The sequence below is a fragment of the Streptomyces sp. NPDC060027 genome (assembly GCF_042737005.1).
In the GTDB taxonomy this organism is placed as follows: Bacteria; Actinomycetota; Actinomycetes; order Streptomycetales; family Streptomycetaceae; genus Streptomyces.
In genome coordinates this window covers 1-55,601 of sequence record NZ_JBHWVI010000036.1, presented here as the reverse complement: position 1 = coordinate 55,601, position 55,601 = coordinate 1, and the positions used below count along the sequence as shown (strand labels likewise).

Annotated in this window: 47 protein-coding genes and 2 pseudogenes; 12 read left to right on the top strand and 37 right to left on the bottom strand. The window is 68.4% G+C overall.

The window, feature by feature from the left end; genetic code table 11:
- Positions 1 to 114: 114 nt before the first annotated feature.
- Positions 115 to 276: a hypothetical protein gene (locus tag ACFWBT_RS12435; RefSeq protein ID WP_385698700.1), complete on the bottom strand. Its 162-nt coding sequence runs from the start codon at positions 274 to 276 to the stop codon at positions 115 to 117.
- Between the two features lie 483 nt (positions 277 to 759).
- On the opposite strand from ACFWBT_RS12435, the gene ACFWBT_RS12430 reads away from it, so the two are divergent.
- The 4 genes from ACFWBT_RS12430 (at position 760) to ACFWBT_RS12415 (ending at position 3,797) form a co-directional block, all read left to right on the top strand.
- The gene (locus ACFWBT_RS12430; RefSeq protein ID WP_385698707.1) at positions 760 to 1,116 is read left to right on the top strand and encodes a winged helix-turn-helix domain-containing protein; all 357 of its coding nucleotides are present in this window, start codon (positions 760 to 762) and stop codon (positions 1,114 to 1,116) included.
- Positions 1,117 to 1,348: 232 nt separating this feature from the next.
- Positions 1,349 to 2,365: an AAA family ATPase gene (locus tag ACFWBT_RS12425; protein WP_385698697.1), complete on the top strand. Its 1,017-nt coding sequence runs from the start codon at positions 1,349 to 1,351 to the stop codon at positions 2,363 to 2,365.
- 86 nt (positions 2,366 to 2,451) lie between these two features.
- On the top strand, positions 2,452 to 2,949 hold the full coding sequence (locus tag ACFWBT_RS12420) for a guanylate kinase (protein ID WP_385698694.1): 498 nt from the start codon (positions 2,452 to 2,454) through the stop codon (positions 2,947 to 2,949).
- Positions 2,946 to 3,797 carry a DUF1932 domain-containing protein gene (locus tag ACFWBT_RS12415; protein WP_385698691.1) on the top strand — a complete coding sequence of 284 codons (852 nt, stop codon included), beginning with the start codon at positions 2,946 to 2,948 and terminating at the stop codon, positions 3,795 to 3,797. The genes ACFWBT_RS12420 and ACFWBT_RS12415 overlap by 4 nt, the downstream gene beginning before the upstream one ends.
- Here the strand turns inward: ACFWBT_RS12415 and ACFWBT_RS12410 are convergent.
- From ACFWBT_RS12410 to ACFWBT_RS12335, 16 genes and pseudogenes are all read right to left on the bottom strand, one after another.
- Positions 3,794 to 4,438, bottom strand: coding sequence for an HAD family hydrolase (locus tag ACFWBT_RS12410; protein ID WP_385698688.1), 645 nt, complete (start codon positions 4,436 to 4,438; stop codon positions 3,794 to 3,796). The genes ACFWBT_RS12415 and ACFWBT_RS12410 overlap by 4 nt on opposite strands.
- Before the next feature lie 164 nt (positions 4,439 to 4,602).
- Positions 4,603 to 6,366 (bottom strand): ADP-ribosylglycohydrolase family protein, encoded by a 1,764-nt coding sequence (locus tag ACFWBT_RS12405; protein WP_385698685.1) that lies wholly within the window; start codon positions 6,364 to 6,366, stop codon positions 4,603 to 4,605.
- The gene (locus tag ACFWBT_RS12400; protein WP_385698683.1) at positions 6,363 to 7,076 is read right to left on the bottom strand and encodes a DarT ssDNA thymidine ADP-ribosyltransferase family protein; all 714 of its coding nucleotides are present in this window, start codon (positions 7,074 to 7,076) and stop codon (positions 6,363 to 6,365) included. Before ACFWBT_RS12400 ends, ACFWBT_RS12405 begins: the two co-directional genes overlap by 4 nt.
- Positions 7,073 to 8,446 (bottom strand): 3'-5' exonuclease, encoded by a 1,374-nt coding sequence (locus tag ACFWBT_RS12395; RefSeq protein WP_385698705.1) that lies wholly within the window; start codon positions 8,444 to 8,446, stop codon positions 7,073 to 7,075. The genes ACFWBT_RS12400 and ACFWBT_RS12395 overlap by 4 nt, the downstream gene beginning before the upstream one ends.
- 603 nt (positions 8,447 to 9,049) lie before the next feature.
- A complete protein-coding gene (locus ACFWBT_RS12390) occupies positions 9,050 to 9,337 on the bottom strand; it encodes a hypothetical protein (protein WP_385698680.1) in 288 nt (95 codons plus the stop codon).
- Between the two features lie 316 nt (positions 9,338 to 9,653).
- Positions 9,654 to 10,457, bottom strand: a complete 804-nt coding sequence (locus ACFWBT_RS12385) for a DUF6551 family protein (RefSeq protein WP_385698677.1) — start codon at positions 10,455 to 10,457, stop codon at positions 9,654 to 9,656.
- A 471-nt stretch (positions 10,458 to 10,928) separates the two neighbouring features.
- The gene (locus tag ACFWBT_RS12380) at positions 10,929 to 12,095 is read right to left on the bottom strand and encodes an SUKH-4 family immunity protein (RefSeq protein WP_385698674.1); all 1,167 of its coding nucleotides are present in this window, start codon (positions 12,093 to 12,095) and stop codon (positions 10,929 to 10,931) included.
- Between the two features lie 281 nt (positions 12,096 to 12,376).
- Complete coding sequence (locus ACFWBT_RS12375; RefSeq protein ID WP_385698671.1) at positions 12,377 to 12,580, bottom strand: hypothetical protein; 204 nt, start codon at positions 12,578 to 12,580, stop codon at positions 12,377 to 12,379.
- Positions 12,577 to 14,883: a xanthine dehydrogenase family protein molybdopterin-binding subunit gene (locus ACFWBT_RS12370; protein WP_385698667.1), complete on the bottom strand. Its 2,307-nt coding sequence runs from the start codon at positions 14,881 to 14,883 to the stop codon at positions 12,577 to 12,579. The genes ACFWBT_RS12375 and ACFWBT_RS12370 overlap by 4 nt, the downstream gene beginning before the upstream one ends.
- Positions 14,880 to 16,325, bottom strand: a complete 1,446-nt coding sequence (locus ACFWBT_RS12365; protein WP_385698664.1) for a 2Fe-2S iron-sulfur cluster-binding protein — start codon at positions 16,323 to 16,325, stop codon at positions 14,880 to 14,882. Before ACFWBT_RS12365 ends, ACFWBT_RS12370 begins: the two co-directional genes overlap by 4 nt.
- On the bottom strand, positions 16,322 to 17,215 hold the full coding sequence (locus tag ACFWBT_RS12360) for an FAD binding domain-containing protein (RefSeq protein ID WP_385698661.1): 894 nt from the start codon (positions 17,213 to 17,215) through the stop codon (positions 16,322 to 16,324). Before ACFWBT_RS12360 ends, ACFWBT_RS12365 begins: the two co-directional genes overlap by 4 nt.
- A gap of 281 nt (positions 17,216 to 17,496) precedes the next feature.
- Positions 17,497 to 19,155, bottom strand: coding sequence for a beta-N-acetylhexosaminidase (locus ACFWBT_RS12355; protein WP_385698658.1), 1,659 nt, complete (start codon positions 19,153 to 19,155; stop codon positions 17,497 to 17,499).
- Positions 19,156 to 19,177: 22 nt separating this feature from the next.
- Positions 19,178 to 19,850: pseudogene (locus ACFWBT_RS12350) on the bottom strand (carbohydrate ABC transporter permease); the annotation flags it as partial.
- A pseudogene (locus tag ACFWBT_RS12345) lies at positions 19,783 to 20,244 on the bottom strand (extracellular solute-binding protein); the annotation flags it as partial. The pseudogenes ACFWBT_RS12345 and ACFWBT_RS12350, both read right to left, overlap by 68 nt.
- 346 nt (positions 20,245 to 20,590) lie before the next feature.
- On the bottom strand, positions 20,591 to 20,887 hold the full coding sequence (locus ACFWBT_RS12340) for a DUF3039 domain-containing protein (RefSeq protein ID WP_103554931.1): 297 nt from the start codon (positions 20,885 to 20,887) through the stop codon (positions 20,591 to 20,593).
- 75 nt (positions 20,888 to 20,962) lie between these two features.
- Positions 20,963 to 21,535 (bottom strand): YqgE/AlgH family protein, encoded by a 573-nt coding sequence (locus ACFWBT_RS12335; protein WP_385698655.1) that lies wholly within the window; start codon positions 21,533 to 21,535, stop codon positions 20,963 to 20,965.
- 281 nt (positions 21,536 to 21,816) lie between these two features.
- Between ACFWBT_RS12335 and murA the strand changes: the two genes are divergently transcribed.
- Complete coding sequence (gene murA / locus ACFWBT_RS12330) at positions 21,817 to 23,157, top strand: UDP-N-acetylglucosamine 1-carboxyvinyltransferase (RefSeq protein WP_356748052.1); 1,341 nt, start codon at positions 21,817 to 21,819, stop codon at positions 23,155 to 23,157.
- 282 nt (positions 23,158 to 23,439) lie between these two features.
- Here murA and ACFWBT_RS12325 read toward each other — a convergent pair whose 3' ends face one another.
- The 6 genes from ACFWBT_RS12325 to ACFWBT_RS12300 form a co-directional block, all read right to left on the bottom strand.
- Positions 23,440 to 23,721 (bottom strand): HU family DNA-binding protein, encoded by a 282-nt coding sequence (locus tag ACFWBT_RS12325; RefSeq protein WP_007382399.1) that lies wholly within the window; start codon positions 23,719 to 23,721, stop codon positions 23,440 to 23,442.
- 372 nt (positions 23,722 to 24,093) lie between these two features.
- Positions 24,094 to 25,527 carry an NAD-dependent malic enzyme gene (locus ACFWBT_RS12320; RefSeq protein WP_385698651.1) on the bottom strand — a complete coding sequence of 478 codons (1,434 nt, stop codon included), beginning with the start codon at positions 25,525 to 25,527 and terminating at the stop codon, positions 24,094 to 24,096.
- Positions 25,528 to 25,944: 417 nt separating this feature from the next.
- Positions 25,945 to 28,335 (bottom strand): HelD family protein, encoded by a 2,391-nt coding sequence (locus ACFWBT_RS12315; RefSeq protein WP_385698649.1) that lies wholly within the window; start codon positions 28,333 to 28,335, stop codon positions 25,945 to 25,947.
- An 83-nt stretch (positions 28,336 to 28,418) separates the two neighbouring features.
- Positions 28,419 to 29,201: an anti-sigma factor family protein gene (locus ACFWBT_RS12310; protein WP_385698646.1), complete on the bottom strand. Its 783-nt coding sequence runs from the start codon at positions 29,199 to 29,201 to the stop codon at positions 28,419 to 28,421.
- A gap of 38 nt (positions 29,202 to 29,239) precedes the next feature.
- On the bottom strand, positions 29,240 to 29,770 hold the full coding sequence (locus tag ACFWBT_RS12305) for a sigma-70 family RNA polymerase sigma factor (protein ID WP_037619265.1): 531 nt from the start codon (positions 29,768 to 29,770) through the stop codon (positions 29,240 to 29,242).
- A 225-nt stretch (positions 29,771 to 29,995) separates the two neighbouring features.
- Positions 29,996 to 30,583, bottom strand: coding sequence for a CGNR zinc finger domain-containing protein (locus ACFWBT_RS12300; RefSeq protein WP_385698643.1), 588 nt, complete (start codon positions 30,581 to 30,583; stop codon positions 29,996 to 29,998).
- Positions 30,584 to 30,868: 285 nt separating this feature from the next.
- Between ACFWBT_RS12300 and ACFWBT_RS12295 the strand changes: the two genes are divergently transcribed.
- Positions 30,869 to 31,423 (top strand): DUF1772 domain-containing protein, encoded by a 555-nt coding sequence (locus ACFWBT_RS12295; protein ID WP_385698641.1) that lies wholly within the window; start codon positions 30,869 to 30,871, stop codon positions 31,421 to 31,423.
- Here ACFWBT_RS12295 and ACFWBT_RS12290 read toward each other — a convergent pair.
- The 14 genes from ACFWBT_RS12290 to ACFWBT_RS12225 all read right to left on the bottom strand — a co-directional run bounded on the left by ACFWBT_RS12290 (position 31,372) and on the right by ACFWBT_RS12225 (position 47,306).
- Complete coding sequence (locus ACFWBT_RS12290; protein ID WP_385698702.1) at positions 31,372 to 32,523, bottom strand: uroporphyrinogen-III synthase; 1,152 nt, start codon at positions 32,521 to 32,523, stop codon at positions 31,372 to 31,374. The genes ACFWBT_RS12295 and ACFWBT_RS12290 overlap by 52 nt on opposite strands.
- 123 nt (positions 32,524 to 32,646) lie before the next feature.
- Positions 32,647 to 34,029 (bottom strand): nitrate/nitrite transporter, encoded by a 1,383-nt coding sequence (locus ACFWBT_RS12285; RefSeq protein ID WP_385698638.1) that lies wholly within the window; start codon positions 34,027 to 34,029, stop codon positions 32,647 to 32,649.
- Between the two features lie 186 nt (positions 34,030 to 34,215).
- The gene (locus ACFWBT_RS12280; protein WP_385698635.1) at positions 34,216 to 34,383 is read right to left on the bottom strand and encodes a hypothetical protein; all 168 of its coding nucleotides are present in this window, start codon (positions 34,381 to 34,383) and stop codon (positions 34,216 to 34,218) included.
- 144 nt (positions 34,384 to 34,527) lie between these two features.
- Positions 34,528 to 35,760, bottom strand: coding sequence for a hypothetical protein (locus ACFWBT_RS12275; RefSeq protein WP_385698632.1), 1,233 nt, complete (start codon positions 35,758 to 35,760; stop codon positions 34,528 to 34,530).
- 7 nt (positions 35,761 to 35,767) lie between these two features.
- Positions 35,768 to 36,463, bottom strand: a complete 696-nt coding sequence (locus ACFWBT_RS12270; protein WP_385698629.1) for a hypothetical protein — start codon at positions 36,461 to 36,463, stop codon at positions 35,768 to 35,770.
- Between the two features lie 13 nt (positions 36,464 to 36,476).
- Positions 36,477 to 37,091 (bottom strand): hypothetical protein, encoded by a 615-nt coding sequence (locus ACFWBT_RS12265; protein ID WP_385698627.1) that lies wholly within the window; start codon positions 37,089 to 37,091, stop codon positions 36,477 to 36,479.
- A gap of 122 nt (positions 37,092 to 37,213) precedes the next feature.
- The gene (locus tag ACFWBT_RS12260) at positions 37,214 to 38,572 is read right to left on the bottom strand and encodes a hypothetical protein (RefSeq protein WP_385698624.1); all 1,359 of its coding nucleotides are present in this window, start codon (positions 38,570 to 38,572) and stop codon (positions 37,214 to 37,216) included.
- Positions 38,569 to 38,886: a type VII secretion target gene (locus ACFWBT_RS12255; protein ID WP_385698621.1), complete on the bottom strand. Its 318-nt coding sequence runs from the start codon at positions 38,884 to 38,886 to the stop codon at positions 38,569 to 38,571. The genes ACFWBT_RS12260 and ACFWBT_RS12255 overlap by 4 nt, the downstream gene beginning before the upstream one ends.
- Positions 38,887 to 39,032: 146 nt before the next feature.
- Positions 39,033 to 40,073 carry a hypothetical protein gene (locus tag ACFWBT_RS12250; protein ID WP_385698619.1) on the bottom strand — a complete coding sequence of 347 codons (1,041 nt, stop codon included), beginning with the start codon at positions 40,071 to 40,073 and terminating at the stop codon, positions 39,033 to 39,035.
- Complete coding sequence (locus ACFWBT_RS12245) at positions 40,061 to 40,717, bottom strand: hypothetical protein (protein ID WP_385698616.1); 657 nt, start codon at positions 40,715 to 40,717, stop codon at positions 40,061 to 40,063. The genes ACFWBT_RS12250 and ACFWBT_RS12245 overlap by 13 nt, the downstream gene beginning before the upstream one ends.
- A 549-nt stretch (positions 40,718 to 41,266) precedes the next feature.
- Positions 41,267 to 42,643 carry an acyltransferase family protein gene (locus tag ACFWBT_RS12240; RefSeq protein WP_385698614.1) on the bottom strand — a complete coding sequence of 459 codons (1,377 nt, stop codon included), beginning with the start codon at positions 42,641 to 42,643 and terminating at the stop codon, positions 41,267 to 41,269.
- Entirely contained in the window at positions 42,640 to 44,871 is a 2,232-nt protein-coding gene (locus ACFWBT_RS12235) for a glycosyltransferase (protein ID WP_385698612.1), read from the bottom strand. The genes ACFWBT_RS12240 and ACFWBT_RS12235 overlap by 4 nt, the downstream gene beginning before the upstream one ends.
- Positions 44,871 to 46,001, bottom strand: a complete 1,131-nt coding sequence (locus tag ACFWBT_RS12230; protein ID WP_385698609.1) for a hypothetical protein — start codon at positions 45,999 to 46,001, stop codon at positions 44,871 to 44,873. The genes ACFWBT_RS12235 and ACFWBT_RS12230 overlap by 1 nt, the downstream gene beginning before the upstream one ends.
- Before the next feature lie 312 nt (positions 46,002 to 46,313).
- Entirely contained in the window at positions 46,314 to 47,306 is a 993-nt protein-coding gene (locus ACFWBT_RS12225) for a LysR family transcriptional regulator (protein WP_385698607.1), read from the bottom strand.
- An 83-nt stretch (positions 47,307 to 47,389) separates the two neighbouring features.
- Here ACFWBT_RS12225 and ACFWBT_RS12220 point away from each other — a divergent pair, with 83 nt between their 5' ends.
- The 6 genes from ACFWBT_RS12220 (at position 47,390) to ACFWBT_RS12195 (ending at position 55,589) form a co-directional block, all read left to right on the top strand.
- A complete protein-coding gene (locus ACFWBT_RS12220) occupies positions 47,390 to 48,739 on the top strand; it encodes an MFS transporter (RefSeq protein ID WP_385698606.1) in 1,350 nt (449 codons plus the stop codon).
- Positions 48,740 to 49,230: 491 nt separating this feature from the next.
- Positions 49,231 to 50,526 carry an extracellular solute-binding protein gene (locus ACFWBT_RS12215; protein WP_385698603.1) on the top strand — a complete coding sequence of 432 codons (1,296 nt, stop codon included), beginning with the start codon at positions 49,231 to 49,233 and terminating at the stop codon, positions 50,524 to 50,526.
- Positions 50,523 to 51,491, top strand: coding sequence for a carbohydrate ABC transporter permease (locus tag ACFWBT_RS12210; RefSeq protein ID WP_385698601.1), 969 nt, complete (start codon positions 50,523 to 50,525; stop codon positions 51,489 to 51,491). The genes ACFWBT_RS12215 and ACFWBT_RS12210 overlap by 4 nt, the downstream gene beginning before the upstream one ends.
- The gene (locus ACFWBT_RS12205) at positions 51,488 to 52,309 is read left to right on the top strand and encodes a carbohydrate ABC transporter permease (protein ID WP_385698598.1); all 822 of its coding nucleotides are present in this window, start codon (positions 51,488 to 51,490) and stop codon (positions 52,307 to 52,309) included. The genes ACFWBT_RS12210 and ACFWBT_RS12205 overlap by 4 nt, the downstream gene beginning before the upstream one ends.
- A gap of 11 nt (positions 52,310 to 52,320) precedes the next feature.
- Positions 52,321 to 54,576, top strand: a complete 2,256-nt coding sequence (yicI, locus tag ACFWBT_RS12200) for an alpha-xylosidase (protein WP_385698595.1) — start codon at positions 52,321 to 52,323, stop codon at positions 54,574 to 54,576.
- Complete coding sequence (locus ACFWBT_RS12195) at positions 54,576 to 55,589, top strand: LacI family DNA-binding transcriptional regulator (RefSeq protein ID WP_385698592.1); 1,014 nt, start codon at positions 54,576 to 54,578, stop codon at positions 55,587 to 55,589. The genes yicI and ACFWBT_RS12195 overlap by 1 nt, the downstream gene beginning before the upstream one ends.
- The last annotated feature ends 12 nt before the right edge of the window (positions 55,590 to 55,601 follow it).

The window sequence follows — 55,601 nt, the reverse complement described above, 5'->3', positions numbered from 1 at the left end:
GTCCAGGACAGTAATCTCGTTCATTGGGTCGTGGTCTCCCTTGCAGGTGGTACGGCCCGAAAGCGGCTCCGGTGTTCGAGCACCGGAGCCGCGCGCCGTTTCGTGGGGTGTGTGTCAGTTGCTCTTGCGGTCGCCGGTGTGGCCGTAGGTGGCCTTCAGCTCCGCCGCCACGTCCTTGCACTCGCCGGACACGATGCGGGCGTAGACCTGCTGGCCCTTCTGGACGTTCTCCGGGGTGGTCAGGTCGGACGACTGCTGCGACTTCTTGCTTGCCATGTGGGACTCCTGACAGGTCGTCGGTGTGGGCCCGGCCGGACGGTTCCGGCCCCGGCTCCCTGCCACCCCGCCCGTACGGCCGCGTGGTCCGGACGGGCAGGGGAGGCAACCGGCCGCAGCCGTTGAGCTGCGGAAAGGTCAGTCGCGCTGTACCGCACGCAAGGGCAGAACCCGCGCACGCCGCCCTCTTACTTGCAGAGGTGGAGCGGCTACCTCAGGCACGCTGTTGAGTTCTCAAGCAACGCGCGCTCACTTCGTACTCACCCCTTGCAGGGCTTTCCTCCGGGCGCTGTTCACGCAGGTCAGACAGGTCGATCAAGTGCTCTGCCCTTCCGGGCTGAGCCGCTTCTCAACTCTGCCTCAGGGTGCACTGTGAGGCAGAGTGCGTCAAGTCCGCTCACGGAACAAGAGGCGTGGGGCGCTGGTTCTCTCTCTGAGACACGGGCACTATGAGGCAGAGACCGAACAAGACTTGGGGTGCAGATGGTCGAGTGGACCGGTAAGCAGTTCGCCTATCAGCAGGTGGCCAACGACCTGCGGCGACGCATCGCGGATGACGAGTTCGCCGACACCGGTCAGCTCCCCTCGTTCGGGGACCTTCAGAAGACTTACGGCGTCACAGTGACCGTCGCCCGCACCGCCATCAATCAGCTCAAGGCTGACGGGCTCGTCGTCAGCCATCAGGGCAAGGGCGTGTTCCTGACTGCCGACGCCGGCCGCTCCGCCGCACAACTCGCCGATCCGGTCAGGACTTTGGCGGAGCTGCGCGAGGAAGTCGACAGGCTGCGAAGCGAAGTCGGAGAGCTGCGCCAACGCGTGACGACCCTGGAAGAGAACTGACTTTCCAGCAAGCCGGGGTGGAGCCTGATTGGCCGCGCCGTGGAGCATCTAAACCTCCTCTTCGATGTGCCACAAGTTCACCGCCGCGGCGCGAAAATCGGTATCACGTCCCGCTACCTGAGAACATCCAAGCCGTTTTATACATCCGCTTACACATGCGCTATCACGAATTTCCACAGTGCTAGTCGGGCCGCTACACTCGCGGCTCCGACCAGCTATCTAGGAGGGGCAGATGGCTCGGAAGCACCCGGATTGGAAGCCGGATCTCCTGCGGATGCACCGCGAGGAGATAGGCCTCACCCTGGAAGACACTGGGGAGAAGCTCCGCGAAATCGCGGAGCGGCACGGCTTCAACATTGCCGCGAACTTCCAGACGATCTGGGGCCACGAAAAGGGTTCCGTATACCCCGGTCCGCATTACCGCCGGGCATACTGCCGACTCTATCGTCGCAATGAGGCCCAACTCGGCTTCCGTAAAGCCCTGCCCGGAGAGGATGCCCCTGTGGAATCCGTACCGGCGCCCGCTTCAGCTGAGCGAAAGCTCCCCGACCAACCGGACGCAGTACGTAAAGCGCTGAGCAGCATCCACGAAGGCACCGACGACGTGGACAGCGAGGCTCTGCGCAATCGCGTGGTCAACGCATGGAGCCGCCACGCAGCAGGGGTAAGCACTGACGGTCCGATCGTGATCCTAGTCGGGGGGTACGCAGGGTCGGGGAAGTCAGAGTTCGCAAAGTTCCTCGGAGGACTCACCGGTTGGCCGATCCTTGACAAGGACTCGCTGACACGCCCACTGGTCGACCAACTCCTTGTTTCATTGGGCGGAGAGGCACACGACCGGAGTTCGGAGCTTTACCGCAAGAAGGTCCGCCCACTGGAATACCGGTGTCTCATGGAAGCCGCATGGGACAACTTGGATTGCGGAATCTCGGCAATCCTCGATGCCCCGTTCATCGCCGAGTTTGGCAAGACCGAATGGATGCAGCGCTTCCAGAACCGCTGCCGGTCAAAGCGGGTGTCAGTCGCGACTATATGGGTCGCCTGCGACCTCGAATCGATGCGCGAGTACATCGAATTCCGAGGTGCCGCGCGCGATGCCTGGAAGATGGAAGCGTGGGAGGAATACGCGTCGGGGCTCGATCTGAAGTTCCGTCCGCAGGGCCCGCACTTCGTCGTCGACAACAGCCTTGGCGCTGCCGTCGCCTTGGTCGACGAGGCGCGCGACGTGCTGAGCGGCGGCGGGCTGTGATGCCGTCCGGCGTAATCCTGTACGGGCCACCCTGCTCCGGCAAGGACACAATCACCAATGAACTGACTCGGCTCCGGTCAGAGTTCGTGCTGTTCGAGCGGCTCAAGGCAGGTCCCGGGCGTACGACGGGATACCGGCTCACGACCGTTGACCACATCGAAGAACTGTCGCGTGCGGGAGGACTCCTCTACCGCAACGCCCGCTACGACGCTGAGTACGCCATCGACCGGCATGGCGTCGCGGCCCTGGTCGAAACTGGCCGCATCCCCGTTCTACACATGGGCCAGGTCGTGGGGGCCAGTGCGGTGGCTGCCTTCCCCCTGTACTGGATTCGTGTGCTCCTGTGGTGCCCCCTGGACACCACGGAGTCGCGTTCTATCGGCCGCGGAGACAAGGACGTAGAGGCTCGGGTAAAAATCTGGTACGAGACCCAAAAGGACCTGTTGGCCCACGAAACCGAGCCATGGACCCTCACCCTCCGGACCGACAAGATGAGCCCTACCGAGTCCGCCAACGTCATCGTCGACGCCCTCGCGGCCACTGCCTCAGCGGAGAGCCGGAACATCCGGGAGCTTGTCGGATGACGACCCTCGGCATCCTGCACCCGGGCAGCATGGGAGCTGCCGTCGCCGCTCAGGCAAGGCGCTCCGGTGCTGAGGTTCTGTGGTGTCCGGCCGGACGCAGCACGAGCAGCAAGGAGCGGGCCGAGCGATACGGCCTCACCCCTATACGGGCGCTGAGTGAGATGGTCGAGCGGGCCGACATCATCCTTAGTCTGTGCCCGCCTGCCGCCGCCGAAGACGTGGCACAGAACGTCGCAGCTTGCTCGTACGCCGGAATCTACGTCGATGGGAACGCCGTGTCCCCCGCGACGATGGCCAACATCAGCGCCATCGTGCAGCGCTCCGGGGCGACCGCGGTGGACGGCTCAGTGATCGGGTCTCCGCCGTCGGACTCCAAGAGCCCTCGCCTCTACCTATCCGGGCCTGCCGACGCACTGCACCCGGTGGCCCAACTCTTCGAGGGAAGCACTGTTCAAGCACGTCTCCTGTCGGGCGAGCTCGGACAGGCGTCCGCGCTCAAGCTCTCGTACAGCAGCTACCAGAAGGCCAGCCGCGTTCTGGCCGCGGTCGCCTACGCCCTCGCCAGTGACCACGGAGTGGAGGCGGAACTACTCGACATCGCCGAAGGACGTACAACCAGCTACCTGGCAGAGACCGCGTACTTCCCAAAGGTCGCCGCTCGGTCCTGGCGCTGGGGGCCGGAGATGAAGGAGGCAGCGCACGCTCTCGAAGAGGCAGGGCTCCCCTCTGATCTGGCCGACGCCGCAGCAGCCGTGATGGAGCGATGGGCAGGCCTCAAGGACACATCGCCAGATCTCGCGCTCGTAGTACAGGAGTTGCACGTAAGCCCGAAAGGAGAGCCGACCTAGAACGCTGTCCCTTGCAGTACCTCGATGGCCTCCACGATGCCCGGCACCATGACGTCGGGCTCGTAAAGGCCATGGGCCCATTCACGGCCACTGGCAATCCAAAGTGTCTGCAATCCCGCCGCCCTCGCCCCGCCCATGTCCTTCTCGGGGTTGTCGCCGACCATCCACCCTCCAGCGCTGAGAGACGCGCCGCACTCCGCCGCCGCAGCCTCGAAGAGACGGCGCTCCGGCTTTCGCACCCCTACCTCCTCCGAGACACAGATGCCGTCGAAGAGAGGGGTCAGGCCGGCCGCCGCGAGCTTGGCACGCTGGATGTCCCCCGCACCATTCGTCGCGACGCCGATCGTCCACCCCGCGCCGCGGAGCGCTTCGAGGCCTTCCCGGGCCCCAGGGAAACAGCACACCGATCGCGCAACACCATCGACGTACTCGTGCCAGAGGTCGCCCGGGCGGTCGCTGAGGCCGAGGGCCACCCCCAGGCCTACGAAGTCCTCGCGGTGCGCCCGATCGCGGAGCCGATCACCGATGACAGCCTCCGCCTCCGGGGGCAGAGAGCGCGCGCGCACGAAGTCACGAGCCCAATGCTTAAGGCCCGCACTGCGGTCGATCAGGGTGTTGTCGAGGTCGAAGAGTGCCAGCACAAGGCGACGTTACGCACGATCGGCCTCACCTGACTGCTAGTCCTACGGTGATCGAGTACCCAAGCAGGAGGGCAGAGGCACTCGATCGCCCACATGGCCACGTTCCGTGCAATAGCGTGCACGACGCTCAGACGCGTCACATGCGGAAGTTTCAATGTGTCCCATCACGGCCGGCGCTGCTCCCGCCCAGTTGGCCAGACCAGAACCTCATTTCCATCTGGGTCAATCACCCTGAGAGATCCCTCAACGTCCCGGGGGCCAGGGGGGATAGTGGGGATTTTTAGCTTTTCCACCAACATCCTCACCCGCCTCGTATCCGGAGTGGAAACCGTGATTTGAACAGGACCACTCTTCAAATCACCAGGCATATTGGGATGCTGAAGGAATGCCAACCAAGGTGTCACATAAATTACCTGCTGTGACTCCGGAGCGTGAACTCCCAGGACATCTGCATAGAAACTGCGCGTCTTTGACAGGTCGGCAACGTGAACAGCAATCCTAGTCGGCACCGCTTGACTATGCGCAGGAGGAAATTCTAGCTGCCCACTAACCCTCGGCACGTCTTCCGACTGGTCTAGCTTTTCCCTACCGATCCTACGGTCGATGATCAGAGTTTGACCGTCCACAAGCACGAGTTTGTACCGTTCCATCTTCTGCTTTGTTGCAGATTTCAAGCCATGAACGTGCACGTCTGAAACGGCTCGGCCATCAACGAAAGCCCTCATCTCACGACCAGCAGTGAGGGACGAAACCCAATCCTTCACTGCGCCGCGTCCAACCGGCCGCGACGTCGCCGCATACCGCTTCGAAGCGGAGACGAGCATGTCGGATGTTTCCCGAATGTATTGCGCATCTTGAACATCGTCAGCAAGGCTTCCCAGCCAATCAGGACCATGCAACGCACCCAGAATTGAACTGGTCATGGATGCGAGGGTGTCGGTATCAGCACCAAGCAGGAAGGCAGAACGCAAGAGTCCCATCGATGGCCTCGCGGCGAACCTGGCGGCCAAATAGCATGCGGCCACCGCCGTAACCGTCCCCGATCCATTGACTTTCGTGTCGAAACATCCGAGGGCATTGAGCGTCTTCTCATCATCAGCGAGCGCTGCCCTCTGGAGAGAATCCTGACAGATTTGCAGCAAGGCCATCACCTCCTTGGAGGTCTCCAGCCAGGATTCACGGAAAGAACCACCCGACATTCCTTCAAATTTATTCATCCACTCCCGCGGCAAACGTGCGGCAGCGGAATCAAAATCGGTCCATGCCGGAGAATCAATTAGCTCTGCAATGAGATCGCCGTACTCCATGGTTCCCTGCCGCCTCATGGCGTGCCGCAAGGTTAGGGCGTGAACAACCGCACCCAAAAGCGCCCTGACATGTCCGTGGGTTCCAATCCCATCAAGAACGACCCGAGAGATCAAAGGCTTTACGGAGTCGTCATCAAGCGTTGCGAGCACATGTGGAGCAATTCTCATTGCAACCCCGTTCGCACCCGCTTCGAAATAGGATTTCACAGACTGTGCAGCGCCATCCCAAGGCGCTTGCTCCGACTCCCAGGAACGAGCCGCCTTTAGTACTGCCCGCCCGCCACCTCGCTGATAAACCGGCCAAGCCGGCAGCTCCACGGAGGTGAACCAGGCATACCAGTCTTCACCCTTAAGGCATGAACGGGCAGTAGCAAGCAACAGCTGCGTGTCGTCGCTATACTGGCCACCGATAACCGGATCTTCATATTTAGAGAATTGCGTTCCACCCCACCGTTGCCAGCCGCGGAATTCTAGCTTCGGTTCAACATGTCGTGCTCGCTGGCCTCCTACAATTCCGCTTCGCTGTTCCTGTGGCCAACCAAGGGCATCCCCTACGGCGGCACCAATGAGAAGTCCCCGTGCGCGGTGAGGAAGATCCGCAATAGAGCTAGGGTCATTCACGGCTTATCTCCATTGTGCGAGGGCGCCCAGGGCTGCACATCGATCTGACGCCCAAATCGTACACGCCTACTCAGTTCATCCTTCTCAAAGAGCACTGACGAAACGGCCCATGAGATGCGTGTCGGGTCCAACCCCATGATCTTAAGGCGCGCGAATTCAGTAGATGCCGCGGAAGCCGTCGGTACTACGATGCTCACAATTGAACTAATGTCGATCGGCCCAGGTACTAGAACTTCAGCTTGCAGGTTAGTCGCTGCACCCGGGTGGTGGTTTTGACCGCGAGGCCACCCATCGCTGACTGGCGCGAAGCAATCCATAAGCGCTTGTGCGCCTGCTTTTAGAAGCGCGCCGCTCTGCTTTGCCGCGTTACAGGGGGCGAACAGGGTACCGGGCCGGGCTGCTAGTTCACTCTCAAGAAGGAAACACACCCAGTCCGGATAGTTCACATAGTCGGGCTTGAAGCGAGCTTGGGCAAGGTAGTATCCATTCGGATATTGGAAGCTGCAACAAACCTTGTCAGGATTTTTGTCGAACCTTTCTTTATCCGTAGGCGAAAAGTATTCAGGTGCGGCAGCAGCCAAATCCTTGCTGCTTCGGATCGCGCCGTCTTTGAAAATATGAAACAGATTGTGCGATGGGGTAAAGTGAGTCAACCGAGTGACTCCGCACTTCTCCAACGCCTCAGCGACTACACCATCAATGATAGTCACGGCTTGACCTCGGCAAATAGATCGGTTTCGGTGGGGAGAAGCGGAGTCAAGCCGCCGCTATGAGTGATGAGCAGTTCTGATTTTGCTCGCGTAATGGCGACATAGAGAAGCTTCGCTTCCCGCTCGGCAGCATCATCCTTTCCTAGCGAGTCAACCACCTCTGAATGAGGAACCGTGTCACCGCCACAGAATGGCATCAGCACTGCATCGAATTCAAGTCCTTTAGCGGAGTGATAGGTCGTGCGATAGACACCCGGCCTTGAATCCCAGAAGTATTGATCGCTTTTCAGGCGGCGTGACTGGATTCCTTGGCAGGCTCGATCGACATCTGCCCAAGTGCGCCCCACAACGGCAACTGTCCCAACAGTACCTAGTCGCTTGGCTGCATTTTGCACTACGGTGATTTCCTCCTCCTGACTAGCGCAGCTAACTAGCGTGGGCTTGGGGCCACTAGCCGTAGGAGCGACGGGAGGAACTAGGTCGTTCGTTTTTCCGAAGAATGGCTGAGAGCTCAGCGCGATAGCAACTTTGGCAATCGCCGCCGAATTTCGATAGTTATCTCGGAAAGTTTCAACCTGCCTAACTTGCAGACCGCAAGCACGCCAAGACATTGCTTGGCCGTAAATCTGTTGCGCGTAATCACCAAAGAAAGTTACAGATCCGTCTTTTGGTACAGCAGCAACTAGAGAGCGGATCTCTTCGGGGGACAGGTCCTGCCCCTCATCGATAATGACGTGCCGATAGAGACGCGAGCGATCATCAATGGCAAGCTGATCATGCACCGTCAGCGCGATATCACTCCAATCGAACCGTTGACCTTTCTCGGTTCGGATCTCGCGATAAGTATCGCGAATCCTCCAGACCACTTTTCTGAGATCCGCACTTAGAGGAGTCCTACGCCCTAAGCGTTCGGCGCCCAAGTAGTCGGATTCCGTCCGGATTCCCATCCCTGCTATCCAGGCAAGCTCATCCTGAAACCAGCCGGTCTCGCGCTCAAAGAAAGAGTGCGGTTTATATTTCTTCTTAACATCACGAATTGCTGAATCAATCATCCGACGGCGTGGCTCGGCGTCGGCAATCACATTCCAGCCATTCATCAAACCGCGACTGTTCAGGTAACCACGGGCAAACTTGGCATAAGTTCGGATATCGAGACTAGGCGCAGGTTTCCCTTGCGACAAGTGGCTTAGGTATTTGACCAGCGCGTTGTTGTAGGTAACGAGAAGAGTCCTGCCAGATCCTTCCACACCAGGGTCTGATAGGTACAAGGCCCTTAGCATTGCCATAACCGTCTTGCCCGTGCCCGCTGTCCCGAGAACGACTTGATGTCCTTTAGGAGGCAGGTAGGCAACGTACGGCTGACGACCCACTGGTGTTGGCAGAGTCAACTGTTCCCCCTGTCATCTGGCTGCCACATGGTCAGCACGACCACGAGGTCACCTTGATGTCAACAGATGTTGCGCCACCGCACTGGCGGTAGCGCAGGCTGGCGTGACGGCCCTCACGGAAAGCATGCCTGCTTTCGGCGGTCTTGGCAGCCGGTTCCCGATGAGAGGGCACCTGCACGGGAGTCTCTTCGCTTCGCGTCTCTGCGTACTGAACGTGCTTCGGGTTTCGGCGTACCACCCACGCGAGCGAAGTCGAGCCTGGGGAACGTGCCGGGCATGGCAACGAGGCGCATCGCGCCGGCTGTCGCAACAGCAAAACGAACGGCCCGTCCTGAAGGATGCCGGATCGAGGCGGGGCTTCTGTGCTGACGGCACGTGACGTGCCCTAGCCATACCTGGAGGGCACAACGAGGGCACATCGGCCTCACGCGGGTTCAACACCAACCAACGCAAGCAACCGCCGAATTGCCTGGTCAGCAACATACCTTGACAGTCTCCGCAGAACATGCCCGAAGGGGCGGCACCCCCATACAGGGTGCCGCCCCTCTCACATACACGGCTCACGACACCGATCGGGCACGGTGATCACGGGACTGCCCGGGGACCGTTCGTGACCGTCGGAGCCGGGCTGTGCGCCGGCGCCTTGGCCTCGTTCTTCGTCGACTCGATGAAGACGAGCGCGACTACGAAGATGCACATGACGAACGCGAAGAACACGAGTCGCTGCTTCTGCATCGCCGCCACACGCCCCTTCGAGTCACTTGCGATGATCTGATACTTCGACGTTCGGTGCTCGAAGAACCTGTTGATCGCACTGCTGGGGAGGTTCTTGAACACCTGAGCCACGGCGAGCACCAGGCCGACGACGGCCACGGGGATGATGGCCCATGCTGGCGCACCATCAGGAAGTTGTAGAAACACAGTTTGCTGACCTCTTCGCTGCGGTCGGCAAGACGAGAGCGACGTCGGCATCACGCCCCGCGCAGGGCAAGGGGGAGCTCGATACCTATGAGAGACGGGAAGCTGGCCGCCATAAGCCGGATCGCCAACGCCCATGACGCGCAAGGCGATACCCGTCGCAACCGCGTGACAGGGCCACGCGGTTGCAAGCACGAGCAACGCACGCTCAGGTCAAGCCTGTGGACTCTCGCCTTCTCGCCCAAGCGGAAGGCGTCGGCTCATCGTCGAGTTACGCTTCGATACGGTTCTCGGCCTTACGGCCCCGGTTCCAAGCGTTCACGACGGCGCCGCACGCAGTCATCACACGCGACCCCCCGCTGTTGTTGAATCCACCGCGGGACGACTGGCTGAGAATCTCGGAACGCCACTTGGCAGCCGTGCCCAGGTTCGCCATCTTCCTGGCAAGCTCTACGTCGTCGATGAGGTCACCCCACCGGCCGAGAAAAACCCCGACACCGCCGAGCAGCATGCCGTCCCAGGTGTCGGCCGACCTCCCCCAAGCCGCCTCTGCCACCGTCAGAGTGCGGTCGAACACGTCAGCGCCATAGCGCTCGGTGATCTGAAGAACACCGGATACTGCGCCGACACCGTTTGTCGACGTAGAGCCGAGCGTCAGGGCATGCTTCTCCAGGACGCGGGCGGTGTCGACGTAGAGGAGAACACCCCCCGTGAGTCCCACGTGGAACTCATCGATCGGGCGCGGTTTGTGAGATTCCTGATTCTTGATCAGGAACAGCATCGCTTCCTGCGCCTGCGTGAGGCCGTGGTGAACCTCAGCAATGAGAGTGTTGACGCCAGCCAGGGCGCAGGCGCGCCACCTGTGCTGCCCGTCGACGATGTAGCAGCTGCCGTCCTCTCGCTGCGACACGATGATCGAGCCGAGCGCTTCGGAAACCAGCCTGCTGGCGATCTTCTGAGCGCGTCGCTCGTTCAGCATGCGCTGCGCCTGCCGGTCAATCTTCAGATCCGCAATCTGGACCTTAACCCCGTAGTGCACTTTGTGCGCGGGGATGCGGTAAGCGTATCCACCCATGTCCATACTTCTGCCCTTCAGCAATATGGTTCGCTGTGAGGCGCTGCGTTGGGTGGATGTGCGGCTATGTTGGGCCTGAGGATACAGCGCGTGAGCAATCAATCACATACGGCCATCTGGCTCAACCGGCTCGCGTGCCTCGGAGGCCCGGAGCCCGTCTCAGTTTCCGTCTCATTCATACTCGTGCGCGGCCGTCCGGAGCCGTCCATCCGCCCACCGCCAACACGGCGTTCGCACGGGAATGAACACCGGTGGACGCACCCGAACCGCACCTTGATCAGCAGAGACAAACCTGCAAAGCGAGTTACGCGGGTTCAATTCCCGCCACGGCCTCAAGTGGCCTGACCAGGAAAAACAAAAGGGTGGCACCCCGGAAGGGATGCCACCCTTGCGGTCATCCGCCTCAGTTCCCGTCTCCGTTCCCCTGCGATGCGGCCCCTTCCCTCGTCCGCCCGAGTCGGGCCGTTGGCGCTACGCGTACAGGGTGCCGCCCGCCTGGTTCTCGAATATCTCCGGCCAGTGGCGTCGGCCGTCGTCGCCCGGGAGGGACGGGGTCGGGTCGCAGGCGGCGGGGTCGACGGTGGCGAGGGTCTCGGTCAGAGTGGCGGCGAGCTGTTCGTAGGAGTCGCTGAGGCCGTGGGCCGCGTCCACCGCCTTCTCGCGGTGGAGGAGCCAGAGGGTGAACGCGAGCGTGGAGATGTCCGCGTTGAGCGGGCGCAGGGTGAGGTCCGGCTCGCTCCAGGCCAGCACCGCGCCCGTGATGCCGTCCACGACCAGGCTGGTGTCCTCCAGGAGGTAGCCGAGGCGGATCAGGCGGTCGGCGGCGGCCGGGAGCAGGCCTGCGGAGAACTCGTCGGGGCGCTCGTCCGCGTAGTACTCGGTGAGGGCCGGCAGCGGCACCTCCGTGTCCAGCTGGAAGAGAAAGCCGTCCTCGGGCAGGCCGGTCTCCCGCAGGAAGCGGCGGGTCGGTTCGTGCGTCAGCGCGGGCGGGAAGTCGACGTCCTCGAAGCGCATGATCTCGCCCGCGCCGAACTCCTCGTCCAGCAGCCGCTTGGGCAGGCCGAGGACGAGCCCTTCACCGGGTCCGGCGATCCGGGCGAGCGGGCGGATCAGCGCCGCCATCCGCCAGTACGGCGGCACGTGCCCGCCCACGCCGTCCTCGAAGACCGCGCTCAGCCGGTCCGACACCTCCGCGACCGCCTTCGGGCCGAACGGGCCCGGCCCGCCCCGGGACAGGGTCAGTTCCTCGGTGGCCGCCGCGAAGCGCAGCAGGGCCTCCAGGGAGGGCGCCAGGGGCGAGAGGTCCAGGTGGGCGGGGTTCCGCCGGACGTGTGTCGAGGAGACCTCGCCCGTCGTCCCGTCCAGCACGATCGACTCCAGGTCCCGGTCCAGGCTGCGCAGCGCCCCGATGACGAGCCGGTCGCGCAGCTCCTCGGCGAGCTTGTCGGCGTCGCCCACCAGGTCGGCGACGGTGCGCAGGCCGTGCTCCCGCAGTGCGCCGAACCCGAGGAGCGTGCCGTCGCCGGGCAGTCCGGGGCCGGTGAGGCGGTTCCGGGTGCCCGCGTGCGTGATGAACGGATCCAGTTCGTCGTCGGCCAGCGTGATCGCGCCGCCGACATCGGTGTCAGTCGTACTCATGGCTCCCCCGCGCATGTGAACGCATCGTGCTTCCCCCACGGAGGAACAGCCGGTCGTCCCACGGCAGTTCCCCATTGAGCCAGAACCATACGCCGCCCCACTGACAACGCCAGAAACACGCGGGAACGCCTTCCCACGGAACAGGGCGGGCCGGATGGCCAAGGCTTCCAGGGCTTCCAGGGCTTCCAGGGTCTAAGGCATCCAAGCCCTCCCCGGCGCGCATCAGCCCGTATCGGCCGAGAACGACCGAACTCGCGGAGATCGGCGGAAACCTGTGGAGATCAGCCGAAGTAGACGCCGCCCACGACGACCACCACGGCCGCCAGGACGAAGAGCAGCACCCAGAGCACCAGCTTCCCGACGCCGGGCGCGGGTTCGTAGCGCGGCTGTTCGGGCTCGTCGCCGCTCACCGCGGGGGCGTCGGCGTTCGACGGGAGTCCGCGGCCCGGCACGGCCTCACCGGCCGCCGGCTCCCGCGCGGTCACGACGCCGTCACCACCGCCGCCTGCGGGCGGATCGGCAGCCGGTTGACCGGCCGGCCGGTGGCCGCCCGTACGGCGGACGCGATGGCCGCCGGCGACGTCACGACCGGCACCGCGCTGGCCGCCTTGGCGCCGAAGGGGGCGACGACGTCGCGCTCCTCGACGAGTTTGACGATGCGGATGTCGGGCGCGTCCAGGGCCGTCGGGAGGGCGTAGCCCGTGAGGTCGGGGTGCCGGACCAGGCCGCGGGCCGTACGGAGGTTCTCGGTCAGCGCGGCGCCGACGCCCTGGGTGACGCCCGCCTCGATGCGGGCCGTCAGCTGCGCAGGGTTGAGGATCCGGCCGACGTCCTGGGCGAGCGCGAGCTCCACGACCCGTACCGAGCCGAGTTCGATGTCGACGTCCACCACCGCGCGGATGGCGCAGAAGGCGAGGCCCACGAAGGCGTCGCCCTGGCCGGCCTCGTCCAGCGGTTCGGTCGGATGCGGGCGGCACTGCGCGGTCGCCCACAGTTCCTTGCCGTCCATCGCCTCGGTGACCGTGGTCGACAGCACTCCGTCGTACGACGTGATCTTGCCGTCGGTGATCTGGAGCAGCTCGGTGGACATGCCGAACTTGTGGGCCAGCGGCTGGAGGAGCTGCGTACGGACCATCTTGGCGGCGCGCTCGACCGCTCCGCCGGACACCCAGGTGTGCCGGCCCCGGCAGCTCGGGCCCGCCGGGGGCTGGTCGGTGTCGACGGGAGCCACGTGGACCTCGTCGATGCCGAGCGTCTCCTGGACGATCTGCCGGGCCAGTGTGGTGAAGCCCTGGCCGGTCTCCACCGCCGCGCAGAGCACGGTGGCGACGCCGTCGTGGACCTTCACGGTGGCCGTCGAGACCTCGTCGGCACCCTCGGAGCCGAGCATGTGCACCATGCCGAGCGCGTAGCCGACACCGCGGCGTACGGCACCGGGTTCGCCCGCGCCCTCGGGGCCGCCGGGCAGCAGCCACTCGTCCTCGGGCGTGTCCTTGGGCAGGGCGGGCAGCGGGAAGTCGCGTACGGCCTGGAGCAGCTCGGCGACCGGGGCCGGGCAGGTCACCGTCTGGCCGGTCGGCAGGACGTCTCCCGTGGCCATCGCGTTGCGCAGGCGCAGTTCCGCGGGGTCGACGCCCAGCTTCTTGGCCAGCTTGTCCATCTGGGCCTCGTAGGCGGCGCAGACCTGGAGGGCGCCCTCGCCCCGCACGTGCCCCGAGGGCGGGTTGTTGGTGCGGACGGCCCAGCCCTCGATGAAGGCGTTCGGGACGACGTACGGGCCGCAGGCGAAGGAGACCGCGGCGGCCAGGGACTCGCCGGAGGTGTCGGCGTAGGCGCCGGCGTCGAGCAGGATCTGGGCCTCGACCTTGACGAGCGTGCCGTCGGCGTCGGCGTGGTGCCGGTAGCGCAGCAGAGTCGGGTGCCGGTGGGCGTGGCCGAGGAAGGACTCCTCGCGCGTAGCGGTGAGTTTCACCGGGCAGCCGGTGGTCAGGGCGAGCAGGCCGAGGGCGAGCTGGAAGCCCTGGTCCTCGCGGTCGGCGGTGGCTCCGGGGACGCCGGTGACGACGACCTTCACGCGCGCGGGTTCCAGGCCGTAGCAGGCGGCGGCGGCGTCGCGGTCGGCGTGCGGGTCGGTGGAGGCGATGTAGAGCTCGACGCCGCCGTCGGGGCGGGGCACGGCGAGTCCGGCCTCGGCGCCGATGGGCGCGGGGTCCTGGCGGCCGATGCGGTAGAGGCCCTCGACGACGATGTCGCCGACGGCGTCCGGGTCGCCGTGGCGCAGCGGGATGTGGCGGATCAGGTTGCCGTCGGGGTGCAGGGGCTCGGCCTCGAAGGCCTGCTCGGGGTCGGTGACCGGTTCGAGCACCTCGTACTCGACGATGACGGCCGCGGCGGCCATCCGCGCGGTGTCCGGGTGGTCGGCGGCGACGGCCGCGATGGGCTCCCCGTGGTGGCGTACGAGCTCGGAGGCGAACACCGGGCGGTCGGCCCGGCCGCGGCCGTGCAGCGGGGTGCCGGGCACGTCCTCGTGGGTGATGACGGCACGTACACCGGGCATCTCGCGCGCGTGGCTGGTGTCGATGGACACGATGCGGGCGTGCGGGTGGGGCGAGCGGAGCACGGCGGCCCACAGCAGGCCCTCGGCCCACAGGTCGGCGGCGTAGGGGAAGGTGCCCTCCGCCTTGGCGCGGGCCTCGGCCGTGGGCAGCGAGACGCCGAGCCCGTGCGGCAGGGGCTCGATGCCCGTCTCGGGCACCGCCGGTGTCGCGGTCGCGGCTTGGTTGGTCACGCCTGGCCTCCGTCCTGGCCGTACGGCTGTTCGTGCTGCGCCCGGGAGCCGTACGCGGCATTGTCCTCGTACGCGGACGGGTGGACACCCCCCGCGCCGGGGCCCGCCTGGTGCGGGATGCGGGCCTCGTCCGCCTCGGGGGCTTCGGCCGCGGCGGCGGAGTGCGCCTCGCGTTCGGCGACGACCTCGCGCACGGCGTCCAGGACGCCGCGGTAGCCGGAGCAGCGGCACAGGTTGCCGCACAGTGCCTGGCGGGTCTCCAGCTCGGTCGGCGCGGGGTTGCCCTCGAGCAGGTCGTGCAGGGTCATCGCCATGCCGGGGACGCAGAAACCGCACTGCACGGCGCCGCACTTGGCCAGTGCGCGCTGGACGTCGGAGGGCTGTCCTTCGGTGGCCAGGCCCTCGACGGTCCGTACCTCGCTGCCCGCGGCGGTGACGCCGGGCACCAGGCAGGACGCCACGAGCCGGCCGTCCACCTGGACGTTGCAGGCGCCGCACTCGCCCTGCGAGCAGCCGTCCTTGGCGCCCGCGAGGCCGAGCCGTTCGCGCAGCACGTAGAGCAGCGACTCGCCGATCCAGGCGTCGGTGACCGGCCGGTCGGCGCCGTTGACGCGCAGGACGTAGGAGGCGAGGGGGTGTTCGTTGTGCGGGGCCTGGACGATGTGGTCCGCGTCGCGCGTCCCGTCGTCCGTGCCCGCCACCTCGTGCGCCGGATCCGCCTCGGGCGCCTCGTGGGTCCCCGCGGTCACCGGCTCGGGGCCGGCGACGGGCTCAGGGGCCTCGTGGGTGGGTTGTGCGGGCCGCTGGGCGGCCTGTGCGGGCGATTCGGCCTGCGGCTGCGGTACGGGTCCCGTGGGGGCCTCAGGGGCGGCTTCGGGCGCGTCGGCGGTCCACGCGTGGCCGATCTCGCCGGCCCAGGGCGCGGACGCGCCGCCCGGGAGCGTGGCGGGCGGTGTGCCGCCCCACTGCTCGACGAGTGCCGACGTGGTGAACTCGCCCGATTCGTCCGGAAGATCCCCTCCGGCCACCGGGATCGACCACTGCCCGGTCACGTCGTGTCCGGCGCCGCCGTCCCGGGCGGCGTCGTTGAACTCCCACTGCCCGGTGGACCCCGGGTGGTACGAGAACCGGTCGTCGTGGCCGTCGGCGGCGGGCTGCCCGGCGTTCGGATCCGGCCAGGGGGCGGCGCCGCCCTGGGCGGCCCACGTTCCGGTGGCCGCCGGGTCCGCCGCCTCGGGCGGGGCGGGTGTCACGGCGATCTGCGGGGGCACATAGCCGTGTCCGGGCGCCGCGAGCGGCTCCCGGGCGGCGAGGAGGGCCTCGATGCCCCCTTCGGGGAGTTTGACGAAGGCGGTCGCGCCGTCGTCGTAGTCGCCCTGGGGCAACGGATCCCAGCGGCCGCCGCTGCGCGGAGCGCTCTCTTCGTGCTGGTCGTCGGTCACGAAAGTGCCCTCCCCAGTGCTCGTCGGGCCAGCGCGGCGACGGTGCGCCGCAGGTGCAGTACGGCGGGCGGGAGCGGCACCACGGATCCGTCCTCGGCCGGGACGGGGTCGGGGATGCAGGCCGCGGCCACGTACTCCCCGAACGCGGTCAGCGCCTCCGGGACGATCGTGCGGCTGTTGTCCCAGTCGATCAGCTGGGCCACCCACGCCTCGGCGTCCAGGGGGCGCAGCGGCATCGGCGCTATGGCGCCGACCGCGCACCGCACACCGCGCCGGGCCGGGTCGAGGACGAGCGCCACGGAGGCGATCGCGCGCCCGGGTCCGGTGCGCCCGGTGGCCTTCAGGAAGACCTGCGGGGCGTGCAGCAGCGGCACGCGAACGTAGCCGATGAGTTCTCCGCCGCGGAGCATGTCCACGCCCGCGAGCAGGTGCGACACCGGGATCTCGCGGCGCGTTCCACCCGGGCCCGCGATGATCAGCGTGGCTTCCAGGGCGGCCAGTACGGGCAGCGCGTCACCCGTGGGCGCGGCCGTGGCGATGTTGCCGCCGAGGGTTCCGGCGTTGCGGATCTGCGGCGGTCCGGCCGCCCGCGCGGCGGCGGCGAGCGCCGGGATGAGGGCGGCGAAGTCGGGGCGGCCCATGCGGGCGTGCGTGAGGCCGGCGCCGAGCAGCGCGTGGCCGTCCTGGTACTGCCAGCCGCGGATCTCGCTGATCCGGCCGAGGCCGACGAGCGCGGCCGGCCTCAGCTGGCCGGAGTTGACCGCGGCCATCAGATCGGTGCCACCTGCCACCGGAACGGCCGCGGGCATGGCGGACAGTGCCGCCACCGCCTCGTCCAGCGAGACGGGCAGCGTCACGGCCTGCGCCGCCTGCGGTGCGTGCGTGGTCAAACCGGTTGCCCCTTCCCGCTGCCCCACCTGGTCCCACCTGTGCTGCCGTACGGTACGTGCTGACAGGGCGGACGTGGCAACTCTGGCACATCTTCCCCGGCCCCCGACGCGGGGGTCCGCTAGGAGGCATTCGCCCCTCTCACCAGGGAGATGGCCGGTTTTCGCACGGCATCACCGGTGAGCTCGAATTGTCACTCTTCGGTGACCCTTGGGGGCCTTTTTTCCTTGCGGCGCAACGGTGCCAGGGCACTGGTCGGGGGGCACACCGGTCGTGAGCCGTCTCACACGTTCGGGGGCGCCCCCTCGATCGGGCGTCCGAGCACACCGGGCCGCCGCTGCCACGGCCGAGGTCCCGCGGGCGCCCGGTAGCCCACCCCGAGGGCGTCGAGGCGCGCGTAGTGGGCGCTCATCCGCCGCTCGAAACCGGCGAAGTCCCGTTCCGCGGGGGCCGGCAGGCTGCTCCAGGCGACCTCCGCGAGAGCGGCGAGCCGCGGGAACGCCTGGTAGTCCACGCGCGCGGGGTCCTCCATCACCTCGGTCCACACGTTGGCCTGCGTGCCCAGCACGTGCCGCGCCTCGGCCTCGGTGAGCTGCGGCGGAACCGGCTCGAAGCGGTAGACGTCCTCCAGGGTGCGCACGTAGGCGATGGGCACCGGCTCGTCCTCGCCCGCGGCCTGGCGGTAGTCCAGATACACGTGCTGCTCGGGACACATGACGACGTCGTGGCCCGCGCGCGCGGCCGTCACGCCGCCCTGGTACCCGCGCCACGACGACACCGCGGCGCCCGGCGCGAGACCGCCCTCCAGGATCTCGTCCCAGCCGATCAGCCGACGCCCGCGCTCGGAGAGCCAGTTGTCGAAGTGCCGGATGAACCAGGACTGCAACGCGTCCTCGTCGGCGAGCCCGAGTTCCTTGATGCGCGCCTGCGCCGTGGCCGACCGCTTCCACTGGTCCTTGGCGCACTCGTCGCCGCCGATGTGGAAGAAGCCCGAGAACTCCGGGAAGCGCGCGGGGTCCGCCGGGAAGAGGTCGAGGAGTTCCTCGAAGACCCCCTCGTAGAAGCGCAGGGTGTTGTCAGTGGGGGCGAGTACGTTTTTGGAGACGCCCCAGTTGTCCCAGACGGTCAGGGAGGTCGTGTCGATGACGTCGGTGTTGCCCAGTTCCGGATACGCGGCGATGGCGGCCTGCGAGTGGCCGGGGATGTCGATTTCGGGGACGACGGCGATATGCCGCTCGGCCGCGTACGCGACGATCTCGCGGATGTCGTCCTGGGTGTAGAAGCCTCCGTGCGGCTTCTCCTCCCACAACGGTGAGGCCCGGTGGCCGAATTTGGTGCGGGCCCGCCAGGACCCGACCTCCGTCAGCCTCGGGTAACGGTTGATCTGGACACGCCATCCCTGGTCGTCGGTGAGATGGAAGTGGAAGACGTTGAGTTTGTGCGCGGCCAGCAGGTCGAGGTAGCGCAGGACGCCTTCCTTGGGCATGAAGTGCCGGGAGACGTCGAGCATGAGACCGCGCCAGCGGAATCGCGGTGCGTCCTCGATCACCCGGTGCGCGATTTCGTACGACGTGCGCGGACGGACCGGGGCGCGGCGAAAGGCGTCGGGGCCGAGCAGTTGACGCAGCGTCTGCGCACCCCAGAAGACCCCGGCCGCGTCGCCGCCCCGGATCTCGACTCCGTCGTCGCCGGCGACGAGCTTGTAGGCCTCCGGTTCCAGACGGTCGTCGAGGAGCAGCCGTACGCCGCCGGGAGCGTCCTGCGTCCCAGGTCGCAGCGGTAGTCCGAGTGCCGCGCCGAGCGCCGAGCGCAGCCAGCGTTCGGTGGTGTCCGTGCCGGGCGCGGCCCACAGGGTGGTGGCCGCGTCCAGCGCGAACGCCCCGCGCGCGGCGCTCTCGACGACGCGGGGCGCCGGAATCAGACCCGTATCCATCATGTCCATCAGTCCTTTACCGCCATGTCCATCAGTCCTTTACCGCTCCGCCGAGGCCGGAGACGAGTCGTCGCTGTACGAGTACGAAGAAGATCAGCACCGGAATCGTCATGACCGTGGAGGCGGCCATGACACCGCCCCGGTCGGGCTCGTCCGGCTTGTAGAAGACGAAGGGCCATCGGCAGGGTGGACCGCCAGGTGTCGCTGATGATGAAGGACTTGGCGAACAGGAAGTCGTTCCAGGCCGAGATGAGGGAAAGCACGCCGGCGGCCACGAGCCAGGGGAGGACGAGCGGGAAAAGGATCTGCCGGAGGAATCGCGCGCGGCTCGCACCGTCGATGTACGCGGCCTCCTCCAGCGCGTCCGGAACGGTCTTGACGAAACCCCGCAGCATCCGGATCGCGAAGGGCAGCGAGAAGGCGATGTGCGGCACGATCAGGGAGCCCAGGGTGTTCAGCCGGCCGAAGTCCCGCATGAGGAAGAACAGCGGGATCGTCAGGGCCTCGACGGGCACCATCCGGCCCACCAGGAACATGATCAGCAGGGTGGTCCGGAATCGGAAGCGGAATCAGGTCACCGCTGTCGCCGCGAGAAACGCGATGAGCGCCGAGGCCACCACCAGGGAGCCCGCCACGAGAAGGCCGTTGAGGAAGTACCGGCCGAATTCCCGCTGCCCGAGGACGCGCCGGAAGGATTCCAGGGCGGCCCGCTGACGTGACGTCGGTGCAGGTCGGCAGGAAGCCCATCGCGTCGAAGAGTTCGCCCTGGGCCTTCTTGGGCGCCGACCGCTCCATCAGGTCGAGGGCGAGCGTGCGGTGCGAGGTGCTCCTCAGGACGCCGATGCTGTTGCCGGACGCGAACGAGGTCACCGTGTCGTTGCCGCCCATGCCCGCGCACTTGGCGGCGGGACAGTTCGCGTCCCCGAAGAGCGCGGCGGTGTCCGCCCGTTCGGCCCGGGTCCTCGGGACGTCGAGGCCCAGTTCTTCGAAGACGTCCGTGCGGTAGTGGAGCGCGCGGACGCCGACGAAGTAGGGGGCGCCGTAGATTCTCCCGTCCACCGTCACCGACTACCGGGCCGTCGGGTCGGTGTCCGAGGCGACCGTCCGGGCCGCGAGGGGTGTGAGGGCAGAGAGCTTCATCGAGCGTCCTCCGGTGAGGGTGCGTTGCAGCATGCGCAATGGCAGTTTTGCTCTGCACAACACTCCGGAGGCTAAGGAGTACAGGAACATGCCCACAAGAGGTCTCAACCACTCTGTGACCACGGGACGCACTCCGTGCAACGCTCAGCCCTCGGCGACCTCCCACGAGGCCTTCGCGGGTCGCCGCGGGTCGCCGCGGGGCACGGCCGGCCCCGGATACGACAAGGCCGCGACGCCCCTCGCCCAGGGGTGTCGCGGCCGTGCTCGGTCCACGCGGCGTACTGCGCCGGGAGAAGCCTCGGCGTTACTTCTTGTCGCCGCCCTTGCCCTGGTCGCCACCGGCGCCCATGGACTCGAAGATCTCCTTGCACATGGGGCACACGGGGTACTTCTTCGGGTCGCGGCCCGGTACCCACACCTTGCCGCACAGCGCCACGACGGGCGTGCCGTCCAGCGCGCTCGCCATGATCTTGTCCTTCTGGACGTAATGGGCGAAGCGCTCGTGGTCCCCGTCGCCGTGCGACACCTGCGGCGTCGGCTCTACGAGGGTCCCCGTCCCCGTGCCTCGCTGGGGCTGGGTCTCAGGCTCAAGAGTGCTCATGGAGCCAAGGGTACTGGGGGTCACGGCCATCAGATGAGGGAAGGGTCGCGCGCCCGTCCGGGGCCGGTGCGACCGTCAGTTCAGGGAGGGGTCGTCGGGGTAGGTCGCCACCATCGCCAGCTCGCTGCGCTGGCGGCGCAGGACCTCGCGCCACAGGCGCTCCGGCGACGGGGAGGAGACGTCTCCCGGTTCGGACTCGACGACGTACCAGGCTCCCTCGACCAGTTCGTTCTCCAGCTGGCCGGGGCCCCAGCCCGCGTATCCGGCGAAGATGCGCAGGGAGCCGAGGGCCGAGGCGAGGAGCTCGGGCGGGGCCTCCAGATCGATCAGACCGATCGCTCCGTGCACCCGCCGCCAGCCGAGTGGCGCGCGCTCACCGGCCGCGCCGCCCGGGACGACCGCCACCCCCAGCGCCGAGTCCAGCGAGACCGGACCGCCCTGGAAGACGACACCCGGTTCCCCGGCCAGGCCGGCCCAGGCTTCCAGGATGTCCCCGACGCCCACCGGGGTCGGACGGTTGAGGACGACACCGAGGGAGCCCTCCTCGTCGTGGTCGAGGAGCAGCACCACCGCGCGATCGAAGTTCGGGTCCGCCAGGGCGGGCGTGGCCACGAGCAGCCGCCCTGTGAGCGAGGACACCTCGGTCATGCCAGACATGATCCCGCACATTCCCTTCATGTGGGGACCCAATACCCGTACGGGAGTGAATGCAGCTCAGGGCGCAACGAGGCGTTGCCCGCGCACACCGGGACCGGTGACCCCGTGTGCCCGATTCGGAACGGTTCGTGTTGTGTCCAAGCTATGACGCACCTGAGTCCTCCGCAGGCTTCCTACGCCGGGGTGGGCGGCCATTACCCTTGCTGTTCGGCTCCCGTACGACCGGCCTGCCGACGACCCACACCTGCCCAACTCATCGGAACGCGAGATACATGACCGTCAACGACGATGTCCTGCTTGTCCATGGCGGAACCCCGCTTGAGGGCGAGATCCGTGTCCGCGGTGCGAAGAACCTCGTACCGAAAGCCATGGTCGCCGCCCTGCTGGGCAGCGGGCCGAGCCGGCTGCGCAATGTCCCCGACATCCGCGACGTGCGTGTCGTACGCGGGCTGCTGCAGTTGCACGGTGTGACCGTCCGTCCGGGTGAGGAGCCCGGCGAGCTGGTCCTCGATCCCTCCCACGTCGAGAGCGCGAACGTCGCTGACATCGATGCCCACGCGGGCTCGTCGCGCATCCCGATCCTCTTCTGCGGCCCGCTGCTGCACCGGCTGGGCCACGCCTTCATCCCGGGGCTCGGCGGCTGCGACATCGGCGGCCGGCCGATCGACTTCCACTTCGAGGTGCTGCGGCAGTTCGGCGCGAAGATCGAGAAGCGGGAGGACGGCCAGTACCTGGAGGCCCCGCAGCGGCTGCGCGGCACCAAGATCCAGCTGCCGTACCCGTCCGTGGGCGCGACCGAACAGGTGCTGCTGACCGCGGTGCTCGCGGAGGGCGTCACGGAACTCTCGAACGCGGCCGTGGAGCCGGAGATCGAGGACCTGATCTGCGTCCTGCAGAAGATGGGTGCCATCATCGCGATGGACACCGACCGGACGATCCGCATCACCGGTGTGGACACGCTCGGCGGCTACACCCACGCGGCCCTCCCCGACCGCCTGGAAGCCGCCTCCTGGGCTTCCGCGGCCCTGGCGACCGAAGGCAACATCTACGTCCGCGGCGCCCAGCAGCGGTCGATGATGACGTTCCTGAACACCTACCGCAAGGTGGGCGGCGCCTTCGAGATCGACGACGAGGGCATCCGCTTCTGGCACCCGGGCGGCCAGCTCAAGTCCATCGCCCTGGAGACGGACGTCCACCCCGGCTTCCAGACGGACTGGCAGCAGCCGCTGGTCGTCGCGCTGACGCAGGCCACCGGCCTGTCCATCATCCACGAGACGGTGTACGAGTCCCGGCTGGGCTTCACCTCCGCGCTGAACCAGATGGGCGCTCACATCCAGCTCTACCGCGAGTGCCTCGGCGGCTCCAGCTGCCGCTTCGGCCAGCGCAACTTCCTGCACTCCGCGGTCGTTTCGGGCCCGACGAAGCTCCAGGGCGCCGACCTGGTCATCCCCGACCTGCGCGGCGGCTTCTCGTACCTCATCGCGGCGCTGGCGGCGCAGGGCACGTCCCGCGTCCACGGCATCGATCTCATCAACCGCGGCTACGAGAACTTCATGGACAAGCTCGTCGAGCTGGGCGCGAAGGTCGAACTGCCGGGCAAGGCACTGGGCTGACGCCGGCCTCTCCGCTCCGGCCCGGGCAGCGTCTTTCCGGCTGGGGGTCCGGGGGTTATCCCCCGGGTGGACACAGCATGGACAAGCTCGTCGAGCTGGGCGCGAAGGTCGAACTGCCGGGCAAGGCACTGGGCTGACGCTCGAACTGCCGGGCAAGGCGCTCGGCCGGTCGCGCGGCGGACGCACGTACGACGATGGGGCGGCCCCCCTGAAAGGGGCCGCCCCATTGGCGTTGCTGTGCCTGGTACGCGTCCCGCGCCCGCGGGAACGTACCGGCCGGCCTTACTTGCCCTTGGCGGCTTCCTTGAGCTTGCTGCCCGCGGAGACCTTCACGCTGTAGCCGGCCGGGATCTGGATCGGGTCGCCGGTCTGCGGGTTGCGCGCGGTGCGAGCGGCACGGTGGGTGCGCTCGAAGGTCAGGAAGCCGGGGATGGTGACCTTCTCGTCGCCCTTGGCGACGATCTCGCCGACGGTCTCGGCGAAAGCGGCCAGAACGGCGTCGGCGTCCTTGCGGGTCACCTCGGCGCGGTCGGCCAGCGCGGCCACCAGCTCACTGCGGTTCATGTTGTTACTCCCGTGTTCTTCTTGCTGTTGAGGCGTGCCACGCGGCGGAGCCGCATATCGGGCACAGTGAAGCCGATGCTGCCAGGGTCCTCGGTCGGCCCCCGGACCCGGGTCCGTAGCCAGACCGTCGCGCCCGAAGACGCATCCTGCCCCCACCTGCGGCGGGAAAGCCAATCCGGCACCCCTGGGAGTCAAACGAACACCCTTGGGGGTCACACGGATAGGCCTGCGAGGCCTGAGCCTGGCCGCCACCCTAGAGGCGGCCACTGGCCCCGCGTTCCGCGACGCGCCGGGTTCCAGGCGGTCGTGGCGCCCGTCACAGGCGTGACGACGACCGTTCTCACGCGGTCGTGCGCCCCGGCTCGACCCGTACTACACGGTCGCGTTGGCCGCTTCCGCCGCCCCCGCCGCCTTCGCGGCGTCACGCACCGCTCCGGCGACCGCGCCCGCGACCTTGTCGTTGAAGACGCTGGGGATGATGTAGTTCGGGTTGAGCTCGTCCTCCGTCACCACGTTCGCGAGCGCGGTCGCGGCGGCGAGCATCATCTCCGTGTTGACGGTACGCGACTGGGCGTCCAGGAGGCCACGGAAGACGCCCGGGAAGACCAGGACGTTGTTGATCTGGTTGGGGAAGTCGGAGCGGCCGGTGGCCACAACTGCCGCCGTCTGGCGGGCGATTGCCGGTTCGACCTCGGGGTCGGGGTTCGCGAGCGCGAACACGATGGCGTTCTCGGCCATCGCGGCCACGTCATCGCCGTCGATCACGTTCGGGGCGGAGACGCCGATGAACACGTCGGCGTCGCGCACCGCCTCCTTCAACGTGCCCGTGAGGCCTTCGGGGTTGGTGTTGTCCGCGATCCAGCGCAGCGGCGAGTCCGCGGCGGCCTCGACGAGGTCGGCGCGGTCCGCGTGCACCACGCCGTGGATGTCGGCGACGACGGCGTTCTTCACACCTGCCGCGATGAGCAGCTTGAGGATGGCCGTACCGGCCGCGCCCGCACCGGACATGACGACCCTGATGTCGCCGATCGCCTTGCCCGCGACACGAAGTGCGTTGGTCAGGGCGGCGAGCACGACGATCGCCGTGCCGTGCTGGTCGTCGTGGAAGACGGGGATGTCGAGGGCCTCGCGCAGCCGGGCCTCGATCTCGAAGCAGCGCGGCGCGGAGATGTCCTCCAGGTTGATGCCCGCGAAGCCGGGGGCGATCGCCTTCACGATCTCGACGATCGCGTCGGTGTCCTGGGTGTCCAGGCACAGCGGCCAGGCGTCGATGCCGGCGAACCGCTTGAAGAGGGCCGCCTTGCCCTCCATGACGGGCAGCGCGGCCATCGGGCCGATGTTGCCGAGGCCCAGCACGGCGGAGCCGTCCGTCACGACCGCAACGGAATTGCGCTTGATGGTGAGGCGGCGGGCGTCCTCGGGGTTCTCGGCGATCGCCATGCACACCCGGGCCACACCCGGGGTGTAGATCATGGAGAGGTCGTCACGGTTGCGGATCGGGTGCTTGGACTGCATCTCGATCTTGCCGCCGAGGTGCATGAGGAACGTACGGTCGGACACCTTGCCGAGGGTCACGCCCTCGATGTCACGCAGCTGCTCGACGATCTCGTCGGCGTGCGAGGTGGAGGTCGCCGCGATGGTGACGTCGATCCGGAGCTTCTCGTGGCCGGAGGCGGTCACGTCGAGGCCGGTCACCGAGCCTCCGTGGGACTCGACGGCCGTGGTGAGCTGCGAGACCGCGGTTCCGCTCGCGGGCACCTCCAGCCGGACCGTCATCGAGTAGGAGACGCTGGGCGCCGTTGCCATGGCCGACTTCCTCTGCTTTCACCGTGTCACTGCTTTGTGCCGTCCGATCGTCGCACCTACCCCTGGGTACGGGGTAGTCGCCCCTGATTGCGAACGTTTTGTTCACGGGGCGCCTGCGGTTTCGGAAAATGGATTCCACTCTACGAGAAGTGTTCGGGCAACGAAAGAGGCCCACGTCACAGGGTGACGTGGGCCTCTTCAGGTCCTTCGGTGAAGGACGACGTTCAATGACACCGACCCGCCATGCTCGCCTCGCGGCAAGTGGTCGCTCGTAGCGACGAAGGTTGGGCCCGGGGGCTTGGATCGGGCCGGTGCCACGTCAAAGGTAACAAACGATCCTCGTAAGGCAATTCCCGTCCCCAGAGTTCTTTTCCGCGGGACGGGGCGGCCGGGGCACGGACGGGGAAGGGGACCGGGTCAGTCCCGCAGGAGATCGGGGACTCCGTTCGCGTCGGGGTCGTCGCGGTCGCTGGAGACGACGGTGAGCTGCTGCGTGGCCCGGGTCAGGGCGACGTACAGGACACGCAGTCCGGCGGGCGACTCGTCCGCGATCTCCGCGGGCGATACGACCACCGTCGCGTCGTACTCCAGTCCCTTGGCCTCCAGGCTTCCGAGGGCCACCACACGGTCCCCGAGCCCGGCGAGCCAGCGCGCGGCCTCCTCGCGCCGGTTCATGGCGACGACGACCCCCACGGTGCCGTCGACGCGGTCCAGGAGGTGGGCCGCCTCGGCGCGCACGGTCTGGGCGAGGGAGTCCCGCACGACCGCGAACCGCGGTTCGACACCCGTCGACCGTACGGCGGACGGCGACTGCGAGCCCGGCATCGCCAGGGCGAGGACCTTGGCGGCCAGCTCGGCGATCTCGGCCGGGTTGCGGTAGTTGACCGTGAGGGTGAAACGGCGCCGGGGCCGGGTGCCGAGAGCCTCGTCACGGGCCTCGGCCGCCTCGTCGGGGTCGGACCACGAGGACTGGGCCGGGTCGCCCACGACCGTCCAGGTGGCGTGCCGACCGCGCCGGCCGACCATCCGCCACTGCATGGGCGTGAGGTCCTGCGCCTCGTCGACGATGACGTGCGCGTACTCGGTCCGCTCCTGCGCCAGCCGCTCGGCGCGCTCGCGCTGCGTCTCCTCGCGGTGGGGCATCAGCTCCTCAAGACCGGTGAGGTGGTCCAGCGGATCCAGATCGCGCCGCTTCTTCGGCCGGGCGGGCGTCCCGACGATCGCCTCGAGCTCGTCGAGCATCGCCACGTCGTGCACGGAGAACCCGTCCCGCTTCAGCGAGCGCGCCACCCGGCGGACCTCGCCGGGGTTGAGGATCCGGCGCGCCCAGCGCCCGAGCCGCCGCTCGTCGGCCATGGCCGTCAGCACCCCGCGCGGGGTCAGCTCCGGCCACCAGGCGTCCAGGAAGGCCAGGAAGCTGTCCTCCAGGGTGACGTCCTCGTCGAAGGAGGACCGCAGCTCGGCGGCCAGCTCCGGGTCGGTGTGCCGGGTCCCGGCACCCGACTTCGCCCACAGCGCGTCGAGCAGCAGCCTGCGTGCGCGCGGCCGCAGCAGGTTGACCGGCGCGGTCCCGCTGAGCGCGTTGTTCTTGATGCGGTTCAGCTCGGCGGACTCCAGCTCCAGCCGGCGTCCGAAGGCGACGACCCGCAGGCGGGTGGGAGGACCGGCGGGGGCCGTGTCGGGCTCCCCGAGAGCGAGCTGGCCGGAGGCGTTCCCGGCCGCACCGGCCGGCGCCTCCAGCGCCCCGCGTGCCGCCTTCCGCAGCACCTTCAGCATCCGGTGCGAGCCCTTGGCGCGGGCCACCGCCGGGGAGTCGTACAGCGTGGCGCCCACGCCGTCGACGAGCGAGCCGATCGCACGGATCGCGACCTGGCCCTCCTCGCCGAGCGAGGGCAGCACGCCCTCGGTGTAGGCGACGAGCAGCGGGGTCGGGGAGACGATCAGGATGCCGCCCGCGTACCGGCGGCGGTCCTGGTAGAGGAGGTAGGCGGCCCGGTGCAGGGCCACCGCCGTCTTGCCGGTGCCGGGCCCGCCCTCGACGTAGGTCACGGACGCGGCGGGCGCGCGGATCACCATGTCCTGCTCGGCCTGGATGGACGCCACGATGTCCCGCATGGTGTGACTGCGGGCCTGTCCGAGCGCGGCCATGAGCGCGCCGTCGCCGATGACGGGGAGCTCACGGCCGTCCAGGGAGGCCTTCACCTCCGGGCGCATCAGGTCGTCCTCGACGCCGAGGACCCTGCGGCCCTTGGAGCGGATGACCCGGCGGCGTACGACTCGACCGGGGTCGACCGGGGTGGAGCGGTAGAACGGGGCAGCGGCGGGCGCCCGCCAGTCGATGACCAGCGGCGCGTAGTCGGCGTCCAGGACGCCGATACGGCCGATGTGGAGCGTCTCCGCGATGTCGGCCGTGTTGTCCTCGCGGACCGCGCCCTCGGCGGCTTCCACCGCCGTGTAGGCGCCGTCGGGACCCTTCTTGCCGTCCTTCCCGCGGAGCAGGTCGATCCGGCCGAAGAGAAAGTCCTCGAACTCGTTGTTCAGACGGTTGAGGTGGATTCCCGCACGGAACACCTGGGCGTCCCGCTCCGCGAGCGCCCCCGGCGTCCCGACGTGACCGCGCTGGGCGGCGTCGTGCATGAGGAACTCGGCCTCGTGGATCTTCTCCTCGAGGCGCCGGTAGACCCGGTCGAGATGTTCCTGTTCGACACCGATCTCACTGTCCCGTACGGAGTCGTCCTTGACGGAGTTCTCCGGTACGGATGAGTGGACCGAGCCGAGCGCAGTTTCCTGCTGAGCCTGTGCGGCCACCGGGCCCCCTTCTGACGTGCTGGGCAGCCGTCAACCGTACGCGAAGGGAGGCCCGACAGGCTACGTGCGCGCCCGGGGTTCGCTCACGCGTCCACCTCGACCAGCCGCTTCCCGTCGAAGGTCATGACCTCGAAGTGGTCGATCTGGTTCGGCGTGAAGGCCGCGCCGCCGTGCACGTAGAGGGGCTGCTTGGCCTCCTCGGTCTTGGCGTTGGGGATGCCGTAGCCCCACTTCGGGACCGCCCAGGAGGTCACCGTCTCGCGCTCGCCGTTCTTGCCGACGGCGATCAGGGAGCACTTGAGCGGACCCGTCACGTTCTTGAGCTGGAGGACCGCGTGGGTGCCCCAGTCCTTCGGCTCGACGGCGACGACGGCGTTGACCTTGGTGCTCGCGTCCGTGGCCTCCGTCTTGTCGGTCATGACCTCGAAGGCGGCCTTGGCGGGACTGGTGGGGTGCGCCTGCGGGGGGTTCGTCCCGCCGTCGCCGCCGCCGTTGACGGCCATGACGGTCAGCGGACCGCCGATGATCAGCGCGGCCGCGGCCGCCACCAGGTACATGCCGCGCCGGCGCTTCTGGGCGCGCCGCGCCGAGACCTCGTCGACCAGCCGCTCCGCGAGCCGTGGGCTCGGGCGGGCCGAGAGGGACTCGCCGATGGCCGGGCTGCCCTGCGAGGCGGGCAGGTCCGCGAGCGCGGCGAGCATCGGCTCCATCCCGGCGAGCTCGTCGAGCTGCTGGGCGCACCACTCGCAGGTGGCGAGGTGCTCCTCGAAGGCTGTCGCCTCGGCGTCGTCGAGAATGCCGAGGGCGTAGGCGCCGACCGTCTCGTGGATGTCGCCGGACCCCTGCTGTCCGCGTGGACCTTGCATGGCTCCCGGCCCACCTGTTCCGTAACCCCCGTACGTGTTCATGCCGTCACCCCCCGCTCCTCCAGCGCCAGCTTCATCGAACGCAGGGCGTAGAACACCCGTGAGCGCACGGTGCCGCTGGGAATGCCGAGCGTTTCGGCCGCCTCATTGACGGTACGCCCTTTGAAGTATGTTTCGACCAGTACTTCCCTGTGAGCAGGGGTCAGGTCGTCCAGCGCGTCCGACAGTGTCATCAGCCACAACGCCTTGTCGATCTCGTCCTCCGCGGGGATGACCTCCAGCGGCGACGGGTCGACCTCCTGCGGCCGGGCCTGCCGACTGCGGTGGCCGTCGATGACGATGCGTCGGGCGACCGTCACCAGCCAGGGGCGTACCGAACCGGTCGCTCGATTGAGCTGACCGGCGTTCTTCCAGGCACGGATGAGTGTTTCCTGCACAACGTCTTCGGCGCGCTGCCGGTCTCCGGCGACCAGGCGCAACACATAGGCCAGCAACGGCCCCGCGTGCTCCCGGTACAGCGCACGCATCAGCTCCTCGTCGGGTTCTGTCGACGAGGACTGCTGAGACATGCGATGTCGGGCCCTTGGCCTGTGTTCATCAGCCACGGCTGAATCCTTGCGCACGCCTACCTCCGGTGTCCGGGGGTTCCCCCAGTCGGTCGCTCATCACCGGGTACGTGTGTTGGTACGCGGGTGTTCAAAGTGTTCAGGATTTTTTCTGTTGAAGATGTGTAGACACCGAAAAGAATGCGTATCGATCACCTCACGTCACTGGCCCCTCACGGACGGGTGTGGTCAGGCGCGCGCCAGAGCCGCCCGCCGCCGGTGCCGGGCCACTCTCTCCCGGTTGCCGCACACCTCGCTGGAACACCAGCGCCGACGCCGGCCCCGCGAGGTGTCGAGGTAGACGATCGGGCAGTTGTCTCCCTCGCACTGTCGCAGACTAGCCCTCGCCGGCGGGTCGGTGAGCAGGTCGAGGGCGTCCCGGGCGACCACGGAGAGCAGTTCGGCGCAGCGCGGCGGGGTGTGCGGGGCGCGCCGCAGCGAGCCGTCGACGGCGCGGACGGCCCGGAGCGCGGGCGGTGCGGCGAGGGCGACGGCGTTGACGCGGGCGAGCGCGCTGTCGGCGGGCCGCGCGTCCAGCTCGCCGCGCACCAACTGGGCGATATGTCCGCGCAGTTCCCGGAAGCCGAGCAGCCACGCCGTGTCCACGGCGGTCAGCGGGGTTCCCGCGGGCACCAGCCCGGACGCGCTGACCCAGGCACCCAACTGGGCGGCCGAGTCGAGGCGTTCCTCGGGATGGGTGGTCGCCGTCAGATCCAGGCAGATCCGCCCGGAGTCGAACCGCAGCTCGTACGAGGCTGTGGCCATGCCCGATGCCATGCGCCTGTCACCGCCTTGGGGTCACCCGCCGTCGTACTCCCTACAGTGCATGCCCCGACGCCCCGCCGGAAGACTCAGTACCGCCCCTTACCGGACGCGCACCGGCCGGGAACGGCGAAGGGCGCCGTCGGCATCGGCATCGCGGTGGACCGCCGGGCCGGGCGCGCGGTGGAACACACGGTGGCGCAGGGGAAAACCGTGGTCGATCGCGTCGTGGACGCGCACGTATGCGGCCGCGCGCCTCGGCCATGTCACCTGTGCCGCGGCGCCGGTTGACTGAGGGACATGACGGACAACAGCACGGAACGGCACGGCACCGCCGCGGGTGTACTGGGTGCGGCCACGGTCGCGATGGGCCTGATCGCCGGGGTCTTCTACATCTTCGCCTGCGCCACGATGCCGGCGCTCGCCCGTAGCGACGACCGCGTCTTCATCGAGGTCATGCAGAACATCAACGACGTCATCCAGAACCCGGTGTTCTTCCTGAGCTTCCTGGGCGCCCTGGTGCTGACGGCGGTCTCCGCCCGGCAGTCGCGCGGCGAGCCGAACCGGTGGTGGGTGTTCACCGCCCTCGCCGCCTACACCCTCGTGTTCCTCGTCACCGTGACCGTGAACATCCCGCTCAACAACGGCCTCGCGGACGCCGGCGACCCGTCGCGGATCGTCGACCCGGCCGCCGTGCGCGACCGGTTCGAGGACACGTGGGTGGCCTGGAACGTCGTACGGGCCCTGCTGTCGACGCTCGCGCTGGCCTGCCTCGCCCGTGCCCTGTTCCTGTGCCGGCGGCCTCAGACGTCGGCGTACTTGGAGTCCGCGGCCGGGTCGAGCGCGAGCCGGTAGCCCCGCTTCACGACCGTCTGGATCAGCTTGGGCGCGCCGAGTGCCGTACGCAGCCGGGCCATCGCGGTCTCCACGGCGTGCTCGTCACGACCGGCACCGGGCAGTGCGCGCAGCAGCTCGGCCCGCGCCACCACCCAGCCGGGCCGTCGCGCGAGCGCCCGCAGCAGGGACATCCCGGCGGGCGGCACGGGCCGCAGCGCCCCGTCCACCAGCACCGCGTGTCCCCGGATCTGGACCTGATGCCCGGCGATGGGCAACGTCCTCGCCCGGCCGGGCAGTTCCTGGCAGAGCAGTTGGACGAGGGGGCCGAGCCGGAAGCGCTCGGGCTGGACGGTGTCGATGCCGTGGGCCTGCAACGGCAGCGCGGTGACCGGGCCGACGCAGGCGGGCAGGACGTCGTGGTGCAGCGCGGCGAGGAGTTCGGGGAGCAGGCCCCGGTCCTCGGCCCTGGACAGCAGGGAGGCGGCGGCGGGCGCGCTGGTGAAGGTGAGCGCGTCCAGGCCGCGGGTGAGAGCCGCGTCGACCAGCCGGTCCACGGGCCCGATGTCCTCCGGCGGCATCCACCGGTACACGGGCACGGGGATCACCTCGGCGCCGGCGGCGCGCAGCGACTCCACGAAACCGGGCAGCGGTTCACCGTGCAGCTGTACGGCGACGCGGCGGCCGTCGACGCCCTCTTCGAGCAGTCGGTCGAGCACCTCGGCCATCGACTCCGAGGACGGCGACCATTCCTCGGTCAGGCCCTGGGCCCGTACGGCGCCCTTGACCTTGGGCCCGCGGGCCAGCAGTTCCACCCCGCGCAGCCGTTCGAGCAGTTCCTCGCCGAGGCCCCATCCGTCGGCGGCCTCGACCCATCCGCGGAATCCGATGGCGGTGGTGGCCACCACCACGTCGGGCGCGTTGTCGACCAACTCCTTGGTCGCGGTGAGCAGTTCGCCGTCGTCGGCGAGGGGCACGATCCGCAGGGCCGGCGCGTGTACGACGGTGGCCCCGCGGCGCTGGAGCAGCACGCCGAGCTCGTCGGCCCGGCGCGCGGCGGTCACTCCCACGGTGAACCCGGAGAGAGGCCCGTGGTCGGGTCGCTGCTGTTCGTCGTGCATGGCTCTCGTCTCGCGCTCGTCGAGTCGTCGTACGGGGTCTGTGCTGTCGTACGTCCGTGGCTGAGCCGAGCCTGTCAACGGACCGTGACAGGCTCGGATCAAGGTGATGTCGGGCGTGTTACGTCACACCTCGGCGTAGCTGAGCTGGGACTTCGCCTCTGCGGTGGCGGTGGCCCGCGCTCCGGAGGCGGCCGGACGGCGAAGGTATACGGCCCAGGTGACCATGAAGGCGACCGCGTAGAAGACGAGGAAGGTGACGAAGGCGCCGGTGCCGGAGCCGGAGCTGAGGAACGACTGACGGAAGGCGAGGTTGATGCCGACACCGCCGAGCGCGCCCACGGCGCCGATGAGCCCCATGGAGGCGCCGGAGAGCCGGCGCCCGTACCGCGCGGCCTCCTCCCCTTCGAGCCCCTTGTCCACGGCCTTCTTCTGGAAGATCCCGGGGATCATCTTGTACGTCGACCCGTTGCCGAGCCCACTGAGCACGAAGAGCACCACGAAGACGCCGACGAAGAGCGGCAGCGACTTCTCAATGCTGGCGAACACGAGGATCCCGGTCGCCGCGGCCATGGCGATGAAGTTCCAGAGCGTGATCCTGGCGCCGCCGTAGCGGTCGGCGAGCCATCCGCCGACGGGCCGGATCAGCGAACCGAGCAGCGGGCCGATGAAGGTGAGGTAGGCGGCCTGGAGCGGCGTACGCCCGAACTGGACCTGGAGCACCTGCCCGAAGGCGAAGGCGTAGCCGATGAACGACCCGAAGGTGCCGATGTACAGGAACGACATGATCCAGGTGTGCGCGTCCTTCGCGGCGTCCCGGGCGGCGCCGGTGTCGTTCTTCACGGAGGCGATGTTGTCCATGAAGAGGGCGGCGAGAACGGCGGCCACCACGATGAGCGGGATGTAGATCCCGAGGAGTACCCGGGGCCCGCCGCTCGCCCCGATGATGGCGAGCGCCACGAGCTGGATGACGGGGACGCCGATGTTGCCGCCGCCCGCGTTGAGGCCGAGCGCCCAGCCCTTCTTCCGCAGCGGGAAGAAGGCGTTGATGTTGGTCATGCTGGAGGCGAAGTTGCCGCCGCCGATGCCGGCCAGCAGGCCCACCATGAGGAAGGTGTTGAACGAGGTTCCGGGCTCCATCACCACGAAGGCGGCGACGGTCGGCACGAGCAGCAGACTCGCGGACACGATGGTCCAGTTCCGGCCACCGAAGAGCGCGACCGCGAAGGTGTAGGGGACCCGCACGACGGCGCCGACCAGCGTCACCATCGAGGTGAGCAGGAACTTGTCGGCCGGGGTGAGGCCGTACTCGGGCCCCATGAACAGGACCATCACCGACCACAGGGTCCAGACGGAGAACCCGATGTGCTCGGACAGTACGGAGAAGAGCAGGTTGCGCCGGGCGACCTTCTCCCCCTTGTCCGCCCAGAAGACCTCGTCCTCCGGATCCCACTCCTCGATCCAGCGACCACCCCGCGCAGGGGCTGTACTCGTGGCTGGGGCAGTCATCTCACGCCTCCATTGGTTCTTCGGGCTTACTGGGCTGCTGTTCCCGAAGGTAGGGAGGACGCGTTTCCGCGCTGTGCCTGTGAGTGACCGGAAGGGAACGTTGCTCTCACCCGCTCCCGGACCCGACGGTGAGGACGGGGCGGGAACGGGTGAGCCAGGTCGGGGCAGGGCCGGCCGGCCAGCCCCTCAGGCGGCGGCGTCGTGGTACGAGGTGATGGCCCAGCTCCCGTCGGCGGGATCGCGGACGAGAACCCAGGTCGCAGGACGCAACGGGTCGGAGGGCAGCTCGCTCTCACCGGCCAGAAGAATCCCGGCCTCGCGGACAGCCCGCGCCGACGGCGTACGTCCGCGCACCGGGCGACGACACGCACCGCCTCCACACACTGCAGGCCTTCACAGCGGACCGGGGCGCGGTGAGTCACACCATGGCCTTCTCAACTGCCCACGACATTTTCCGGGCATTCATGCTTCCGGAAGCCTGGGGCGGCCAGGCGCTGCTTACTCCGCCGGGGGCTGGGACTGGGGCTGGGGCTGGGGCTGGGACGGGCTCTGGTGGGGGTCGGGATTGGGGTGGGGGTTGGGATACGGGGGCTGTTGGGGGTGCGGCTGATGAACGTGGGGGTGCTGGGGATGTTGCTGCTGCTGCGGCGGTACGGGGCTGGGCTGGGAGTAGGGACCGGCGCCGGGCTGGGGGTAAGGAGCAGCGCCGGGCTGGGCGTAGGCACCGGCACTGGGCGGGGCTGAGTACGAGGCCTGCGGGCCGTGCGGGCCGGGTGCTTGGGACGCGTAGGGGCCCGGAACCGGAGCCGGGGGCTGACTCTGCGGCTGGTTCTGCGGCTGGGCGGGCGCTTGGGCCGGGAGGTGGACCTGTGCCTGGGCCGGACCGGCGTAGGGGCCGCCCGGCAGAGCGACGTGCGGGGCAGTGCCCGGCTGACCGGCGTACGGACCGCTCGGCTGGCCGGTGTACGGGGCGGTGCCCGGCAGACCGGCGTGCGGGGCACTGCCCGGCTGACCGGCGTACGGACCGCTCGGATGGCCGGCGTACGGGGCAGTGCCCGGCTGAGCGGCGTACGGGGCTTGCGGGGCGTACGGGGTGTAGGGGCCGTACGGACCGGCAGCCCCCTGTGCGACGCCGTACCCCGCCGTCGGCGGCAGATACCGCACCCGCCCGTCCTCCTCCGTCACGGGCGCGAACCCGGCCGCCCGCAGCAGCGCCGCGAACTTGGTGTTCCGCTTTCGCGTGACGACGAGGCCGACACCGAGGACGACCATCAGCACGGCCCACAGGATTCCGGCCACGGTGTAGGCGGCGGAGTCCCCGCCGGCCCGCACGCCGAGCACGACGCACCCGACGGTGAGGCCGACCGCCGCGTACACCATCCGCTTCTCGGCGTTCTTGCCGGTGAGGTCGAAGTTGATGCGGGCCTTGAGGAGTTCGAGCGCGTCAGGGACGACAGGAGGCAACGAGACCCCGTCGCCGGCCTGCGGATACTGCGCCCAGTTCTGCGCGGCACGCGCCTGAGCCTGCGGGCCGGGGTCGGGCACGATGAGCATCGTGAGCGCGTTGTTGCGCCCGCCGCCCTGGCGAACGTCCGCGTACTCGTAGCCGAACTGCTGGGCGATGAAGGCGAGTCGGGCCAGCTTCTTCACGGAGGCCATCGGACTCGTGAGCTGCACCGCTTCCCCCGCAGCCATCAGCCGGAACATCTGCCGGATCTGCCGTTTACTCACGAAGTCCTCAGCTCCACTGGTCAGCCACCCCAGGGACGGCACTGTCGAATGGGTCGTCGAAACTGGCCAACTGAGCGATCTGACGCAGAATCGCGCGATAGTGCTCGCGATGCGCCAAAGCCGTCGTGCTCAGTGTCAGGAGCACCAATGCCCTACCGTCCGGGTGAGCAAGATGTGCATGGACCTGAAGCAGAGGATTCTGCGGAAGGCCTGATTCGTGGGTGGGGAGGCGCAGCATCTCGCTGAACGTGGCCGGACCACAGGGTAGTTCGGCGTACTCGATATTGGTGTGCCCCTCGGTCGCCACCACGGCACGGCCCACGGTAATTCCGCGCGGGGCCCACTCCACGTCTACCCACGTGACAGTGAAGAGCGATACGAGGGGCATCTCGTCTGCCCCGCCGGTGTCATCCCGGTGCAATCCCAGGGAGCAATGGGAAGCCCCCTCCGAGCGAAGCGCTCGGAGCATCTGTTGGGCGGTCGTCAACTGGGTGACCAATACCTCTCGGACAACATCGTCGGGAGCCGCGCTCAGGGCAGAGGCCAATTCCTCGGCGGTGCTCCTCGCCGACAGCGAGTCCGAGGGCCTGGTGAAGGCGTCAAGACGCAGGTCCAGAAAACCCGCCGGGGTGGCGAACCAGACACCGTCACCTGGCTCGCGGGCGCTCGGATGAACCGTGAACCGAGGTGCTGGAGTGGTCATGACGTTCGCCTCTCTACGCGGGGGACTGACTGATGCCGTCCAGATACCTGGCACCAGCACGGCGCGCCCGATCCACGTCCGCAATCCCTGCTCCCCGGGTGTCAAGCGGGCGGCCACTGTCGAACACCGGTCGTTGGTAGAGGACGTGGAGGCGCCTCGGCTCATCGGCGCCGGCGGTGGACGCCGCGATCACGCCGAGGAACCTGGGGTCGCCCGCGAACCACAGAGGCTCGATCTCGGCCTTCAGGGCAGGCTTGGTCCTGACATTGCCAATGCGCTTCAGCCACCAGTGCGCACGCTGATGCCGAATGAAAACCAGCGGCACCTTCCGCTCACGATGATCTGGATCACGGAATTCGAACCAAGCCGCCTCATCCGTTGCCTCAGGATGCTTGGCCAGGCCACGAGGAATCTCCTTGATAATCTGCCACGGATACTCTTGCAGAATGCAGCGCATACGTGCGGCCCAAGAAAAATAGCTGATCTGCATGACAGCCCGGTAAAGCGAGTAGAGGAGGAATGGCACGAAAATGAGCACGTACGCCTGAGATGTGAACACCACCATCACGTACAGGAGTCCAGGGAACGCCGCAACCCAACCGGCCTGCCCGATCACATTCATCAGCATGTGCTTCTTCCATGCCTTCCGGGTGGGCGGGTGATCCCAAGCGGTAGGGTACTCGACAGGATTCATGTGCACTGCGCGCTTCCTCATCCGAATAGAAAAAGCCGGGGCCACAGATACGAACATCACTGAAAGAAGCGACGGATCAGATCCACTGTTTCAGCGCCGTCGATCGGCCCCAGGAATGTGCCGTCAATCGCCGTACCGACGTTGGCCACCGAATCGTTGTCCAAGGAGTCCGCCAAGCTCGCGGAAAGCCCATAACTGGCGGTTGCGAGACCGGCCCAAGGCGCCGATTTCTCGGCCACCTCTACAGCCCTTGTCAGACGAGGCGCTTTGGTGACCGCCCATTCTGTGAACGGGTTCTTCAGGTCGGCAAGTTCACGAGCGGCCCCTATCGTCTCGCCTCCGAACGTAGCGAGCCTCTGTCCGACGGTGAGGACTTCACCTGCCTCTCCCGCCGCGTGCCACGCCGCAGAGGCGCCTTTGCCGACAGCCCCGATTCCCGGCAGAGCTCCGAGCCCATCAGCCGTTACACCGATCAGGTTGCTCCAGAAGTCGGCGTCGAGCTCACCTTTGGTGAAACCGTCTTTCAAGGACTCCCAGACCACGGGATCCATCAGGCGTGTGGCAACCGCTCCCGCGCTCAACGTGGCAGCGACCAGCAACAGCACCGCGGCCGCCGTGCCACCCGTGACCACGAACAGCGCGATGATCCCGAGCGCAGCGGCAGTCCAACTGAGGATGTCCGGCAGGTTGTCTGTGATCCAGTCCAGTGCCTCGTCGAAGAATCCCGGCTCGTGGGGCGCGAGTTTCTTCGTGGCGTCGCGGATCTTGCCGGCTCGGACGCGAGCCTGATGCTCGTGCTCCTCCGCGAGCTTCCGCGCCTTGCCCCGGGTCTTCTCCAGTTCATCCTTGGCGTCGTCGACGGCGCTGTTCGCGTGGGCCAGCGCCTTCTGTGCGGAGTCGTGCCGGGAGCCTGTCTTGTCCAGGTCGGGATCGTCGCCCGCCTTGCTCGCGCGGCCTTGAGCCGAATCCACCGCGGCCTGTGCCTCTTTGGCGTCTTCCTCCAGACGCTTTGCGCGCCGTTGGAAGTCGTCGAGCGCGCCTTCCCAGCGGTCGAGCTGCCTCGCCGCCTTGCGCACCGAGTGCGCCGCGTTCTTCAAGTTCAACGGCAGCGGGCCGCCGTCGAGTTGCTCCCGGAAGGCGACGGCCGCGTCACCCTTCCAGTAGCTGCCCTCCATCAGCTTCGCGACGAGGCCATGTGTCTCTTCGAGCACCTTGGCGCAGTTGGCGAGCTTCTTGTGCAGAGCCCGTACGGTCTCGGTGCTGCCCGGCACCGGATTGAACCCCAGATGAGGGTAGTCGGGGTTCGGAATGGCGGGGTCGTACGGCGTGGACTTCATACCCTGCGGGAGATCGCCATTGCGCCGCGCGGCGGAGTCGGAGGGCGGGGTGGTCTCGATCCCCGGGGCGTACGTCACTGCGAACCCTTTCCTCTCGCACTCCTGGACTTCTTCAGCGCTTCCTCCAGCGCCTTGTCGACCTCGCGGTAGCTGTCCTTGCTCTGGCCCACGATCTTGGCCAGGTCCTCGGTCTGTTGACCGATCTCCTCGGCGCCGTACTTCCAGTCGTCCTGGAAGTCCTCGCAGGCGGAGTCCAGATCATCGGTACCAAGTCCCGTGACGGTCGCGTCGCTCAATGCCTTGCGTAGACCTTTCAGCGAATCGGCCGACTTGTTGAGCATCTTCATGAAGTGCTCAAGCTCATCGCCGTCAACGGCCAAGCGCTCTGCCACGCGTCCTACTCCTCGATCGCCCACCCGCGGAGACGGAACATTATCTTCCGATCGGCGAGACCCCGACCCGCGGGGTGTGTGAAATGCCCGACCCAGAGGGGGCGGGCCGTCATCACGGCCGCCCACACCTCCGCTGCCAACCGGCCCTACCTATTGACGGATTGGATCTCTTGCACGACGACGTCCTGATCGGCTCCGAACGTGCCCTCCGGCAGGTCTCGCTCTTCAGGGACGCCGGTGCCCGTCCAGTGGATCTTCCAGGTGATGGTCGCCCTCAGCTGGTACGAGCCATCGCCCGAAGAACGCAGGTACTTCACCCCACAAGGGGGCGTCTCCTTCGCCTTGCCCTTCGCGTACGCCTCACCGATGTGATCGCCGGTGATCTCACACACGCCGGACGCGGGATACGTCTCCGCGTCTGCCGTACCGGGATCAATCTTGAGTGAGACGGGCTCAGCGGTCGTCGTCGCGGTCACGTTCAGCAGGGGCACCGAAGCCGTCACCGACACCGGCTTGAACTTCGCCGTGTCCAGCCACGCCCACGTCGGCAGATTCACCTTCGTCGTACCCGCCGGAGCAAGGTCCACCTTCGTCGACGGCACCCGAATCTCCGCATACGCGAGCTGCGCCAACATCTCCGGCGTGATCGCCTCCGGAACATCCGCAGGCGGAGCCTCACCCGCGTCCACCCAGAAGATGTCCTTCGTGCACTTCAGCGCGCCCGGGTCACCCTCACGACCCTCGGTGACATACGAATCCCACCAATAGCCCTTACCGGCCTTGGCCTTGTTGAAATCCTTCGCCTCGCCACCATTGACGTACTTGTCGCGCTGCTCCAAGTCCCACTGAGGCCCCGTCGACTCCGCATTCCAGATCGGCTCCAAATACTTCTGCAACTGATCCGGCGTGTACTTCGGAGCGTAGTAACACGCAGGCGGAGACCACGTACCCGACGAAGACGTCACCGGACCCGCAGAACCACCCGACCCGTTCTTCGAACGATCAAAGACCACAGCACCCGCCGTCGCGGAGACCCTCTGGTCCTTCTGGCCACCGTCTACCTGCGTCTCAGAACCAGTGCCCTTTCCACCCGGGACAAAGTCCGCCCAAGCAGTTGGGCTACTTCCGAGCACCAGCACGCTCGCGAGCAGCGTGACACCGACGGTGTTCCTCGCTACGGCTGACACTGGGCCGCCCCCCTAACGGAGATGATCTGCGATGTCTGCCAGACACCTTCGGAGCTCTTGTCCAGGCGCGTGTTGTACAAGACATAGCTGTTCTTACTCACTGGCGTCTTGTTGATCTTCTTGGTCTTCTTGTCCTTGCTGTAACCCTTGCTCTCATCCGCACAGAACGTGAGTGAAGCCGACGTCTTGCCCTTAAGGGTCACCGTGCGGTCGTAATACCGCGCCTCACCAGTGACCGTGGCACCGGCATCCTTGAACTGCTGGACCCAAGTCAGCGCCGCTTCCAGCGCCTTGCCGGTGTTGTAGTACCCAAGCGCCTCACCCTTGGCATCCGTTCCGGCGATCGCTGCGTCGACGGCTCGCATGCGCTCGGCGTTGTCGGCGAGAACGGCGTCCTTGACGGAGTCGCCAGTCTTCGACCCTTCGAAGGTCAGCGTCAGGTCGGACGGCAGCTCGATCTTCGGTCGTCCCGCGGATGGCGTCGCGCTCGCCTCAGGCGAAGCCGACGTCTCACCCCCGGTGTCCGCCCCGGCGATCTTGTCGTTGGCCTTCGGCTTCTCGTCACCGCCGCCGCACGCGGCCAAAAGCAGCGCCGCTGTCGCTCCGACGGCGGCTGTGACAAGCAGGCGGGGACGGCGGTTCACGGCAGACTCCTGTGCGACGTGGGGTGCGGAAGGGCAACAACACGCTATCGGGGGCCCGTGCGACGACACCAGTGCGAACGGCGCCAAGCGGGGAACAGGAGTTGGTCATAGCGGTTCATAGGGTGACCAACTGGTCGGCCAGAACCTTCGATTGAGTGATCCTGCGGGTGGGACGCGTCACCGAGTTGGCCACCGCAAAGCCCCCCGGTCGGGCAGGACGGGAACTCGGAACCGAGACTGTGACCGGGACTGTGACCGGGACCGGGACCTGGACCGGGACCTGCGCATCCTGACGGGAAGACGTCACCGTCACCAGGGCCCGGCCGAGGCGGTCACCTGCTCACCCCGTCCCGGAAGGAGCCGTTACCGCGATCCGGCCGAACCGGTCACCTGTTCACCGCGCCCTCCGGCAGAAGCCGACACCGCAATCCGGCCGAGGGCCGTCACCTGCTCACCGTGCCCCCGGGCAGAAGCCGTTACCGCGATCCGGCCGGGGGCGGTCACCTGTTCGATCACCCCCGGCAGAACCTCGATGCTCAGCCTCGATGCTCAGCCGCGTCGTCCAGCCCGACGCCCCCGCGTCGAGCGTCCCGCGGGCTTGTGGCCTCGGGAGCCGTTCGGCCAGAGGCGTGGGCTTCGCTTCGCCGCGATGTCCTCGATCCAGCCGAGGGCCAGGATGGTCAGGCCGATCAGCGGCCACACCAGGACGAACATCCACAGCATGTACGTCGTGTCGAGGGCCGACACCGCGCGGTCGTCCTGCATGAAGGGGAGGTTGTACAGCTGGTCGAGGATCGGGACCGTGGCCATGATGAGCATGTTGTGCCACAGGTAGATCGTCACCGCGCGGTTGTTGGACAGCGTCACCAGCTTGTCCCACTTGGCGAGGCGGCCCGGCAGTGTCTGCCAGGACGGGCTGTACACGAGCAGGATCACCACGAAACCGAAGGACCACGTCGCGTCGGCGAGCGGGATGTCGTTCAAGTCCCAGCCGTCGGGGCCCAGATGGCCCGAGGCCCACCACAGAGCGAAGGCCATCAGCAGGGTCGAGCACGAGATCGCGATGTACCGCGGGATCTTCGTGAGCATCCCCTCGTGGTGCGCGAAGCCCAGGACCCAGCAGCCGCCGAAGACGGCGAAGTCGGTGATGGCGTTGCCCAGTTCGCCGGGGATGGTGACGATCCCGGTGCCGACCACCGCCGTGAGGGCGAGCGGAGCCAGCAGCGTCGCCCACGGCACGCGGCGGAACGCCCACAGCAGGAGCGGGGACGCGACGACGAACCACAGGTAGGCACGCAGGTACCAGAGCACGCCCGCGCTCTGGACCGCCCAGGTGTCCTCCAGCAGGCCCGACTCGGAGCCGATCTTCCAGGGGAACGGCGGGGCGCCTACCGGGACGATGTAGTTGAGCAGGTCGACCAGGCCCCAAGTGCCGCCGTGGTCGGGGTCGTTCACCGGGTTCCAGCCGCCCGCGAACATCATGGCCAGCGCCACCGCGCTGAAGGCCCAGAGCGGGGGCAGCAGACGCCGCACGCGTCCCCTGATCACGCCCCACGCCGGACGGCTCAGCGAGCGGGCCATCAGCGAGCCAGCCAGCGCGAACATCACGCCCATGGAGGGGAACAGGACCGTCAGCCACGCCCAGCCGAACAGGTGGTACGCGACCACGCGGACCAGGGCTATGGAGCGGAGCAGGTCCAGATAGCGGTCACGGCCGGGGCGGCGCGGAGCCGGCTTCTGCTCCGGCTCCGGCCCCTGGCCCGACAACTCCGGCTCCGGCTCCGGCCTCCGGCCCGGCTCCGGCGAGGTCTCCGGCTGCGAGGGCAGCCACGGCTGCGACGGTGCTCCCGGGTAAGGATGCGGGACCGCCGCCCTCGGGGTGCCCAGCGGCGGAGTCGCCCCCACCGGGTACTCGTGCGTGGTCATCCGACCGGCCTCCGTTCGTTCCCGCTCTGTGACGCCCGCTGCCGCGGGACCGATCCCGGCGCCTCCACCACGCCCGTGCGGCGCAGCTTCTGCCAGCGCAGCCGGCCGCCGGTGAGGGCGGTGATCCAGGACTGGAGCAGGACGACGTACATCAACTGCCGGTAGAGGATCTGCTGCAGGGGGAGGGAGATCAGGTGGGTCATGCGTTCTTTGTCCAGGCGGAAGGCGTACGCCGCGCAGACCGCCTGCACGGCGAGGACGCCGAGCCAGGCGATGATCGTCTTCTGGGTCGGGCCGAAGACGACGCCGTACAGGAGGAAGACGTCGATCAGGGGCGCGAGCAGCGGGGCCAGGACCATGAAGAGGGAGACCAGCGGCAGGCCGACCCGGCCGAAGCGGCCCGACGGACCCCGTTCGACCAGGGCTCGGCGGTGCTTCCAGATCGCCTGCATGGTGCCGTACGACCAGCGGTAGCGCTGGGACCAGAGCTGCTGGACGGACTCCGGCGCCTCCGTCCAGGCCCGCGCCTTCTCGGTGTAGACGACGCGCCAGCCGTCACGGTGGAGGGCCATCGTGATGTCGGTGTCCTCGGCGAGCGTGTCGTCGCTCATGCCGCCGACGCGCTCCAGGGCGGAGCGGCGGAAGGCTCCCACCGCGCCCGGGATCGTCGGCATGCAGCGCAGGATGTCGTACATACGACGGTCCAGGTTGAAGCCCATCACGTACTCGATGTGCTGCCAGGCGCCGATGAGGGAGTCGCGGTTGCCGACCTTGGCGTTGCCCGCGACCGCGCCGACCTGCGGGTCGGCGAAGGGCTGGACGAGTTCGCGGACGGTCTCCGGTTCGAAGACGGTGTCGCCGTCCATCATCACGATGATCTCGTGGCTGGCGTTCGCCAGACCCCGGTTGAGGGCCGCGGGCTTGCCGGCGTTGTGCTGGCGCACGACGCGTACGTTCGGCAGGCGCAGGTCCTCGACGATGCGGGCGGTGCCGTCGCTCGATCCGTCGTCGATGACGATGATCTCGATGGGATGCTCGCTGGCCATGAGGGAGTGCACCGTGTTCTCGATGCACTTGGCCTCGTTGTACGCCGGGACCAGCACGGACACCGGTTCGGTGATCGGTGTCGGACCCCAGCGGAAGCCCTTGCGGCGGACCCGGCGGGCGTGTGCGGCGGAGAGCAGCAGCATCAGGCCGAAGCGGGTGAAGACCAGCACGCCGATGATCGCGATGCCGACGACCAGGACGTCGGTGGTCTTCTCCGAGGCCTGGACCAGGAAGATCCAGGCCTTGCCCTTCCAGAGGTCGAGGCCGGTCACGGGGGTGTGCGCGCTCGGGGCGTTCAGCGCTTCGGTGAGGTTCTCGAAGTCGTAGCCCTGCTTCTGGAGCTCGGGCACGAACTTGTCGATCGCCTGCACGGTCTGGTGGCGGTCGCCGCCCGAGTCGTGCATCAGGACGATGGCGCCCTTGCCGCCCTTGGGCGTGGCCTGGCGGATGATCTCGTCGACGCCCGGCTTCTGCCAGTCCTCACTGTCGGTGTTGTTGACGACGGTGATGTAGCCGCGGGTGCCGATGTACTGCGTCACCGGCCAGGACTTGTCGTCCATGGCGTCGGCGAAGGAGGAGTACGGGGGGCGGAAGAGGGACGTACGGATGCCCGCCGCGCCCTCCAGCGCCAGCTGGTTCTGCGACAGCTCCCAGTCGATGCGCTTCTTGGACTGGTACGACAGGTCGGGGTGGTTGAAGGTGTGCAGGCCGACCTCGTGGCCCTCCTTCACCATGCGCTCGACGAGTTCCGGGTAGCGCGAGGCCATGGTGCCGGTGACGAAGAAGACCGCGTGGGCGTGGTGCGCCTTGAGGACGTCCAGGACCTTGGGGGTCCAGGTGGGGTCCGGGCCGTCGTCGAAGGTGAGGACGAGACGGTGGTCCGGGACGCTCAGGCTGGTCGTACGGCCGCTGCGGGTGTCGATGACCGGGCCGCCGTCGAGGATCTTCTCCGGCACCTTGTCGGTGGCCGCCTCGGGCTGGATGCGGTGGTCGGCGAGGATCTCGCTGTGCACGTAGCCGCGCAGCATCAGCATCGCCATCAGCGCGACCAGGATGAGCGTGGGCAGCAGGAAGCGCATGGGCAGACGTCGGCGCCGGGCGTTGCGGTCCTGCTTCGGGGTGGCGCGGGAGCCACGGCCCGGCGCGCTGGGCGCAGGACCGTGACGGCTGGTGCGGGACATCAGAGGAGGTTCTCCGGGGACAGGAGGGAGAGGGAGAGGGAGTACGGGGAGCTGAGGACACCCGACTGCGCGGACTCCGCGCGGATCTGGGCGACGGGCGCCACCACGACGGAGTGGGCCACCGTGTCGGCGCCTGTCCCGGCTCCGGCGGAACCGCCGGTGCCCGCGGTCTCCGTGGGATCGACCGTGGCGCCGGGGGTGGTGGCGGTGGCGGTGCCCGTGGGCGGGTCGACCACCGGGTTGCTGGGGTCGGGGTCCGGGCCGGGGTCCTTGGTGGTGGCGCCGGGCTTCGGCTTCTTCGTCGTCGACGTGGTCGGCTCGGGGTCGCTGGACGCGCCCGGGGAGGCGGCCCTGTCCGAGGCTCCGGGCGCGGGGGTCGACCCGGGCGAGGGCGTCGTGCCGTCACTGGCCGTCGCCACCGCGCCGGGCGCGGTGGCGTTGCCGGTGCCGGACGGGTCCACCGACTGAGAGGGCAGCGGCGAGGTGTCGACCTGGCCGGCGGGCTGGTCCTTCTCCTGGCCCGGGACCGGGAGCCAGGGCGCGTTGGAGTTGCCGGACAGGAGCGTGGCGACGATCACGACGGCGTAGACCGCGCAGGCCACGGCGACGAGCATGCCGAGGCGGCGGAAGCGGCGGCTGCGGCGGCCGGACTCGTCGACGAAGACGGGGCCGTCCGAGGCCTCCTGGGTCGTCGGGGCGCCCTTGGCCTGCTGGACCAGCCAGTCGTCGAGCCGGCGGCCCGCGCCGTCGAGCTGGACCGTGACCTCGTGCGGGTCGTGGGTGTGCTCCGGGTCCTCGGGGCGCTCCCAGGAAGAAGGCAGGGGACCGTCGAGGTCCGGCACGGGTCCGGAGAGCAGCTCGGTCTCCGGGCCGTCGTCGAAGAAGGGCCGCGTCCCCGCCGTACGGGCGGCGAGGGAGGGCCCGGCGTCCGCCGGGCCGGCGGAGGTGAACCACGCCCCGGGCGCGTGGCCGGAGGGCGATCCCGCCTCGGACGCACGGCCGGAGAACGCCTCGTCGTCCGTCACGAGACCGGCGAGCAGCTCGGTCTCCGGCTCCGGGGTTCGCTCGGAACGTCCGCCGGTTGCTCGCTCGGCGCGTTCCCCACGCTCAGGACTGATGCCAACTCCCATATTCGGCCACGAAGCCGTTTCACCGCCGGCCCTCGGCCAGGCGATCGACTCCTTGGCTTCCAGCCCAGGTGACGGATCGTTCAGCCGCCCGTCCGGCGGAGCGACATCATGTCGAGCCGGTTGGGCGTCTTTCCGCCAGTTTTCAACGCGCACGTGCTTCCCCCCACGGGACAGTTCACGGGTGCGCGACGACTCCGGGCAAAACTCACCATGTCGTCCGGACCGAGCCCCCACCCGGCCCGAGCGCCCCCAATATCACACTGTGCCCGGACGAAGAATGTAGCGCATGGGTGGGACTCGTGTGGTTACGTCTCATGTACAGCTCATCAAAACGAGTGCATCGGTGGCCGGAATCCACCCTTCCTCCGGGCTGAGAAGCCACTCTTCCTCGGTCGCGAGTTCGACGGCTGCTCGCCCGAGCGCATCGATCCCCGGGTGCACAAGTCCCTTTCGCCACACCAGTGACACGGGTGACAGGGGAACGGGGTCGACGAGCGGCTTCGTCACTGTTCCGGGCATGGCCGGAAACTCCACTACGGCGAGGACGGGCGTCCGCTTCTTCGCCATGATCCGCTGGAATTCCTCGGCTCCGAGCGCCACCGGCGCGGGTGAAGCGAGGGTGATCCCTCTTCCCTCGAACAGGTGACGCGCCAGTTCGGTCCACTCCAGCGTCCGGGGGTTTCCCGCTCCGGCGTACACCGTCTCGCCCGCGAGCGCGGCCAGCGGCACCACGTCCAGGGCGGCGAGGTGGTGGTCCTCGGGCAGGACGACGGCCATCGGCTCGTAGCGCACGATCCGCTGTTCCAGCCGGGCCCGTACGGCCGGGTCGAGTCCCGCGAACCGGCCGAACGACGCGTCCAGGCGTCCGGCGAGCAGCTCCGCCGCGGCGCCGGTGAGCCCCGTCTCGTAGCGGGCCATCAGTTCACTGCCGGGGGCGAGCTCGCGGGCCCGGTCGAGGACGCGGCTGGAGACCAGGCCGGGCGTATTGACATCGACGAGCAGCGGCCGCTCCTCGCCGCCTCGCCCCGCGAAGGCGTCCAGCAGCGCGTCGTGCGCCTCCAGCAAGCGGCGCGCGTACGGCAGCAGCCGCTCGGCCTCCACCGTCGGCGTCACCTGCCGGGTCGTCCGCACGAACAGTTCCGCGCCGAGCTCCCGCTCCAGCCGGCGGATGTCGCGGCTCAGGGACTGCTGGGCGACGTACAGCCGGGCGGCGGCGCGCGTGAAGTGCAGCTCCTCGGTGACGGCGAGGAACGCGCGCAGGAGACGGGGGTCCAGATGACCGGGGAGGGGGCGTTGGCCAGGCATCACGCGAACCTACAACCCAGGTGCGTCAATCGCGACGGAGTAAGTGTTGGACCGCTCCCGCGGTGCCGGGTGACGGTTCACCCATGTCGCCGCTCACCCCGTACCGCCGTCTCTTCGCGCTGCCCGGCACCCGTGCCTTCACCCTCGGCAATCTCGTCGCGCGGCTGCCCATGGGCATGTTCAGCGTGAGCGCGGTCATCATGATCGCGACTTCGCGGGGCTCGTACGCCCTCGCCGGAGCCGTCACGGCGACCGGTCTGGCGGCGACGGCGGTGGTCGCTCCCTGGACCGCGCGGCTCATCGACCGGCACGGCCAGGCCCGGGTGGCCGTGCCCGCCACGGCCTTCGCGCTGCTGGGCGGGATCGGACTGGTGGTGTGCGTGCGTCTCGGGGCGCCCGACTGGACCCTCTTCGCCGCGTACGCCGCCACCGCCACGACCCCCAACACGGGCGGGATGTCCCGCGCGCGCTGGGCCCACCTCCTCAAGGGCGACGCGGCGGCGCTGCACACCGCGAACTCCTTCGAGCAGGCCGCGGACGAGCTGTGCTTCATGCTCGGCCCGGTGCTCGCGGCCCTGCTGTGCGGGACGCTCTCCCCCGAGGCGGGCATGCTGGTGGGGTCCGCCCTGCTGATGACGGGCGTCCTGCTCTTCACCGCGCAGCGTTCGACGGAGCCGCCGCCCCAGCCGCGTACGACGTCCGCCTCGCCCGTGCTCGCGCCCGGAATGCCCCCGCTGCTCCTCTCCTTCCTCGCCACCGGCGCGGTCTTCGGCGCGATGGAGGTGGTGACCATCGCGTTCGCGGACGAGCGGGGGCACAGGTCCGTCGCGGGCGCGGTCCTCGCCCTCCAGGCGGCCGGGTCGTGCGGGGCGGGTCTGCTCTACGGAGCCGTCGCGGGGAGCGCCGCCTCCTCCGACTCCGCGCGCCCCGTGCGGCGGTACGTGCTGTGCGTCGGGGTGATGGCGGTCCTGCTGACGCTGCCCCTGCTCGCCGTCCGGCTCACCGGCTCGCTCGCGGTTCTCGCGGGGGCGCTGCTCGTGGCGGGCATGGCGACCGCCCCGACGATGGTCACCGGGATGACGCTGGTCCAGCGGCGCACGCCCGAGGGCCGGCTGAACGAGGGCATGACCCTCGCGGTGACCGGGCTGCTGGGCGGGATAGCCGGGGGCTCGGCGGCCGGCGGGTGGATGGTCGAGCACGTCTCACCGGCCGCGGGATACACCGTGCCGGTCACGGCGGCGGCGGTCGCGTTCGTGATCGCCGCACTGGGCGCGAGGACGGACGGGAGGACCCGGGCGGGGACACACACGGGAACACGTGTGGTGCGCGCGGCGCGACGCCGGGCCCCCGCCGTGCCGGGCGTGAGGACGGAACGGGCCGGGGAGGCCCCCGTCACCACCCCCGCCGCGCAGGGGACGAGGAGCGGCACGTAACCCCGGAACCACAAGCCCGACGGCCACCCCGACGGGCAGCCACCGCGCGACCCGCCCGACGGCCACCTCGACAGGCAGCCACCGCGCCACCCGCCCGTCGGCCACCCCGCCACCCCGCCGACAGCCCCGGCGGGACACCGCACCGCCCCGCCCGGCGGACATCCCGCCCTCCAGCCCGGCGGACATCCCGCCGCACCGCTGTCCGGGCCCGGCGGACACCCCGCCGCCCGGCCCGGTGGATATCCCGTTGCCCTGGCTTCGGACCACCGTTGCCCTGGCTTCGGTCCCACCGCTGTCCGACCTGTGCTGCCTTTCGGACTCCCGCCGTCCGACCCGTCGAACCCCTGCCCCAATTCCGGCGCACCCCATTGACGCCCCCACGGCCCCCACATACCTTCCCCCGTCGAAGCGCTTCGACGTCATGCATCGAAACGATTCGACGAACGCTGCGCGGCGGCCCGATACCCATCCAACTCCCCTGGAGGCAATGGATGTTGACGACACGAAGGCGTGTGGCGGCGACGGTGGCGGTGGCCTTGGCGGGCGCCCTGCTGGCGACGTCCTGCGGCGGCTCCGACGGCGGCTCGTCGGACGGCAAGACGCTGAAGCTGTGGCACTACGAAGGGCCGGACAGCGCGATGGGGGTGGCCTGGAAGGCGGCCATCAAGGAATTCGAGGCGCAACACCCGGGCGTGCGGGTGAAGTTCGAGGAGAAGGGCTTCGAGCAGATCCAGAAGACGGCGCCCATGGTCCTCAACTCGAACGACGCCCCCGACCTCATGGAGTACAACAAGGGCAACGCGACCGCGGGACTCCTGTCCAAACAGGGGCTCCTCACCGATCTCACCGCCCAGGTGACCGGGCGCGGCTGGGACAAGAGGATCAGCGGCGGAGTGCGGACCATCAGCCGGTACGACACCAACGGCGTGATGGGCTCCGGCAAGTGGTACGGCGTGCCCGACTACGCCGAGTACACGATGGTCTTCTACAACAAGGACCTCTTCAAGAAGTACGGCATCGCGGAGCCCGGTACGCCGGCCGAACTCACGGCCGCCATGGACACGTTCGTCGCGAAGGGCATCACCCCGCTCGCCAACGCGGGCGCGGAGTACATGGCCCAGCAGTACCTCTACCAGCTGGCCCTGTCCAAGGCCGACCGGTCCTGGGTCGACAGCTACGAACTCTACGAGGGCAGGACCGACTTCCACGACACGGCCTGGACGTACGCCGCGACCACGTTCGCCGACTGGGTGAAGAAGGGCTACATCGGCAAGAAGTCCAGCGGGCTCAAGGCCGAGGACGCGGGCGTCTCCTTCATCCAGGGCAAGAGCCCGATCCTGTTCTCCGGCAGCTGGTGGTACGGCCGCTTCAAGACGGAGAACACGTTCGACTGGGGCACCTTCCTGTGGCCCGGGAGCAATCTGACCCTCGGCTCCGGCGGCAACCTCTGGGTCGTCCCCAAGGGCGCGAAGAACAAGGACCTCGCCTACGACTTCATCGACATCACCCTGTCGAAGAAGATCCAGAACCTGCTGGGCAACCAGGGCGGCGTCCCGGTGGCGGCCGACCCCGCGGCCATCACGGACCCCCGGGCCAAGACCCTGATCGCGGACTTCAACACGCTGTCCGGGAAGGACGGTCTCGCCTTCTATCCCGACTGGCCCGTCGCCGGCTTCTACGACGTCCTCGTCTCGGAGACACAGAAACTGATCACCGGGAGCGAGTCCCCGGACGCCTACCTGTCCGCGTTGCAGAAGGCGTACGACAAGGGCGTACCGAAGACATGACGGTCACCGTCGGGCGGGGCGGCCGGGTCGTGCGCGGGCAGCACGGCGACGCGACCCGCCCGCGCCGTCCCCGCACCTCCTACGCCCTGTTCCTGCTCCCCGGGTTCATCGCGTTCCTCGTGGTCGTCGTCGTCCCCTTCCTGATGAACACCGGTGTGAGCTTCACCGACTGGCAGGGGGTCGGCAGTCCCCACTGGTCGGGTCTGGCCAACTACCGCGAGCTGATGGATGATTCCGAGTTCTGGGCGTCCTTCCGGCACAGCCTGTTCATGGTCGTCGCCATGGCCGTCGTACCGACCGTCCTCGGACTCGTCCTCGCCGCCGCCCTGTTCGACTTCGTCGCCGAGCACTTCGGGACGCGGACGGCGGCCGTGCTCCGCGCCTGCTTCTACCTCCCCCAGGTCCTGCCGATCGCCGTCGCCGGCATCGTCTGGAGCTGGATCCTCGCGCCCGACAACGGATCGCTCAACGAACTGCTCCAGGCCGTCGGCCTCGGATCCTGGCAGCAGGACTGGCTGGGCGACCCCGACCTCGCGCTCTACAGCGTCATGGGCGTGATGGTGTGGGTGCAGATCGGGTTCCCGCTCGTCGTCTTCATGGCGGGGCTGCAACGCGTGGACCCGCAGCTGCACGAGGCCGCCGAGCTGGACGGCGCGGGCTGGTGGCGGCGGTTCTGGCACATCACGCTGCCGCAGATCCGCCCGGAGATCTCGGTCGTCCTCCTGTGGTGCACGATCGCCGCGCTGAAGGTGTTCGGGGCGGTGTACGTCCTGACGAAGGGCGGTCCGGGCGGCGCCACCGACGTGCCGTCGTACTTCTCCTTCACGACCTTCTTCGAGAAGACGCAGGTCGGCTACGGCGCCGCGATCTCCACCGTCCTCACCGTGATCATCCTGGCCCTGGCACTGATCGGGCTGACGTTCCAGACGCGTGCCGAGGACGCCGAGGAAGGGGTCCGCGTATGACAGCCCTCCGCCGCTACCCGGTTCTGGTGGCTCTCGTGATCGGCGCGCTGTTCATGGTGCTGCCCTTCGCCGTCGTCGCGGTCAACGCGGTCAAGTCGCCCGCCGAATATTCCGAGCACGGACCCCTCAGCCTCCCGCACGGCCTCTACCTCGACGGTCTCAAGGACTTCTGGCAGCGCGTGGACTTCGGGCAGAAGCTCCTCAACTCGGTCCTGATCTCCGGGTCGGTGGCGGTCGGGGCCGCCGTGCTGTCGGTCCTGAACGCGTACGCCATCGGCATCGGCCGGATCAGGGGCCGCACCTGGGTGCTCGCCTTCTTCGTCCTCGCCAACACGCTGCCGCAGGAGGCGCTGGTCTACCCGGTCTACTACCTGAGCAAGCAGGCCGGCCTCTACGACACCAGGCTCAGCGTGATCATCGTGTTCACCGTGATCCAGGCGGCCTTCGGCACCTATCTCCTCTCCTCCGTCCTCGGGCGGTTCCCGCGCGAGATCATCGAGGCCGCGCGGATCGACGGGGCGAACCGGTGGCAGGTGCTGTGGCGGATCGTGGTCCCGGTCAGCCGCCCCACGATCGGCGTGCTCCTCGTCTTCTTCTTCATCTGGACGTGGAACGAGTTCCTGCTGCCGCTGGTCATGCTGATCTCCAACGACAACCAGACGGTGTCGGTGGCCCTCGGTGTCCTCCAGGGCCAGCGTCTGATGGACGCCACGATGACGAACGCGGCCGCCCTGCTGGGTGTCCTGCCCGCCATCGTCTTCTTCCTGCTCTTCCAGCGGACCCTGACCCGCGGCATCGCCGTCGGCACAGTCAAGTAAGGGGTACGAGAGTGAAGTTCACGGACGGCTACTGGCTGCTGCGCGAGGGCGTCACCGCGGCCCACCCGGTCGAGGTCCTCGACGTGACCTCGGGCCCCGGCGGTCTGGAGATCCACGCGCCGACGCAGCCCATCCGGCACCGCGGCGACCTGTTGAAGGGACCGGTCGTGACGATCAGTGCCCATGCGCCGATGCCCGACGTCATCGGCGTGACGTTCACCCACTTCCAGGGCGAGGAGCCGCGCGGGCCCCGGTTCGAGGTGCGCGGGACCGGGTTCGCGCCGCTCGCGGAGTACGACGACAACTTCGCCACCCTCACCGCGGGCGCCCTGTCCGTCCGGGTCTCTCGCACCACCCCCTGGCACATCGACTTCCTCGCGCACGGCCGCACGCTCACCAGCAGCGGCCCCAAGGGCATGGGCATCATGCGGGAGGCGAGCGGCGCCCACTATCTGCGCGAGCAGCTGAACCTCGGTGTCGGCACGCAGGTCTTCGGCCTCGGTGAGCGGTTCGGTCCGCTCGTCAAGAACGGCCAGGTCGTGGACATGTGGAACGCGGACGGCGGTACGGCCACCGAACAGGCCTACAAGAACGTGCCGTTCTATCTGACGGACGCGGGCTACGGCGTGTTCGTCGACCACCCGGGGCGGGTCTCCTTCGAGGTGGGTTCGGAGGCGGTCTCCCGGGTCCAGTTCAGCGCCGAGGCCCAGCAGTTGACGTACTACGTCATCCACGGCCCGACCCCGAAGGACATCCTGCGCACGTACACGGCACTCACCGGGCGTCCGGCCCTGCCGCCCCCGTGGTCCTTCGGGCTGTGGCTGTCGACGTCCTTCACCACCTCCTACGACGAGGACACCGTCACCTCCTTCATCGACGGCATGCGGGAGCGCGAACTCCCGCTGTCCGTCTTTCACTTCGACTGTTTCTGGATGCGCGAGTTCAACTGGTGCGACTTCCGGTGGGATCCGCGGGTGTTCCCCGATCCGGAGGGGATGCTGGCGCGGCTGAAGGACAAGGGGCTGCGGATCTGCGTCTGGATCAACCCGTACATCGCGCAGCGCTCACCGCTGTTCGCGGAGGGGCGGGCCCTCGGGCATCTGCTCAGGCGGCCCGACGGAAGCGTCTGGCAGTGGGACCTGTGGCAGCCGGGCATGGCGCTGGTCGATTTCACCAGTCCGGACGCCCGCCGGTGGTACGCCGCGAAGCTGGAGGCGCTGCTCGCGCAGGGCGTCGACTGCTTCAAGACGGACTTCGGCGAGCGGGTCCCGGTGGATGTGGCGTACGCCGACGGAGCCGATCCGGAGCGGATGCACAACTACTACACGTACCTCTACAACCAGACCGTGTTCGATGTGCTGCGCAAACACCGAGGGGAGCACGAGGCCGTCGTCTTCGCCCGCTCGGCGACCGCGGGGAGCCAGCAGTTCCCGGTGCACTGGGGCGGCGACTGCGAGGCGACGTACGCGTCGATGGCCGAGTCGCTGCGCGGCGGGCTCAGCCTCGGCATGTCGGGGTTCGGGTTCTGGAGCCATGACATCGGCGGCTTCGAGGGGACCCCGACGCCCGCGCTGTTCAAGCGGTGGATCGCCTTCGGGCTGCTGTCCTCGCACAGCCGGCTGCACGGCTCGTCCTCGTACCGGGTGCCGTGGCTGTTCGACGAGGAGGCCGTGGACGTCCTGCGGCTGTTCACCCGGCTGAAGCTCGGCCTCATGCCGTATCTGTACGAGGCCGCCCGCACCGCCCACGCGGAGGGCGTGCCGATGATGCGGGCGATGGTCCTGGAGTTCCCGGACGATCCGGGGTGCGCGCATCTGGAGCGGCAGTACATGCTCGGCCCGGATCTGCTGGTCGCGCCCGTCTTCAGCGACGACGGGGACGTCTCGTACTACGTGCCCGAGGGCACCTGGACCCGCTACCTCGGCGGGGCACCGGTGACCGGGCCGCGCTGGGTGCGCGAGCGGCACGGTTTCAGAAGCGTGCCGCTGCTCGTGCGGCCGGGCGCGGTGATCCCGGTGGGCGCGGTGGACGACCGGCCCGACTACGACCACGCCGACGGCGTCACCCTGCGCGCGTACGGCCTGGAGCGGGGCGCCAAGGTGACCGTGCCGGTCGGCGGGGTGACCTTCACCGTCGTGCGCGAGGGGGACACCCTGCGCGCGTCCTGCGCCGATCCCGCGGCGCCCTGGGGGCTGGCCGCGGGCGCGCGCGAGGTGCGGGCCCGGGCCGGGACGGGCTTCCTCTCCCTGGAGCTGGGGTCCGAGTGATGGTCAAGATCACCGATGTGGCGCGGCACGCCGGGGTCTCCCCGAGCACCGTCTCCTACGCCCTCAGCGGCAAGCGGCCGATCTCCGAGGCGACCCGGCGGCGTGTCGAGGAGAGCATCCGCAGGCTGGGCTACCGCCCGCACGCGGGGGCCAGGGCGCTCGCCAGCAGCCGGTCGAACGTCCTCGCGCTGGTGATCCCGCTGCGGGCGGGCATCCATGTGCCGGTGGTGATGCAGTTCGCGGTGTCGGTGGTGACGGCGGCCCGTCGGCACGACCACGACGTCCTGCTGCTCACGCAGGAGGAGGGCGAGGACGGGCTGCGCCGGGTCGCGGACACCGCGCTGGTGGACGCGCTGATCGTGATGGACGTCCAGCTCCACGACCCCCGGCTGCCGTTGCTGCGCGCGCTGGACCGGCCGTCGGTGCTCATCGGGTTCCCGGCCGCCACGGACGGGCTCACCTGCATCGACCTGGACTTCAAGGCGGCCGGTGAGCTGTGCGTGGAGCGGCTCGCGGGGCTCGGGCACCGGGCCGTGGCGCTGGTCGGGTCGCCGCCGGAGGTGTATGTGCGGGGGACGGCGTTCGCGCAGCGCGTGGTGCAGGGGTTCACGGCCGCCGCCGACCGGGGCGGGCTCGCCTCCTCCGTCCACCCCTGCGAGGCCTCGCCCGCCGCCGCTCGCCGGATCGCCGAGCGGCTTCTGCGCGAACAGCCCGCGTTGACCGGCGTCGTCGTCCACAACGAGCCGGTCCTGGAGCCGCTGATCGATGCCTTCGAGCAGCTCGGCCTGCGGGTTCCGGCCGACCTGTCCGTCACCGCCATCTGCCCGGACGAGGTCGCCGAGGGCCTGCGCGTCCCGGTCACCTCCATCGCCATCCCGTCCGCCGAAGTGGGCTCGCGGTCCGTCGAGTTGCTGATGCGGAAACTGGCGGGCACGCCGGTCGCGGAGGCGACTCTGCTGACTCCCCGGCTGACGGAACGCGCGAGTACGGCACCGCGCACGCTGAACGCCTGAGGAGCCATGGAC

Excerpts from the sequence above, each read along its gene's own strand:
- ACFWBT_RS12435 (WP_385698700.1), bottom strand. The coding sequence starts at position 276 with ATGGCAAGCAAGAAGTCGCAGCAGTCGTCCGACCTGACCACCCCGGAG.
- ACFWBT_RS12430 (WP_385698707.1), top strand. The coding sequence starts at position 760 with ATGGTCGAGTGGACCGGTAAGCAGTTCGCCTATCAGCAGGTGGCCAAC.
- ACFWBT_RS12425 (WP_385698697.1), top strand. The coding sequence starts at position 1,349 with ATGGCTCGGAAGCACCCGGATTGGAAGCCGGATCTCCTGCGGATGCAC.
- ACFWBT_RS12415 (WP_385698691.1), top strand. The coding sequence starts at position 2,946 with ATGACGACCCTCGGCATCCTGCACCCGGGCAGCATGGGAGCTGCCGTC.
- ACFWBT_RS12385 (WP_385698677.1), bottom strand. The coding sequence starts at position 10,457 with ATGGGTGGATACGCTTACCGCATCCCCGCGCACAAAGTGCACTACGGG.
- ACFWBT_RS12380 (WP_385698674.1), bottom strand. The coding sequence starts at position 12,095 with ATGAGTACGACTGACACCGATGTCGGCGGCGCGATCACGCTGGCCGAC.
- ACFWBT_RS12355 (WP_385698658.1), bottom strand. The coding sequence starts at position 19,155 with ATGGACATGATGGATACGGGTCTGATTCCGGCGCCCCGCGTCGTCGAG.
- ACFWBT_RS12340 (WP_103554931.1), bottom strand. The coding sequence starts at position 20,887 with ATGAGCACTCTTGAGCCTGAGACCCAGCCCCAGCGAGGCACGGGGACG.
- ACFWBT_RS12335 (WP_385698655.1), bottom strand. The coding sequence starts at position 21,535 with ATGACCGAGGTGTCCTCGCTCACAGGGCGGCTGCTCGTGGCCACGCCC.
- murA (WP_356748052.1), top strand. The coding sequence starts at position 21,817 with ATGACCGTCAACGACGATGTCCTGCTTGTCCATGGCGGAACCCCGCTT.
- ACFWBT_RS12325 (WP_007382399.1), bottom strand. The coding sequence starts at position 23,721 with ATGAACCGCAGTGAGCTGGTGGCCGCGCTGGCCGACCGCGCCGAGGTG.
- ACFWBT_RS12320 (WP_385698651.1), bottom strand. The coding sequence starts at position 25,527 with ATGGCAACGGCGCCCAGCGTCTCCTACTCGATGACGGTCCGGCTGGAG.
- ACFWBT_RS12310 (WP_385698646.1), bottom strand. The coding sequence starts at position 29,201 with ATGCAAGGTCCACGCGGACAGCAGGGGTCCGGCGACATCCACGAGACG.
- ACFWBT_RS12305 (WP_037619265.1), bottom strand. The coding sequence starts at position 29,770 with ATGTCTCAGCAGTCCTCGTCGACAGAACCCGACGAGGAGCTGATGCGT.
- ACFWBT_RS12300 (WP_385698643.1), bottom strand. The coding sequence starts at position 30,583 with ATGGCATCGGGCATGGCCACAGCCTCGTACGAGCTGCGGTTCGACTCC.
- ACFWBT_RS12295 (WP_385698641.1), top strand. The coding sequence starts at position 30,869 with ATGACGGACAACAGCACGGAACGGCACGGCACCGCCGCGGGTGTACTG.
- ACFWBT_RS12290 (WP_385698702.1), bottom strand. The coding sequence starts at position 32,523 with ATGCACGACGAACAGCAGCGACCCGACCACGGGCCTCTCTCCGGGTTC.
- ACFWBT_RS12285 (WP_385698638.1), bottom strand. The coding sequence starts at position 34,029 with ATGACTGCCCCAGCCACGAGTACAGCCCCTGCGCGGGGTGGTCGCTGG.
- ACFWBT_RS12270 (WP_385698629.1), bottom strand. The coding sequence starts at position 36,463 with ATGACCACTCCAGCACCTCGGTTCACGGTTCATCCGAGCGCCCGCGAG.
- ACFWBT_RS12265 (WP_385698627.1), bottom strand. The coding sequence starts at position 37,091 with ATGCTGATGAATGTGATCGGGCAGGCCGGTTGGGTTGCGGCGTTCCCT.
- ACFWBT_RS12240 (WP_385698614.1), bottom strand. The coding sequence starts at position 42,643 with ATGACCACGCACGAGTACCCGGTGGGGGCGACTCCGCCGCTGGGCACC.
- ACFWBT_RS12235 (WP_385698612.1), bottom strand. The coding sequence starts at position 44,871 with ATGTCCCGCACCAGCCGTCACGGTCCTGCGCCCAGCGCGCCGGGCCGT.
- ACFWBT_RS12230 (WP_385698609.1), bottom strand. The coding sequence starts at position 46,001 with ATGGGAGTTGGCATCAGTCCTGAGCGTGGGGAACGCGCCGAGCGAGCA.
- ACFWBT_RS12225 (WP_385698607.1), bottom strand. The coding sequence starts at position 47,306 with ATGCCTGGCCAACGCCCCCTCCCCGGTCATCTGGACCCCCGTCTCCTG.
- ACFWBT_RS12220 (WP_385698606.1), top strand. The coding sequence starts at position 47,390 with ATGTCGCCGCTCACCCCGTACCGCCGTCTCTTCGCGCTGCCCGGCACC.
- ACFWBT_RS12215 (WP_385698603.1), top strand. The coding sequence starts at position 49,231 with ATGTTGACGACACGAAGGCGTGTGGCGGCGACGGTGGCGGTGGCCTTG.
- ACFWBT_RS12210 (WP_385698601.1), top strand. The coding sequence starts at position 50,523 with ATGACGGTCACCGTCGGGCGGGGCGGCCGGGTCGTGCGCGGGCAGCAC.
- ACFWBT_RS12205 (WP_385698598.1), top strand. The coding sequence starts at position 51,488 with ATGACAGCCCTCCGCCGCTACCCGGTTCTGGTGGCTCTCGTGATCGGC.
- ACFWBT_RS12195 (WP_385698592.1), top strand. The coding sequence starts at position 54,576 with ATGGTCAAGATCACCGATGTGGCGCGGCACGCCGGGGTCTCCCCGAGC.